General features: G+C 43.8%; 54 protein-coding genes and 1 riboswitch (2 of these 55 cut by a window edge). Of the genes, 37 read left to right on the top strand and 17 right to left on the bottom strand.

The window, feature by feature from the left end; translation table 11 throughout:
• The 3 genes from LZF95_RS06950 to LZF95_RS06940 form a co-directional block, all read right to left on the bottom strand.
• On the bottom strand, positions 1-24 hold the 5' portion of the coding sequence (locus tag LZF95_RS06950; RefSeq protein WP_233754260.1) for a type IV toxin-antitoxin system AbiEi family antitoxin. The gene continues 765 nt to the left of window position 1, outside the view; only the first 24 of its 789 coding nucleotides appear in the window; it begins with the start codon at positions 22-24; the stop codon falls past the left edge of the window.
• A 355-nt stretch (positions 25-379) separates the two neighbouring features.
• Positions 380-1,645 (bottom strand): metallophosphoesterase, encoded by a 1,266-nt coding sequence (locus LZF95_RS06945; RefSeq protein ID WP_233754259.1) that lies wholly within the window; start codon positions 1,643-1,645, stop codon positions 380-382.
• Between the two features lie 13 nt (positions 1,646-1,658).
• Complete coding sequence (locus LZF95_RS06940; RefSeq protein WP_233754258.1) at positions 1,659-3,005, bottom strand: ATP-binding protein; 1,347 nt, start codon at positions 3,003-3,005, stop codon at positions 1,659-1,661.
• Between the two features lie 253 nt (positions 3,006-3,258).
• On the opposite strand from LZF95_RS06940, the gene LZF95_RS06935 reads away from it, so the two are divergent.
• A complete protein-coding gene (locus LZF95_RS06935; RefSeq protein ID WP_233754257.1) occupies positions 3,259-4,575 on the top strand; it encodes a pyridoxal phosphate-dependent aminotransferase in 1,317 nt (438 codons plus the stop codon).
• 163 nt (positions 4,576-4,738) lie between these two features.
• Here LZF95_RS06935 and LZF95_RS06930 read toward each other — a convergent pair whose 3' ends face one another.
• Positions 4,739-5,680 carry a zinc dependent phospholipase C family protein gene (locus tag LZF95_RS06930; protein ID WP_233754256.1) on the bottom strand — a complete coding sequence of 314 codons (942 nt, stop codon included), beginning with the start codon at positions 5,678-5,680 and terminating at the stop codon, positions 4,739-4,741.
• Positions 5,681-5,896: 216 nt separating this feature from the next.
• Between LZF95_RS06930 and rpsT the strand changes: the two genes are divergently transcribed.
• The 9 genes from rpsT (at position 5,897) to LZF95_RS06885 (ending at position 14,450) form a co-directional block, all read left to right on the top strand.
• Entirely contained in the window at positions 5,897-6,151 is a 255-nt protein-coding gene (gene rpsT / locus LZF95_RS06925) for a 30S ribosomal protein S20 (RefSeq protein WP_233754255.1), read from the top strand.
• A 96-nt stretch (positions 6,152-6,247) separates the two neighbouring features.
• A complete protein-coding gene (gene radC, locus LZF95_RS06920) occupies positions 6,248-6,943 on the top strand; it encodes a DNA repair protein RadC (protein ID WP_233754254.1) in 696 nt (231 codons plus the stop codon).
• A 3-nt stretch (positions 6,944-6,946) separates the two neighbouring features.
• The gene (locus LZF95_RS06915) at positions 6,947-7,564 is read left to right on the top strand and encodes a DUF1684 domain-containing protein (RefSeq protein WP_233754253.1); all 618 of its coding nucleotides are present in this window, start codon (positions 6,947-6,949) and stop codon (positions 7,562-7,564) included.
• A gap of 118 nt (positions 7,565-7,682) precedes the next feature.
• Positions 7,683-10,094, top strand: a complete 2,412-nt coding sequence (gene pheT / locus LZF95_RS06910) for a phenylalanine--tRNA ligase subunit beta (RefSeq protein WP_233754252.1) — start codon at positions 7,683-7,685, stop codon at positions 10,092-10,094.
• 2 nt (positions 10,095-10,096) lie between these two features.
• Entirely contained in the window at positions 10,097-10,381 is a 285-nt protein-coding gene (locus LZF95_RS06905) for a hypothetical protein (RefSeq protein ID WP_233754251.1), read from the top strand.
• 1 nt (position 10,382) lies between these two features.
• Positions 10,383-10,667, top strand: coding sequence for a cell division protein ZapA (locus LZF95_RS06900; protein WP_233754250.1), 285 nt, complete (start codon positions 10,383-10,385; stop codon positions 10,665-10,667).
• A gap of 68 nt (positions 10,668-10,735) precedes the next feature.
• Positions 10,736-12,301, top strand: a complete 1,566-nt coding sequence (gene rny / locus LZF95_RS06895; RefSeq protein ID WP_233754249.1) for a ribonuclease Y — start codon at positions 10,736-10,738, stop codon at positions 12,299-12,301.
• 123 nt (positions 12,302-12,424) lie between these two features.
• Positions 12,425-13,186, top strand: a complete 762-nt coding sequence (locus tag LZF95_RS06890; protein WP_233754248.1) for a zinc-dependent peptidase — start codon at positions 12,425-12,427, stop codon at positions 13,184-13,186.
• Between the two features lie 124 nt (positions 13,187-13,310).
• Positions 13,311-14,450 (top strand): glycoside hydrolase family 43 protein, encoded by a 1,140-nt coding sequence (locus LZF95_RS06885; protein ID WP_233754247.1) that lies wholly within the window; start codon positions 13,311-13,313, stop codon positions 14,448-14,450.
• A gap of 91 nt (positions 14,451-14,541) precedes the next feature.
• Here LZF95_RS06885 and LZF95_RS06880 read toward each other — a convergent pair whose 3' ends face one another.
• The 4 genes from LZF95_RS06880 to kduI form a co-directional block, all read right to left on the bottom strand.
• On the bottom strand, positions 14,542-15,945 hold the full coding sequence (locus LZF95_RS06880; protein WP_233754246.1) for a tagaturonate reductase: 1,404 nt from the start codon (positions 15,943-15,945) through the stop codon (positions 14,542-14,544).
• 21 nt (positions 15,946-15,966) lie between these two features.
• A complete protein-coding gene (locus LZF95_RS06875; protein ID WP_233754245.1) occupies positions 15,967-17,001 on the bottom strand; it encodes a LacI family DNA-binding transcriptional regulator in 1,035 nt (344 codons plus the stop codon).
• A gap of 46 nt (positions 17,002-17,047) precedes the next feature.
• Positions 17,048-17,833 (bottom strand): gluconate 5-dehydrogenase, encoded by a 786-nt coding sequence (locus LZF95_RS06870; protein WP_233754244.1) that lies wholly within the window; start codon positions 17,831-17,833, stop codon positions 17,048-17,050.
• 93 nt (positions 17,834-17,926) lie between these two features.
• Entirely contained in the window at positions 17,927-18,766 is an 840-nt protein-coding gene (gene kduI, locus LZF95_RS06865; RefSeq protein WP_233754243.1) for a 5-dehydro-4-deoxy-D-glucuronate isomerase, read from the bottom strand.
• Positions 18,767-19,151: 385 nt separating this feature from the next.
• On the opposite strand from kduI, the gene LZF95_RS06860 reads away from it, so the two are divergent.
• The 12 genes from LZF95_RS06860 to LZF95_RS06805 all read left to right on the top strand — a co-directional run bounded on the left by LZF95_RS06860 (position 19,152) and on the right by LZF95_RS06805 (position 35,705).
• A complete protein-coding gene (locus LZF95_RS06860) occupies positions 19,152-20,333 on the top strand; it encodes a DUF4861 domain-containing protein (protein WP_233754242.1) in 1,182 nt (393 codons plus the stop codon).
• Between the two features lie 116 nt (positions 20,334-20,449).
• Entirely contained in the window at positions 20,450-23,476 is a 3,027-nt protein-coding gene (locus tag LZF95_RS06855; RefSeq protein WP_233754241.1) for a TonB-dependent receptor, read from the top strand.
• Between the two features lie 28 nt (positions 23,477-23,504).
• Positions 23,505-25,184 carry a RagB/SusD family nutrient uptake outer membrane protein gene (locus LZF95_RS06850; RefSeq protein ID WP_233754240.1) on the top strand — a complete coding sequence of 560 codons (1,680 nt, stop codon included), beginning with the start codon at positions 23,505-23,507 and terminating at the stop codon, positions 25,182-25,184.
• 195 nt (positions 25,185-25,379) lie between these two features.
• On the top strand, positions 25,380-26,612 hold the full coding sequence (locus tag LZF95_RS06845) for a glycoside hydrolase family 105 protein (RefSeq protein ID WP_233754239.1): 1,233 nt from the start codon (positions 25,380-25,382) through the stop codon (positions 26,610-26,612).
• Positions 26,605-27,579 carry a pectinesterase family protein gene (locus LZF95_RS06840; RefSeq protein ID WP_233754238.1) on the top strand — a complete coding sequence of 325 codons (975 nt, stop codon included), beginning with the start codon at positions 26,605-26,607 and terminating at the stop codon, positions 27,577-27,579. Before LZF95_RS06845 ends, LZF95_RS06840 begins: the two co-directional genes overlap by 8 nt.
• A gap of 20 nt (positions 27,580-27,599) precedes the next feature.
• Positions 27,600-29,225 (top strand): glycoside hydrolase 43 family protein, encoded by a 1,626-nt coding sequence (locus LZF95_RS06835; RefSeq protein WP_233754237.1) that lies wholly within the window; start codon positions 27,600-27,602, stop codon positions 29,223-29,225.
• A gap of 128 nt (positions 29,226-29,353) precedes the next feature.
• Positions 29,354-31,036: a glycoside hydrolase family 28 protein gene (locus tag LZF95_RS06830; protein WP_233754236.1), complete on the top strand. Its 1,683-nt coding sequence runs from the start codon at positions 29,354-29,356 to the stop codon at positions 31,034-31,036.
• A gap of 195 nt (positions 31,037-31,231) precedes the next feature.
• Complete coding sequence (locus LZF95_RS06825; protein WP_233754235.1) at positions 31,232-31,984, top strand: rhamnogalacturonan acetylesterase; 753 nt, start codon at positions 31,232-31,234, stop codon at positions 31,982-31,984.
• Between the two features lie 148 nt (positions 31,985-32,132).
• Entirely contained in the window at positions 32,133-32,960 is an 828-nt protein-coding gene (locus LZF95_RS06820) for an alpha/beta hydrolase (protein WP_233754234.1), read from the top strand.
• A gap of 235 nt (positions 32,961-33,195) precedes the next feature.
• Positions 33,196-33,579 (top strand): VOC family protein, encoded by a 384-nt coding sequence (locus LZF95_RS06815; protein WP_233754233.1) that lies wholly within the window; start codon positions 33,196-33,198, stop codon positions 33,577-33,579.
• 75 nt (positions 33,580-33,654) lie between these two features.
• Positions 33,655-34,668 carry a 3-dehydro-L-gulonate 2-dehydrogenase gene (gene yiaK, locus LZF95_RS06810; RefSeq protein ID WP_233754232.1) on the top strand — a complete coding sequence of 338 codons (1,014 nt, stop codon included), beginning with the start codon at positions 33,655-33,657 and terminating at the stop codon, positions 34,666-34,668.
• The gene (locus LZF95_RS06805) at positions 34,665-35,705 is read left to right on the top strand and encodes a Gfo/Idh/MocA family protein (RefSeq protein ID WP_233754231.1); all 1,041 of its coding nucleotides are present in this window, start codon (positions 34,665-34,667) and stop codon (positions 35,703-35,705) included. The genes yiaK and LZF95_RS06805 overlap by 4 nt, the downstream gene beginning before the upstream one ends.
• Here LZF95_RS06805 and LZF95_RS06800 read toward each other — a convergent pair.
• Positions 35,702-37,348 carry a UxaA family hydrolase gene (locus LZF95_RS06800; RefSeq protein WP_233754230.1) on the bottom strand — a complete coding sequence of 549 codons (1,647 nt, stop codon included), beginning with the start codon at positions 37,346-37,348 and terminating at the stop codon, positions 35,702-35,704. The two genes, LZF95_RS06805 and LZF95_RS06800, sit on opposite strands and share 4 nt — an antisense overlap.
• 288 nt (positions 37,349-37,636) lie before the next feature.
• On the opposite strand from LZF95_RS06800, the gene LZF95_RS06795 reads away from it, so the two are divergent.
• The 5 genes from LZF95_RS06795 (at position 37,637) to LZF95_RS27755 (ending at position 41,154) form a co-directional block, all read left to right on the top strand.
• A complete protein-coding gene (locus LZF95_RS06795; RefSeq protein ID WP_233754229.1) occupies positions 37,637-38,623 on the top strand; it encodes a TRAP transporter substrate-binding protein in 987 nt (328 codons plus the stop codon).
• 24 nt (positions 38,624-38,647) lie between these two features.
• The gene (locus LZF95_RS06790) at positions 38,648-39,136 is read left to right on the top strand and encodes a TRAP transporter small permease (protein WP_233754228.1); all 489 of its coding nucleotides are present in this window, start codon (positions 38,648-38,650) and stop codon (positions 39,134-39,136) included.
• Positions 39,136-40,431, top strand: coding sequence for a TRAP transporter large permease (locus tag LZF95_RS06785; RefSeq protein WP_233754227.1), 1,296 nt, complete (start codon positions 39,136-39,138; stop codon positions 40,429-40,431). The genes LZF95_RS06790 and LZF95_RS06785 overlap by 1 nt, the downstream gene beginning before the upstream one ends.
• A gap of 154 nt (positions 40,432-40,585) precedes the next feature.
• Positions 40,586-40,870, top strand: a complete 285-nt coding sequence (locus LZF95_RS06780; protein ID WP_233754226.1) for an addiction module protein — start codon at positions 40,586-40,588, stop codon at positions 40,868-40,870.
• Positions 40,867-41,154: a type II toxin-antitoxin system RelE/ParE family toxin gene (locus tag LZF95_RS27755; protein WP_368670766.1), complete on the top strand. Its 288-nt coding sequence runs from the start codon at positions 40,867-40,869 to the stop codon at positions 41,152-41,154. Before LZF95_RS06780 ends, LZF95_RS27755 begins: the two co-directional genes overlap by 4 nt.
• A gap of 99 nt (positions 41,155-41,253) precedes the next feature.
• On the opposite strand, the gene LZF95_RS06775 is transcribed toward LZF95_RS27755, so the two are convergent.
• Positions 41,254-42,885, bottom strand: a complete 1,632-nt coding sequence (locus LZF95_RS06775; RefSeq protein ID WP_233754225.1) for an ABC-F family ATP-binding cassette domain-containing protein — start codon at positions 42,883-42,885, stop codon at positions 41,254-41,256.
• A gap of 234 nt (positions 42,886-43,119) precedes the next feature.
• Here LZF95_RS06775 and LZF95_RS06770 point away from each other — a divergent pair, with 234 nt between their 5' ends.
• Positions 43,120-43,722: a hypothetical protein gene (locus LZF95_RS06770; protein WP_233754224.1), complete on the top strand. Its 603-nt coding sequence runs from the start codon at positions 43,120-43,122 to the stop codon at positions 43,720-43,722.
• A 109-nt stretch (positions 43,723-43,831) separates the two neighbouring features.
• Here the strand turns inward: LZF95_RS06770 and sucD are convergent, their stop codons facing one another.
• A complete protein-coding gene (gene sucD, locus LZF95_RS06765) occupies positions 43,832-44,713 on the bottom strand; it encodes a succinate--CoA ligase subunit alpha (protein ID WP_233754223.1) in 882 nt (293 codons plus the stop codon).
• Positions 44,714-44,994: 281 nt separating this feature from the next.
• Between sucD and LZF95_RS06760 the strand changes: the two genes are divergently transcribed.
• From LZF95_RS06760 to LZF95_RS06745, 4 genes are read left to right on the top strand one after another with little or no spacing between them, the layout of a single operon-like run.
• Complete coding sequence (locus LZF95_RS06760; RefSeq protein WP_233754222.1) at positions 44,995-46,170, top strand: ATP-binding protein; 1,176 nt, start codon at positions 44,995-44,997, stop codon at positions 46,168-46,170.
• 2 nt (positions 46,171-46,172) lie between these two features.
• Positions 46,173-46,805 (top strand): ABC transporter ATP-binding protein, encoded by a 633-nt coding sequence (locus tag LZF95_RS06755; RefSeq protein WP_233754221.1) that lies wholly within the window; start codon positions 46,173-46,175, stop codon positions 46,803-46,805.
• A complete protein-coding gene (locus tag LZF95_RS06750; RefSeq protein WP_233754220.1) occupies positions 46,802-48,061 on the top strand; it encodes an FtsX-like permease family protein in 1,260 nt (419 codons plus the stop codon). The genes LZF95_RS06755 and LZF95_RS06750 overlap by 4 nt, the downstream gene beginning before the upstream one ends.
• A 27-nt stretch (positions 48,062-48,088) precedes the next feature.
• Positions 48,089-48,529 carry a hypothetical protein gene (locus tag LZF95_RS06745; protein ID WP_233754219.1) on the top strand — a complete coding sequence of 147 codons (441 nt, stop codon included), beginning with the start codon at positions 48,089-48,091 and terminating at the stop codon, positions 48,527-48,529.
• A 192-nt stretch (positions 48,530-48,721) separates the two neighbouring features.
• On the opposite strand, the gene LZF95_RS06740 is transcribed toward LZF95_RS06745, so the two are convergent.
• Positions 48,722-49,543, bottom strand: coding sequence for an aminotransferase class IV (locus LZF95_RS06740; protein ID WP_233754218.1), 822 nt, complete (start codon positions 49,541-49,543; stop codon positions 48,722-48,724).
• A 128-nt stretch (positions 49,544-49,671) separates the two neighbouring features.
• Between LZF95_RS06740 and LZF95_RS06735 the strand changes: the two genes are divergently transcribed.
• Complete coding sequence (locus LZF95_RS06735) at positions 49,672-50,091, top strand: hypothetical protein (protein WP_233754217.1); 420 nt, start codon at positions 49,672-49,674, stop codon at positions 50,089-50,091.
• Here LZF95_RS06735 and LZF95_RS06730 read toward each other — a convergent pair whose 3' ends face one another.
• The 3 genes from LZF95_RS06730 to LZF95_RS06720 are packed head-to-tail and all read right to left on the bottom strand — an operon-like array spanning position 50,092 to position 51,721.
• Positions 50,092-50,532, bottom strand: coding sequence for a cytochrome c (locus LZF95_RS06730; RefSeq protein WP_233754216.1), 441 nt, complete (start codon positions 50,530-50,532; stop codon positions 50,092-50,094).
• Positions 50,529-51,173, bottom strand: coding sequence for an SCO family protein (locus LZF95_RS06725; protein ID WP_233754215.1), 645 nt, complete (start codon positions 51,171-51,173; stop codon positions 50,529-50,531). The genes LZF95_RS06730 and LZF95_RS06725 overlap by 4 nt, the downstream gene beginning before the upstream one ends.
• 11 nt (positions 51,174-51,184) lie before the next feature.
• Positions 51,185-51,721 carry a CopD family protein gene (locus LZF95_RS06720; RefSeq protein WP_233754214.1) on the bottom strand — a complete coding sequence of 179 codons (537 nt, stop codon included), beginning with the start codon at positions 51,719-51,721 and terminating at the stop codon, positions 51,185-51,187.
• Positions 51,722-51,774: 53 nt separating this feature from the next.
• Between LZF95_RS06720 and LZF95_RS06715 the strand changes: the two genes are divergently transcribed.
• The 3 genes from LZF95_RS06715 to LZF95_RS06705 are packed head-to-tail and all read left to right on the top strand — an operon-like array spanning position 51,775 to position 53,914.
• Positions 51,775-52,182, top strand: a complete 408-nt coding sequence (locus LZF95_RS06715) for a hypothetical protein (RefSeq protein ID WP_233754213.1) — start codon at positions 51,775-51,777, stop codon at positions 52,180-52,182.
• On the top strand, positions 52,179-53,180 hold the full coding sequence (gene meaB, locus LZF95_RS06710; protein WP_233754212.1) for a methylmalonyl Co-A mutase-associated GTPase MeaB: 1,002 nt from the start codon (positions 52,179-52,181) through the stop codon (positions 53,178-53,180). The genes LZF95_RS06715 and meaB overlap by 4 nt, the downstream gene beginning before the upstream one ends.
• Entirely contained in the window at positions 53,177-53,914 is a 738-nt protein-coding gene (locus LZF95_RS06705; protein ID WP_233754211.1) for a DUF3298 and DUF4163 domain-containing protein, read from the top strand. Before meaB ends, LZF95_RS06705 begins: the two co-directional genes overlap by 4 nt.
• 278 nt (positions 53,915-54,192) lie before the next feature.
• On the opposite strand, the gene LZF95_RS06700 is transcribed toward LZF95_RS06705, so the two are convergent.
• Positions 54,193-55,242, bottom strand: coding sequence for a YncE family protein (locus LZF95_RS06700; protein WP_233754210.1), 1,050 nt, complete (start codon positions 55,240-55,242; stop codon positions 54,193-54,195).
• The gene (locus tag LZF95_RS06695) at positions 55,239-57,098 is read right to left on the bottom strand and encodes a TonB-dependent receptor (RefSeq protein WP_233754209.1); all 1,860 of its coding nucleotides are present in this window, start codon (positions 57,096-57,098) and stop codon (positions 55,239-55,241) included. The genes LZF95_RS06700 and LZF95_RS06695 overlap by 4 nt, the downstream gene beginning before the upstream one ends.
• Positions 57,099-57,210: 112 nt before the next feature.
• Positions 57,211-57,423: riboswitch (cobalamin riboswitch) on the bottom strand.
• A 99-nt stretch (positions 57,424-57,522) separates the two neighbouring features.
• On the opposite strand from LZF95_RS06695, the gene LZF95_RS06690 reads away from it, so the two are divergent.
• On the top strand, positions 57,523-57,671 hold the 5' end (the start) of the coding sequence (locus tag LZF95_RS06690; protein ID WP_233754208.1) for an ABC transporter substrate-binding protein. Its footprint extends 1,012 nt past the window's final position; 149 of the gene's 1,161 nt are visible here — the first part of the coding sequence; it begins with the start codon at positions 57,523-57,525; its stop codon lies off the right edge, out of view.

The following is a 57,671-nucleotide window of genomic DNA, read 5'->3' as shown; positions in this document are numbered from 1 at the left end:
TTTGATGTATTCTCTAGCTCTCACTTTAGTAAAGTTTTCCTAAAAGTAGCAATAAAAACTACTTATCAAGAATTATTGCTAAATAAGTTTAGAAGGAAGCGGGATTTTAGATCTTTTGGCTTGTAGGTGTTGTAGCAAAACGAAATGTGAAGGGGACAACGTAAAGGCCCGAAACACTGTTTTGGATTGAACTAAAAATTCTTTGTTCTTCAAAATGTTAGCTGAAATCTTTTCTAATTTAATTTACTCCTTGAGTTAAAATTGTAGCTTCAATTGATACTTCTTTTAAGAGAATCTGAAATCTTATATCTGAAATCTAACTTCACGATCTTTCTGCCCACTGATCACTGAGAACTACCTTCGGCATGCAAGCTGATCACTACCTCTTCCTCCTCAACTTCAGCACCGTAATCTCTGGCCAGATACCAACCCGCCCTGGAAAGGCCAAGAATCCAAATCCACGGTTGACATGTAGGTAGCGACCTAGTTCTTCGTATAGTCCAGCCCATTTCGGGTAGCGAAGAGAAGCCGGGCTCCATTTGATAAAACCGGGGATCTCGATCCCAAACTGCATTCCGTGGGTATGTCCACTCAAGGTGAGATGGATGAGTTGGGGGAAATTTTTCACCTGCTCATCAAAGTGTGAAGGATCGTGGCTCATCAGGATTTTAAAGCTTTTATCGCTGAGGTTTGCCGCAGCTTTCTTTAGGTCTCCATATTGCCCAAATCCTTTTCCCCAATTCTCCACCCCGATCAGGTCTATGCTTGCTACGTCTCCTTCGACTCCGTTCGTGGCAGGCCCTTCGACTCCGCTCAGGGCAAGTTTTTGAAGTTTTACGGATTCATTTCTTAATAGCCTAAAGCCAAGTTCTTCCTGTATTTCATAAAGACGCTGCATATTTGCCTCTTTGGCCTCCTTACTTGGCCAAGACACATAATCCCCATAGTCATGATTGCCCAGAATAGAATACTTTCCCATGGGAGCCTTTAGCTTTTTGAAAGTATCTATCCAAGGTTCCATTTCTTCTGCTTGGTTGTTGACCAGGTCACCTGTAAACAAAATGATATCTGATTTTTGCTGATTGATCAGCTCAATGCCGTATTCCAGTTTCTTTTTATTGTCAAAACTCCCGGAATGTATATCTGAGATCTGGGTGATCGTAAATCCGTCAAACTCCGCGGGTAGGTCATCAAATTCCAGCGTATGATTGATGACACGGTAGCGGTATTTTCCTACCAAAACCCCGTGCAGGATTCCCAGAAAAGGAATTGCGGATAATGCTAAGGCGGCTTGGCTGACAAACTTTCTGCGATCGGGAAGAAAATCACCTTCCTGACTGCCGGCTACAGAATAAAATATCCCTGTAAGAAAACGTAAGATATCTTCTCCAAACATAAAGCCCAAGACGATAAGCTTTGGGATCAATGACAAAACCAATAGGGAAATCATTCTTCCAAAGTTCAGACCGAGATTGCCCCGGCTGAAGGTCAGGAATCCATAGGCTACAAAGAGATAAACGAACACAGAAAAGATCCAAAATCCGATTTTAATCCAGCTTTGCTCGGGGAATACCGTTTTGAAAGCTTGATAGGAATACCAATCGATAAGGAATACGAAGATTATGAGTAGAAGAATGCGAATCACTAGCGAAGTTTTTTTATTGAATAAACCAATCTAAATATTCTTTGATTCTTGTACCTAAATAATAGGGTAGATTAAGTAATTTATACGCTTTACCTGAAGGAGTGGTCGTCTCTTCGATTCGCAATTCCCCACCGTAGATTCTCACTGCATAAGCATGATCACAGGCATCGATAAATTGATGCAGTGAGCGAAGAGTGCCTGTTGCACCGGATTTGATCTCAATAGGCATAATCAAACCATTATAAGGGATTACCAAGTCCACCTCTGCGCTGGACTGTCTTTTCTCGCGCACCCAAAAATTAGGTTTGTGATCTGTCAGGTGTGTGGTCGAAATCAATTCCTGCGTAATCATATGAGGGATCAGCGCACCTTTATAGGCTTGGCTCAAGTCTTCCATCCGCAGCATTTGTCCCTGGATTCCCAAGGAATAGTTAAGCAATCCCGTATCCAGGTACTGAATTCTTGGAGATTTTTTCAAGTCGGGTTGAAGTGGCGGAGCTAGATCTGTAGTCGGATAGATTAACCGCATTACTTTTGCGTCTTCTAAAATGCGGAAAGATTCTCCGATCTCTCTGGATCTGTAGTTGGAATTGCCGAATCCTTGGAATTTGACACGTTGGTCTAAGGCCAAATGTGCTGAATTCATCAAATGTCGGGTGATTTTACGCTCATTTTCATTGCTGCTGTACTTTTCAATGTCAGATTTGTAAGTGCTCCAAATACTTTCATATATGGGGGGTAAGTCGGCGAGATTTTGTTTTTCTAAATCTGTTTTGATGATTTCGGGCATCCCGCCTATGATGGTATAGCGATGAAATAAATTCATCAATGTCTTATGGGCAAAGGGTTTTAACGGTACTTGTGCGAATTGTTGCAATGCAGCTTTTTGGCCAATGGCTTCCAGGTACTCATGGAAATTCATCGGGTAGAGATACAGGAATTCAACCCTTCCAACGGGAAAGCTCTTGACCTCTTTTAAAGCGAATTCTAAAAGTGACCCGGCTGCGATGATGGGCATTTCGGGCATTTCCTCGTGGAAATAACGAAGCAATTGTATGGCTTTTGGAGATTCCTGAATTTCATCCAAGAAAAGTAGCGTATTAGAAAGAGTGCTTGACGGTAAATTCTTGCTGACTAAGATTGCCTCAACGATTGTTTTGACATCTTCGAAGTCTTCGAAGAAAGACCGATCACTCGTTTTTTCCAAGTTTAGCAAGATCGCATTAGGGAAGGTCTTTGCGAATTGCTTGACCAAAGTTGTCTTTCCCACCTGTCTGGCACCCCGAATAATGAGTGGTTTCCTTTCTGGTTTTGATTTCCAAGAGGTTAATATGCTAAACACCTGTCTATTAAAGCTCATGTATGCTTCTATTTGTCACAAAGTAAGGGCATTTTTTCGAATGTCTTGTGACAAAGTAAGGGTAAATTGTATTTTTTTTGTCACAAAGTAAGGGTATTTTTCATCAAATCTTGTAACAAAGTAAGGGCAAATTAAATTTGGCGATCTTTTATCCTAGGTAGAAAAATTCAGTATTTCCATGCTGGCAGATGCTTTCATTTCTCTTTTTTGTTTCTTTGCACCCGAAATGTTTTGCATTTAGCCTATCAACCCTATGAGACAGTTACTCCTCAGACCCGGAGCGGAAGAATTATCCTATGAAATTCGTGGTATCGTCAAGAAAGCCCGTCAAGTGGAGGCCTTAGGCTATGCCATGACCTGGGAAAATATCGGCGATCCTATCCAGAAAAGCAATCATGTTCCTGACTGGATGAAGGAAATCATTGCCGATCTGCTGAAGGAGGATAAGACCTATGGCTATGCCGACTCTAAAGGCGTGCTGGAGACACGTAAGTTTCTTGCAGACCTTAACAATGAGAGAAGAGGAACTCAGATCACAGCAGAGGATATTTTGTTTTTTAATGGACTTGGGGATGCCATTGCCAAGCTATATCAATTCCTGATCCCAACGGCCAGGATTATCGGGCCATCTCCCGCATATAGTACACACAGTTCTGCTGAGGCAGCACATGCCAATGCGGCTCCAATTACCTACAAACTTGACCCGGACAACCAATGGCTTCCGGATATGGAGGACTTGTACCTGAAGGTACGGTACAATCCATCGATTGTCGGAATCTTAATTATCAATCCGGATAACCCGACTGGGATGGTGTATCCTAGGGAGGTTTTGGAGGCTTTTGTGAAAATTGCCAAGGAGTTTAATCTATTACTCATCACCGATGAGATCTATCAGAATATCACCTATAACGGAATCACTGCTGTTCCATTGGCAGAAGTGATAGGGGATAGACCTGCGATTTCCCTCAAAGGGATTTCCAAGGAATTCCCTTGGCCGGGCTCACGCTGTGGCTGGATGGAATTCTATAATCGGGAATCTTCCAAAGAGTTTTCAAAACTTTGCCAGACACTGGAAAATGCCAAAATGATCGAGGTTTGCTCTACTATTTTGCCCCAGCTGGCCATACCAAAGATCATGAAGCATCCCGCTTACTTCAAATATAGGGAAGAGGCAAATGCCCAGATAGGAAAGCGCAGCGACTGGATGCGGGAGATCCTGGGGGATATTCCCGGAATCAAGTTCAATCCCACGCAGGGTGCCTTTTATAACACCATTGTTTTTGATGAAGGGGTATTAAAGGAAGATCAGTTCTTGCCTATAGAAGATGAGAAACTGAAAGATTTGTTGGATTCTTGGTTGGAGGAAAAAGAGATGCCTTTGGACAAGAGATTTGTTTATAATTTATTGGCTGCAGAGCGGATTTGTGTGGTGCCGATTTCTTCCTTTTGCTCGGATCTGAGAGGATTCCGTGTGACGCTCTTGGAAGAGAATGAGGAAGTGTTTAAGAGTACTTTCAGGAGACTTGGAAGGGCAATTGGGAGTTATTTGAGGTCGGAAGTAGAAGTTTAGTGTTCAGTCGCAGTCATCAGCTTTGGTGCAAGTCTTCGGACTTGTACCAGTATCAATGCAGTCTTCAGACTGCCATTTGTGTCTAAGAAGAGAAGTCTGAAGACTTCATTATAGTAGGTCCAAGTCATGAGACTTGAACCGCTTAGAGACTGAATACTGTCTTCTAATTGTCATGTTCCCTCACCTTAATTTTAGAGTCCTTAACTATCTCTTCATCTTCAACTTCTGTACTGTTTAAATTGCTCAAATCCGGCTGTCCGGCATTTACCCAGGCGGTAAACCAAAAATCGGCTATCATCTTGATGGATTTTCTCATTTGCCGCTCCACTTGATTGTCAAGGGCATGCACGTAGGCTTCTGTGAATTCGCGGGAATAAACCCGTACGGTGATATTGTTCCGCTCCTCATAACTGAATTTTTGATCAGGAGAGAAGTTCTGGGTCAGCTCTCTTTCGATCGACAAAACACTGTCCACCTGCGCATGTGCAGCAGCTACAGCGTCCCAAATAGCCTGCTGAGGATCGTCCACATATTCTGCCTGTCCTATCCATAGGGGATAGTCCTTTGCCTGGAGTTCGGGTATTCGGCTTTCCCAAAAGCCATGGATCCCCAGTTGATCGGTCAATTGCCCATTGTAATTCACGGTTGTGTGCAGCGGTACATTCAGGTCGCCTAGGTAGTGCCCCAAGTCCGCAGAAAGCCTGAGAATAGCCGTAGTATTTTTAGCTTCAAAAGCTTCGGTAAGATTGATGAATGTGAAATAGGTGGACCATGGCCCTATGCCGTTGGCACGAAGGCTGTCTTCGGTGAATTTTTTCACGGCGTCATTCCAGTATTTTGGGAGAATTTGCAGGGCGGAATCCCCATAATGATCCAGATCTATGTAGTGCTTTTCCGCTTCTCCTATCACAGCATACCTCCTTCGGTCCGGATTGACAGCTTTCTCCGTTATGAACTGGATATGAGGTTTATAAAAGATGGTCATTTCCTCTGGAAGTGAAAATACAGCCAGCCTGTTGATCAATGAATGGGCATAAAAACCCCAGTTAGTTGATGAGGAGGTGAATATAAAAAGCAGAAATATGTAGGTAAGAAAAAATTTCACACCTCAAATTAATCAAAATATTTAGCATGTAAATAATGATAGAAAAGGTATATTTGCCATCTTAAGGGGTGTGAGGCCAAATTATTTGGTTCGAAGAATAGTGATATTCAGGCGAATGTTTAAAATTACTTTGGTGGAATTGATAAATTCTAATAACTTTGCACTCCAATTCGGAATAGGGTCACGTACGTAAAGAATTTTATTTAATATCAAGATATGGCAAATCACAAATCAGCTCTGAAGAGAATTCGTGCTAACGAAGCTAAGCGTTTGAGAAACAGATATCAGGCTAAAACAACTAGAACTTTCATCAAAAGATTGAAAGCATCTACTGATAAAGTGGAGGCTTCTGAGCTTTACAAAAAAGTATCTTCTATGTTGGACAAGTTGGCTAAGAAGAATGTGATTCACAAGAACAACGCAAACAACAAAAAATCAAGATTGGCCAAGTTCGTTTCCGCGCTAGGTTAATCCCAAAAGATTTTAATTCTCTAAAACCCTGCTTGTCAGGGTTTTTTTTATGCGCTGAAATAGTTAAATTCATAGCTCACTTTTTAATTGATTGCTATGGATACATATGCCTCTATCAAAATTTCCCAGCTCGCAGAAGAAGACCGTCCACGGGAAAAGCTGCTGTTGAGGGGTAAGTCTGCCTTGACTGATGCTGAACTGATCGCTATTTTGATCGGTTCCGGTACTCCCTCTGTGAGTGCGGTGGATTTATCCAAGCATATTCTGGCAGGGGTCAATTATGACCTGAGGACACTTGCGAAAATGTCAATCCAGGATCTCAAGAAATTCAAAGGGATAGGTGAGGCCAAGGCCATAACCATCATTGCGGCGATGGAACTTGCCAGAAGGAGGAAGGATTCAGAGCCGGTGACAAGACCCAGGATTACCTGCTCACAGGATATTTATGACTTGATGCGCCCTGAACTGTTGGATGAGCAAATAGAACATTTTTTCCTGATTCTACTGAATAGGGGCAATCAGGTCATTAGAAAACATCTGGTTTCGCAAGGAGGTACTTCTGGGACAGTGGTGGATCCCAAGATCGTTTTTAAGATTGCGCTGGAGCATCTTGCCCAATCCATAATATTGGTACACAATCATCCCAGCGGCAACCTGGGGCCATCAGAACAGGATAAAAGACTCACTCACCGTTTGGTTAAAATCGGGCATGAATTGGATTTGCCGGTGTTGGATCATGTGATTTTTGCGGATGTTGGCTACTTTAGCTTCGCCGATGAGGCCATTCTCTGACTTATGAAAAATAACACGATTATACTTATGATGATCTCCGCAGTGGTTTTGGCTGCGGTGGTTTACACCTTGACCGGGACGGAGAGCCCCGAAGATTACATCGAAAAGATCGAGGCCGAGCGGGAAAGACAGTTTAAATTCCTGCGGTTTAATTTCGAGTCCCCGCTTACAGATGAACAAAAACAGTCTTTTACCAAATTGAATTTCTATCCTATAGACCCGGCCTATAAGGTGAAAGCCAGGCTGCTGCCCATAGAAGGGAGGAAAGTGAGGGAAGTGCCCCTCACCGATGGAACCAAGGAAAAATACATAGAACATTCCTGGGCGGAATTTGAATTGGATGGTAAAACCCAAAAACTGCTTCTTCTTCAGGCAATCAAAGAGCCCGATAAGCGTAATTTCTTTTTGGCCTTTGCGGATGAGACCAGTGCGGGAGAGACCTATGGGGGCGGTAGATACATCAACGCACGACAGGACGGGAAGAACAGCATAACTTTGGATTTTAACATGGCTTACAATCCTTACTGCGCGTACAACCCTGACTATGGCTGCCCGCTTCCACCAAAAGAAAACTTATTGGACATCGCTATTCCAGTAGGTGAGAAAAATTACGGGAAATAGCCTTTCTGCCTAGCTCAAATCTCTTAAATTTGTACGCATTATTGAATAAAAAGGGGTTTTCGAACCCCTTTTGTTTATCACGCAGATCAATATTGATTTGCCTTATTTAGTTTTACTGATGAAAATCTCGATAAATCGATTAAAAAAATATATCCCTCACACGGAATCTGCGGAGGAAATCGGCGCATTGCTGACCCAATCCGGCTTGGAAGTGGAAGGACTGGAAGAGTTTGTCTCTGTCAAAGGAGGGCTGGAAGGCATAGTGATAGGAGAGGTGCTGACCTGCGAGAAGCATCCCAATGCGGATAAGTTAAGCGTGACTACGGTAGATATCGGAACTGGGATTTCTCCGATTGTTTGCGGAGCTCCCAATGTAGCCAAAGGCCAAAAAGTATTGGTTGCCACTGTTGGTGCGACGCTTTATCCCTCCGAAGGCGATTCGTTCCAGATCAAAAAAGCCAAGATCCGAGGTGAGGTTTCCGAAGGGATGATCTGTGCCGAAGACGAGCTGGGGTTAGGTTCCAGTCATGCCGGGATTATGGTATTGGATACCGACCTGCCCAATGGAACCCCTGCTTCAGAGTATATTGAAATCGGCAAAGACCAAGTGTTAGAGATCGGTTTGACTCCTAACAGGGCTGATGCGGCTTCCCATTTGGGCGTGGCACGTGATCTGAAAGCGCTTTTGGGAAGAGAGCTGGAGATCGATGCTGCTCCTGAGCTGAAAGCCGGGGCGACTGGCCCGTCGATTCAGGTAGAAGTGGAAAATACCGCTGACTGTCCGCGCTATGCGGGAGTGGTGGTGACTGATTTGAAGGTAGGACCTTCCCCTGCATGGCTACAGAATTTCCTGAAATCCCTAGATTTGGAGCCGATCAATAATGTGGTGGATATCACCAACTTCATCTTGCATGACCTTGGTCAGCCATTACATGCCTTCGATACGGCCAAGATTTCCGATGGGAAAATCATTGTAGGTAAACTTCCCAAAGACTCGAAATTCATTACATTGGATGGAAAAGAAAGGAAACTTTCCGGTGAGGAATTGATGATCAAAGACACAAAAGGAGGGCTTTGCATAGCAGGTGTTTTTGGAGGAGAAGATTCAGGAGTTACGGAAGGGACTACCTCAATATTTTTAGAGTCAGCTTATTTTTCCCCCGATATTGTCAGAAAAGGGAGTCAGTTTCACGGCTTGAAGACGGATGCGTCATTCCGCTTTGAGCGTGGCACAGACCCTAATATGCCTGTGTATGCGTTGAAAATGGCAGTCAAGCTTCTGCAGGATATTGCCGGCGGGAAAGTAGCTTCCGAGCTGATAGACATTTATCCGGAGCCGATTCAGGATTTTGTCATTGAGGTGAACTATGGTCATATCAACAGGCTCATAGGTAAGAAAATCGATCCTTCCCAGGTAAAGTCTATATTGGAGAGTTTGGATATCAAAGTGACAAATGAAAACCAGGAAGGTTTTACAGCTACGGCAAAGCCTTATCGGGTGGATGTGACGAGGGAAGCCGATGTCATAGAGGAGATATTGAGGATTTATGGATTCCACAATGTGGAACTCTCCGAAAACCTCAAGACGGATTACCTCGCAGAGCATCCTGTGAAAGATCTCAACAAGTTGCAATACCGCTTAACTGAAATCCTTACAGGGCAAGGCTATTATGAGATGATTACCAATAGCCTGACCAAGTCAACTTACGCTGAGAAATCCGGGTTTTTGGATCCAACGAACAACGTCGTTATTTACAATAAGCTAAGCGAAGACCTTGACGTGATGCGGCAGAGCTTGCTTTATTCCGGTTTGGAAGTTTTGGCCAGAAATATCAACAGGCGTCAGACAGATTTGAAATACTTCGAGTTTGGCACCGTTTATCATAAGGCTGAGGGAGGATATGTGGAGAGTAGAAGACTGTCGCTTTTCCTCACAGGCAAGAGGACAGGAGAAAGCTGGTTGGAGCCAAACAAGAGTTTTACATTTCCTGACATTTACTCTACAGTTGAAAGCATTCTAGAGAAGTTGAATGTACAGGCTGGAGACCTTTCTATAGTGGAAGCTGTGCCTTTTGCCTATGGCTTGAAAATTATGCTCGGTCAGAAGGAACTGGCGACTGTAGGTTTGCTTGATGATAAGATTTTGAAGCAAGCAGAAGTTCGTCAGGAAGTGTGGTATGCGGACCTTAACTGGGATTTGCTTTGCAAAAAAGCTTCAGGTTTGAAGAAATTTGAAGAACTCTCAAAATTCCCTGAGGTGCGTAGAGATCTTTCTTTGGTAATTGACAAAACCGTGAGTTATGATCAGGTGAAGACGGTGGCGGCTAAGTTTGGTGGGAAATTATTGAAAAGAATAGGTGTCTTTGATGTGTATCAGGGGGACAAAATAGATGCGGGCAAAAAAGCCTATGCATTAAGTTTTCACTTGCAGGATCAGGAAAATACATTGACAGATAAGGTAATTGAGAAAACAATGAGTAAATTGATCCAAGCCTTTGAAAAAGAGGTAGGTGCTTTGATAAGAACATAGAAATGATTCAAGAGGAACTGCAAAAATTAGAGAAACTGGCCCTGCAGGCGAGTAACAAATTGCTGGAAATAAGTGAGGAAAACCAGCAATTGAGGCAAAAATTATCCGAGGTCAGCGGTGCTTTGGACAAAAAAGAGCAGGAAATCGAACATTTTAAAAATAAAATTAAAATTAGTAACATTGTGGACAATCAACCGGTGAATCCGGAACAGTCAACTGAAATGAGTGACCTAATCAATAATTATATACAGGAAATCGATCATTTAATTACTTACTTATCAGAGTGATATGGAGACACTTGCCATCAGATTAAAAATAGGGGACAGAGAGTATCCTATGCGCGTGAAGATCGAGGACGAGTCCAAGATCCGTCATGCTGGCAAGTTGATTAATGAAAAATTAAGAAAGTATAAAGAGGAATACGGGCTGGATGACAACCAGGATTTGCTGGCGATGGTAGCTTTTGATTGCATGGTGGAATCATTGGAGACCAATCAGGTTAATACAGAAGATTCAGAGCATATTAAATCCAGTATTTCTCATATAAATGCCTTGCTGGCTAAGGCGTTGTAATTATTCGGAACACAAAATTCAGGAGATTTTTCAGATTCCCCGGGGTCTAATTTATATCCAAAATACCCATGGGAGAAATACTATATATCGTCCTCGCAGCCCTGATTGGGACTGGTGTAGGAGCTGCTATTGTCGGCACATTGATAAAAAACAAAAACTCTAAACTGGAGGAAGAAACCCGGGAACGGGTGAAATCCATGCTTAGGGAGGCGGAAATCAACGCGGAGTCCATCAAGAAAGACAGGATCCTCGAGGCAAAGGAAAAGTACCTCAAGCTGAAAGCTGAGTTTGATGAGGAGATGAGTAATAAGAAGAACATCATCATCACCAATGAGAACAAAGTAAAGCAAAGAGAGCAGCAGGTTTCCAAGGAACTGGAGCAGGTAAAAAGGAAAGAAGCAGAACTTGACAGTAAGTCTGAGAACCTAAATGCCCAGCTTCATTCAATCAAAATCAAAAAAGAGGAACTTGACAGAGTAACCAATCAACGTATCACCGATTTGGAAAAGGTGGCAAACCTTACCCGTGAAGAAGCACGTGAGCAGCTGGTGACTATGCTGACAGAGGAAGCTCAATCCAAGGCCTCTTCACAGATCAAAGACATTCTTGACGAAGCTAAACTTACGGCTACCAAGCAGGCGAAGAAGATCGTGCTGGACACCATACAGCGCACCGCGACTGAACACGCAGTGGAAAACTGTGTTTCGGTTTTCAATATAGAAAGCGATGATATCAAAGGTAAAATCATCGGTAGAGAAGGTAGGAACATCCGTGCGCTGGAAGCTGCTACAGGTGTGGAAATCGTCGTGGATGATACACCCGAGGCCATCATTATTTCCGGTTTTGATCCGGTGAGAAGAGAAGTGGCCAGACTATCCCTTCACAGACTGGTGCAGGATGGACGTATCCATCCGGCCAGGATCGAGGAAGTCGTAGCAAAAACGGAAAAGAATATCGAAGAGGAAATCGTCGAAATAGGAGAAAGAACCTGTATTGATCTGGGGATCCACGGACTTCATCCTGAGCTGATCAGAATGGTAGGGCGTATGAGATATAGATCTTCCTATGGACAAAACCTTCTTCAGCACTCCAGGGAAGTGGCGAAGCTTTGCGCTACTATGGCAGCTGAGATGGGGCTCAATGCCAAGATGGCCAAGCGCGCAGGTTTACTTCATGATATCGGAAAAGTATGGCACGAGGAGCAGGAACTTCCGCACGCGGTCTTGGGGATGGAGTTGGCTAAGCGATACAAAGAGCATCCTGAAATCTGCAATGCGATCGGAGCCCACCACGATGAAATCGAGATGACCTCTATGATCTCTCCGATTGTACAGGCTTCTGATGCGATTTCAGGCGCAAGACCAGGCGCAAGGCGCGAAGTGATGGATAGCTATATTAAGCGATTGAAAGACCTTGAGGAGCTTGCGTTGGGCTTTGATGGGGTGAATAAATGCTTTGCTATGCAGGCCGGCCGCGAACTTCGGGTCTTGGTAGATGCGGACAACGTGGACGACTCTACAGCAGGTAAGCTTTCCTTTGATATTTCGCAGAAAATCGAAAAGGAAATGCAATATCCAGGTCAGATCAAAATCACGGTAATCCGTGAAATGAGGGCAGTGAATTACGCTAGATAGTAGAGGCTGGAAGACTGGAGACAGAAGTAGCGAGCATTCAACTCCTGAAGGTACTTGTCTACATATTGGCCTATAAAATAATGGCGGTTACTGATTGGTAGCTGCCTTTTTTATTCAAAAACGATGATGCCTTTATATAGGATGAACAGTCTTGCAAGTTTGATCGAGGAACTTCGAATATTGTTTGCGAGAATTCGCTTGACAAAGTTGGAGATAGAGATTCTTGAGCAACAATTCCCGTATTATGCCAGACTTTCAGAAGAGCACAAAAGGGAATTCAGAAAGAAACTTGAAGTAATTCTTACCACCAAATCTTTTATGGGAAGAGGAGGTCTGAGAATTGTTACTTCCGAAATGAAAATCCTGATCGGAGCAACTATGGTGATGGTGGCCTTCGGTTGGAAAGATCTTCGTTTGCCTCATTTTAGTAAGATTCTAATCTACCCAGATACGTATTACAGTACGATTTCCAGACAGTATCATCGAGGTGAAGTCAATCCCAGACATGGGCTGATCGTGATGTCTTGGAAATGCTTTTTGGAGGGAATGGAAAGCGAGCATGACGGAGTAAATCTAGGCATCCATGAGGTGGCTCATGCATTGAAACTCGAAAACCAGATCCACTACAATGGGGAAAGTGAGTTTTTTGCTCCTGAGGTTTATAAATCTTTTTTGGAATTTGCTGACAAAGAAATAAGAAAGGTGAATGAGGGTGGCAGGTCGGTGTTTAGGACAAGTGCTGGATTTAATCACCATGAGTTTTTTGCGGTAGCCTTGGAGACTTTCTTCGAAAAACCGCATGAGTTTTTTAATTATAATCCTGAGCTATATGGTACATTGGTGCGGCTTATGCGTCAGGATCCACGAGTTTGGGTCAAGGGCTAAGGGTAAATCCTTAATCCGGTTGTCTCACAATGGGCTTTTTCCCAACATTCTATTGCGAAAGATAAATTGTTTCTGATAAAAGACTGTATTTTGGCTTCCTCAAAGTTTAATTGTAAATCCGCACATGAGAGTTCTATTTTATTATCTAGGGATTATCCTTGTTTCTTGGATTGGGTTAGTATCCTGTTCTCCAAAGCAAAAGCAACAAGAGGAGTCATCTAGGGTTTCAGCGAAAGGCACTTATGCCAATCCACTGGATGTGGCATTTGGAGATCCTTTTATCCTGAATGATGGGGAAGGGAAGTATTACATGTACGGAACAGGTGGTGGAGCAAAAGATGGTTTTGCGGCCTATTCCTCGGGCAATCTGGTCGATTGGAAATTTGAAGGTCAAGTGTATCAAGGCAACACAGAGGACAGTTGGGCAAGCAAGTTCTTTTGGGCACCGGAAGTATATAAGATTGATGGCAACTATTACATGTTTTTCAGCGCCCAGTGGAAGGTCAATCCTACCAATGAAGAAGAGAATTTTATGATCGGTGTGGCCAAATCCGATAGCCCGACCGGGCCATTTATAGAAATGTATGACAGGCCGATATTTGATCCTGGATATCCGATAATAGATGCGAATGTGTATTGGGAAGAAGGGAAATACTACCTCTATTACTCACGGGCGTGCTATAAACACCCGGTGGAAAGCGAGGTGGCGGATTGGGCAAGAGAAAAGGGGTGGTACGATGAGATAGAGGAGAGTTGGGTGTATGGGGTGGAACTGAAGCCTGATTTCTCCGGAGTAATAGGAGAGCCTGTGCTTTGCCTTCGTCCGCCTCTAAAAATGGATGATGCACAGTCCGAATGGGAAAGCAGATCGGTGACCAAGCAGGAAATAAACAGAAGATGGACTGAGGGATCGGTTATTTTTAAGCACGAAGACATTTACTACATGATGTACTCGAGTAATTATTACGCAGGGGAAAATTATGCGGTAGGTTACGCAACGAGCTCAAACCCATTGGGGCCATTTACCAAAGCGCCAAACAATCCCGTGCTGGAACTTAATACACATAAAGGCGGGGAAGTGACAGGCACGGGGCATAACAATATAGTGTTCATGGATAACGGCGATATGTATTGCGTGTACCATGGTCGTACCAAAGAATCCGGTCAGGAACGGGTAGTGTTTCTGGATAAAATGGAAATCAAATCTGATGGCAGCTTGGTGGTGGATGGGCCTACTACTACAGCGCAGGCTATTCCCTTTTAAGAGCAATTAAAAAAGAAAAGGAAAGCATTTTTTTTGCTTTCCTTTTCTTCAATCAGAATCTTAAATCTGACGGCCCTAAATTTCGATAAGGCTAAGCTTGAAGAAGTTGGTCTACTGCTTCTGATACAGCTTCAGTTAATCCCTGATGATTTCTTAAGTCCTCTCCCCAATAAGCCCTTTCACTCAATAATTTTTCTACAGTTTCACTGGTAGAACCCAGATCCCAAGCTGCCTTAAATTCATCCATTAGATCAGAATTGTCATTGACGGGCGTATCTACTTCCTTGTAATTCCCTTTATAGAACACCAATAGTGCGGCGAAAGAAAGGGTTAATTTCTCCGGCCATTCATTTTTCAATTCATGATAGGCTAGGAGAGATGGAAGAACCCGGACCTTGAATTTGGAAATACTGTTCAATGCGATGGACTTAAGCTCATGCACAATGAAAGGATTGGCAAAGCGCTCCAAAACATCCTTGGCAAACTGCTCCAGTTCAGCCTGTGGCATATCGAGCGTAGGAATAATTTCAGTATAAATTGCTTCCTTTAGAAAGGTGCCGATTTCAGGGTTTTCCACAGCTTCTCTTACCGTCCTTAAACCTTTAAGGTAAGCATAAGGCACCATTGCCGTGTGTCCTCCGTTTAGGATTCTGACTTTTTGGGTGCGGAAAGGGGCAAGGTTATCCACAAATTTCACATTGAGCCCGGCCTTATCCAAGGGGAATTCCTCTTTCACTTGATCTGTACCCTCGATGGCCCAAAAATGGTAAGGCTCCACCATGACGGCCATATCATCCTTGTAGCCTATCTTTTCCTGAATCTCTTCTATGGAGCCCTTGGGGTATCCGGGAACAATCCTGTCCACCAATGTATTGCAGAATGTATTGTTCCAATCGATCCATTCGGAGAAACCCGCAGGCAACTTCCAATAGGATATGTATTTTTGGATGCAGTCTTTCAATGCAGCACCGTTTGCCTCGATCAATTCGCAGGGAAGGAATATCAGTCCTTTGGAAGGATCTCCTTGGAAAGTCTTGTACCGATGATAAAGCAAGGCAGTCAGTTTGCCGGGAAATGTATTTGAAATGCTATCTGAAGAGGAATCTTTTGGGTCAAAAATTATCCCTGCTTCCGTGGTATTGGAAACAACAAAGCGTAAATCCGGATTTTCTCCAAGTTTCAAGTATTCTTCATATTCTTCGAAAACATTCGTGATTCCAGCTATGCAGGAAATGAGGGTGGATTCCTGAACTAATATGCCCTTTTTCAGTCCCCGCTCAATCACATGGTAAAGACAATCCTGATCCTTCATTGGGTTATTTCCCGACTTGCTGTGAACCTGCACAATGTGGATATCCCCATCAAATACATTGGCTTGATTAGCTTTTTCGATCATCCAATCTGTAAATCCGCGGAGGAAATTCCCATTCCCGAACTGGAGGGTTTTAACAGGGCGATTTGAAGGAGCTGTTTTTGATCTGGAAAGAAGTTTCATGTGATGTAATAGGTAGGTGTTTTACTTGTCTTTTGGATTGATTGATGAATTACGGATGATCAATTCTGGTTTAAGAATTGTTTTTTTCGGAATGCTGTTGCTTTTGTCTTTTTCATTCAGGATCTCAAAAAAGGTCTCCGCCGTGATTCTCCCCATGGGAATACTTTTTTGATTGACCGTGGTGAGGGTAGGTTCGGTGAATGAGGTAAAAGGTTCGTCGCCAAAGCCAACCAACTTTATATCATCAGGAAGTTTATACCCATTTTCTTTCAAAACCTGCATAGCTCCCATGATGGAGTAATCTGAAGAAGAGAAAACAGCATCAAAAGGAATATTGGAATCGATCACCTCCTGCATGGAGGTTCTTCCATCTTCCAGCTGCAGTTTGCTGAAGCGTATCAATTCGGGGTCAACAGTGATTCCATGCTGAAGTAATGCGTCTTCATAGCCTCGTTTACGCTCTTTGTAGATGTTGATGTTTTGCGAACTGCTGAAATGTACTATCCTTTTACATCCTTGTTCAATCAAATGCTCTGTAGCCTGGAATGCCCCATAATAATCATCGATTACTACCTGGCTCACATCCAATTCATTGGTCACCCGGTCAAAAAGCACCAGCGGAATCCCTTTTTTTAAAATTTGTTTAAAGTGGTCCACTTGTAGTGTGGTCTTGCCAATGGAGGCAATTACCCCGTCCACCTGTGCATTTAAAAGTGCCTCTACAGTCTGCATTTCCTTTTCATAGTCATCGTAAGACTGAGAGATTACTACTTTATAGTTCAAGGAATTTGCAATTTCTTCAATGCCCCGGATAACGGATGAAAAGAAATTTCTGTTGGCAGTAGGGACTATTACTCCGATAAGTTTGCTTCTTCCACTTCGAAGAGCAGAAGCGATATTGTTTGGCTGATAATTAAGCTCTTTTGCAGCCTTCAATACTTTTTTCTTCGTGGCATCAGAGATTCTTGGGTTGTTATTCAGTGCTCTGGATACTGTCGAGGCCGTTACTTTTAGCTTCTCCGCGATATCATGAATAGTAGCCTTGCCGTTTCTCATTGCCGGGGGTTGGGTGGTTAAATTGTTTAATTGACGTTAAATATAGCTATTCACCGGCTGGTTTGCCTATTGTAGCCAAGATTCCCCCGTCCACATATAGGATTTGGCCATTGATGAAATCGCTGGCTTGGCTGGACAAAAAGACTACAGCCCCTCCGAGGTCATCCGGATTGCCCCATCGTCCTGCAGGTGTCCGATTGACAATAAAATCATTGAAGGGATGACCGTCTATTCTGATAGGGGCAGTCTGCTCCGTGGCAAAATAGCCAGGGCCTATGCCATTTACCTGAATATTATATTTTGCCCATTCCGTAGCGAGATTTCTCGTCAGCATTTTCAGGCCACCTTTGGCGGCAGCATAAGCACTTACGGTATTTCGACCGAGCTCACTCATCATGGAGCAGATGTTGATGATTTTGCCGCTCCCTTTTTTCACCATAGTTTTGGCGATCCGCTGAGAAACTATGAATGGGGACACCAAGTCAATATCCACTACTTTGCGAAAGTCTTCGGGATCCATTTCCAATGCAGGAGTGCGTTGGATCATTCCTGCATTATTCACCAATATATCGATTGTTCCTATTTTCTCTTCTATTTTCGTGATAGCAGTATCTACAGCTTGGACATCACTTACATCGAATAAATAAGGATGGGCTATAATGTCCTCAGAAGCATAGTTTTCAATTGCAGCGTCCATTTTGGCAGGAGTATGCCCATTGATTACTAACGTGGCACCTTGATGCGCCAAAGCTTTGGCCATAGCCATCCCCAGTCCATGTGTGGCGCCTGTCACAAGAGCGATTTTACCTCTTAGTTCAAAGTTTGGTTTCATCTGTTTATAATTTGTTTTTAATGGTCAGATGGAATCTCGCCTGCATTATAATCATCCTGGTGTGTGTCGCCTTCGACATGTTCGATTTCATAATTATTTCAATTCTGAAGGCTTAACCATATCCATGTCTCCGTAATCCATGTTTTCTCCGGCCATTCCCCAAATAAAAGAGTAATTGGAAGTGCCTGCTCCGCTGTGGATAGACCAGACCGGTGAGATGACAGCTTGATGGTTTTTCATCCAAATATGTCTCGTTTCGTCAGGGGCACCCATGAAGTGGGATACTACATTTTCACCTTTGATATCAAAGTAAAAGTAAGCCTCCATCCTTCTATCATGCACATGGGCCGGCATGGTGTTCCATACTGAGCCCGGTTTTAATTCAGTCATTCCCATTTGCAATTGGCAGGTTTCAACAACCGAGTTGACCAAAAGCTTATAAATCGTCCTGTGGTTGGAATTTTCCAAGGAGCCGAGGGTGACCACTTCAGCGTCTTCCCGGGTGATTTTTCGTGTAGGGAAGGTGGTATGTGCGGGGGCGGAATTGAAGTATAGTAAAGCGTCCCCCTCCTTGGCAGGATGGAATACTACTTTCTGGTTTCCTTTTCCGATATAAAGGGCTTCTTTTCTGCCTAGACTGATGGATTCCCCATCAACTTCAATTGTACATGTAGCGCCAACATTGATGATTCCGATTTCACGCCGCTCTAGGAAGTACGGGGCCTTCAACTGATCAATGGTTTCCAGGTGCAGGGGCTTATCTACCGGATGGATCCCGCCTACTATCAGCCTATCCTCCATAGTATATATACCGGTGATTTGATCTTTAAGGAAAATATTCTCCAATAAAAATTTTTCCCGGATTTCTTCTGTCGGGTAATTTTTGAAATCCTCAGGATGTGAGGAATACCTTGTTTTTATAGTAATACTCATAAGGGTTAATGTAATCGTTTGCGCAATATAGTATTATTTTTGAACATCATAATGCGAAAAAGTATTTGGTTTCTTATATATTTTCCAACTATTCATTTGTAAAATATGTGAATTTCGGTTCATTTTAACTTTTTTGGGTAATAATTCACTGAAAAAATTTTTTCTTATTCATTTTATTTTTAATATGCAATCGATTGCTCTTCAATCTTAATCCATGTTGTCGCGAGCAATCCATGGATTAGATGTTTTTGAGTGTAAGCTCTTGTAAATTAACATAATAATGAGGAAACGTACAGGCATTGTCGAAGTGCCAAAAGCACAATTCCCCAGGTGTCTGTCCTGGTTATTGGTTGTGGTTGCATTAAGTTGTACTAGGCAGAAAAGCATGGAAAACGCCGGTCGTTCTTCTGAGGAGGTCACGTTCTCGGTAGAAAACCATCTGTCTGTAGAAAGGATGAATGAAAAGGTAGTACTTAGTCCAGGTGATTTGGAGGGTAGCTTTGGGGATGCAGGCCAATTAACGTATCAGGTATTTATGGGAGAGGAGGAAATACCTTCCCAGTGGAATAAACATGGGCCAGATCAAGGATTGGTTTTTATTCTTCCTAAGATAGAGGCTAACCAAACAATCGAAATTAATCTGAAAGGTTCCTCAGGACAACTAGATCTGGGGTATCCAAAACTCACTCAGGCGGAACTGAGCCATAAGTTTGGGGGCGAATTCAAAAACAGGGAATATATAGGCGGACATTTTCAGAATGTCACTTCCCTTCGGGTTCCCCCGGAGCATACCGATCATTCCTGGTTTATCCGTTATGAAGGGCCGGGCTGGGAATCAGATTTAGTGGGCTATCGTTTTTATCTGGACTGGAGAAATGGGATTGACGTATTTGGCAAAAAGGTCAGCACCCCGGTATTGCAGGACGTGGGACAGGATGGATTTGACTCGTATCATGAACCGGCGGATTGGGGAATGGATATTTTAAAGGTTGGCAAGACGTTGGGGTTGGGAAGTATTGCTACCTGGGAGGACGGAAAGGCAAGACGTGTGGATGTGACCGATAGCCTATATACTGAAATCACCACTAACGGCCCGGTCTATTCATCAATATTGACGAAGTACTACGGATGGGATCTGCCTTCCCGTAAAACTGATATTACTTCCGAAATCTCCATCCATTCCGGCACTCGGCTTTCCAGGGTGGATCTTACTTCTTCAGAAGAAATACCAAATTTTGCTACTGGATTGATAAAGGATGCTAAGGCTCAGGTATTGACTAGTGATGACATTCTTTCATTCAGCTATTTGGCTACTTATGGGCCGCAGAGTTTAGCAGGGGACAACCTGGGTATTGCTATTATATATCCCACCGATCGCCTTACCCAGGTCACAGCCGATGATCTGTCACATGTATTGGTGTTCAATAGCAACGACAATACACTGAGTTATTATTTGCTGGCAGCTTGGGAACAGGAGAAAGGAGGGGTTCAAAGTAAGAAGGAGTTTGAAGATTATCTCAATAAGGAAATTGAAAAATTATCCTCACCATTAGAAATCCATAAATAATCAGAAGATGATTGGTTTGATAATCAGCGATTAAGGTGCCATTTATTTGGCTAAGGATCTGGATGCAGATTTAAGCAAGAGGAAACTATTAAAACTACAATTTTACCCAAAAACCTATGTTTAGAAAATTCTACAAGACGGCGCAAGAGCCGTTCATTAGAGATGTCTTTAAAGTAAAATACTGCCATACACTCCTAGGCATTATTTTTTGGCTCTCTGTGCAATCGATTGCTTTTGCTCAAAGCAGGGTGGTCTCAGGTACTGTCATCACGTCAGAAGATAATGAACCCTTGCCTGGCGTTTCAGTAATCATCAAAGGTACCACGCAGGGCGCGACCACCGGGCTGGATGGGAAATTTGAGATCCAAGTTCCTGAGGATGGATCTACTTTGGTTTTCTCCTTTATTGGTTTTGTAACTCAGGAAGTAGCCATTAATAATCAGAGTGAGGTGAATATCACGATGAATTACGATATGCAAGACCTTGGGGAAGTCGTCGTAGTCGGGTATGGAACAGTGAGGAAATCAGATTTGACCGGTTCAGTGGTTTCGGTTAGAAACGAAGATTTGACGGCCATTCCCGTGACCAATGCCCTGGAAGTTATGCAGGGAAAGGTGCCTGGACTTGACCTGACCAAATCCAGCGGGCAAGCCGGAGCTGGCCTGAACATCAGACTGAGAGGAAACCGATCCTTGAATGCGGGAAATAACCCACTGGTATTGGTGGATGGAATTATCTATGGCAGCACGCTGGATGTGAACCCCAATGATATAGCCTCTATAGAAGTGCTTAAAGATGCGGCTTCCACGGCAATTTATGGTACGTTGGGCGCCAATGGTGTAATACTTATCACGACCAAGCGAGGCGCTCAAGGCAAGCCGAAAGTATCAATAAACAGTTACTATAGCACTCAGACTTTGGACGACTACGATTACATCATGACAGGACCTGAATGGGTGGATTTCAGAAGGGAATCCAGAAGAACCGTAGGCGAATGGAGCAGTCCTGAGGATGACGGGAATATTTTTGTTCCCCAGCAATTGGAGAATTTCAGAAACGGGGTTTACAGTGACTGGGCAAATGAAGTGATCGGAACAGGGGCTCAGCAGAATTACCAGGTGAGTGTAGCAGGAGCTGATGAAAAAGTGAACTACTATTTCTCCATGGAGTACTTCGATGAGCAGAGTTTGTTTGAGAACGATGAACTTAAGCGCTACAGTGGGAGAATGGCGGTTGATTATAGGGCGAGTGATAAGCTGAAGCTTTCCACTAACATCATGTACACCTTGAAGGATCAGGATAGAAGAAGGGATCCTCTCAACTGGGCCAATAAAATTAGCCCACTGGGTCCTGCTTATGATGAAGCAGGTGAGATAATTCTTCTTCCCTTAGGAGATGGGACCACTGTCAATCCCCTCAACGATCAGATTCCCGGTAATTACATGGACAATGAAATCAACAGAAGATTCTTTGGAAATGTAAGCTTGGAATGGACTCCTTTCAAGGCCATTAATTTTACCTCAAGACTTGGCATGGACAACAGCAATTCACGCCGGGGAGTATTTATGGGAGAAAATACTATCGATGTAGGCCCTGATGGACGGACAGTGGCAAGAGCTACCAATAATATGGCTTCTAGAATTACCTGGGAAAATTTTGCCACCTACTCCAAAGCAAGTGCTGATCATGATTTCCAGCTTTTGCTGGGGCAGAGCATGTGGACCACACGTAACGAAGAATATTTCGCAGAAGGATTGGATTTACTTTCACCTACTATGTTATTCTATAATCTGGGCGCTGCCCAGGATGGCATTCGTATCAATAGTGCCCTGGTAGAAACCTCTCTGGCATCTTTTTTCACCAGGGTAAATTATAAGTTTAAAAACAAGTACATCTTCAATGGGGTACTGAGGGCTGATGGTTCATCTGTTTTGGCATCCGGTAATAAATGGGGCTTCTTCCCTTCGGCGGCAGTTTCCTGGATTGCCAAGGAAGAAGGTTTTTTGGTCAATAATTCCACGATCAGTGAGTTGAAATTTAGATTGAGCTATGGTATTTCGGGTAACTCAGCAGTTTCACCATATCAAACCTTGGGTGGACTGAGCAAAAGTACGTATGCATGGGACGAAGGCTCATCTGAAACTGCCGCATTTGGCTATTATCCATCTCTGATCGCCGCCTCACTTGGATGGGAGGAAACAGCAAGTTTGAATTTTGGGATTGATTTCGGATTCTTTAATAACCGACTTACCGGTTCCGTTGATATCTACGAGCAGAATACCAGCGATCTATTGATTGAACGCGCCGTTCCAGCCACATCAGGTTTTACCAGTGCATGGGACAACATCGGGAAAACCAGAAATAGGGGCATGGAGGTACTATTAAGCACTATCAATATAGATCAGCCAACTGGAGTAAAATGGAGCACTGACTTCACGTTTACCCATAATAAGGAGGAAATAAGGGAGCTGGTGGAAGGTGACCGTGATTTGGCTAATGGCTGGTTTGTAGGACATCCAATCTCCTCTTACTTTGATTATGAGAAAATCGGTATCTGGCAACTAGGAGAAGAAGACCAGGCATTGGAGAACCAACAGCAAGTAGGTGAAATAAAAGTGAGAGACCAGAACGGCGATGGTATTATCACTCCGGATGACAGAGTGATTTTGGGGAGCAATGTCCCTAAATTCAACTTGGGAGTGAATAACAGATTGTCTTATAAAGGATTTGACCTAAGCGTATTTGTGTTTGCCCGCCAAGGTAATATGATCGTGAGTGAGGCAAACGGGTCCTATAAAATAGATGCACGTGAAAATGGACCAAGGGTAGATTATTGGACTCCTGAAAACCCTACCAATGCCTATCCAAGGCCTAATGCGGGTACAAGTACCGGGAATGCAAGGTATTTCTCCACCTTACGCTATGCAGATGGATCTTTTGTGAAAGTTAGAGATATCACCTTGGGGTATAATCTTCCTCAGCCGCTGATAGAAAACCTGTCCATTTCCCGGGTGCGGGTATATGCTACTGCAAAAAACTATTTTGTATGGAGCGATCTAGGTGGATACGATCCGGAGCGAGGAGGGAACTTGAGCTTCCCTATGACTCGACAGTTGTTATTCGGAGTCAATATTGAACTATGATTTTTTACAAACCCAAAATTTGAAAACAATGAAAAATTATAAAATTATAGCATTACTGACATGTCTTACTTTAGGGATCTCTTCCTGTGCGGATTTTCTTGAAGAAGACAATAAAACAGGCTTGACAGCCGACGGATATTACAATACCCTGGAAGGAATAGAGGCTTTGGTCAACTCCTGCTATACGCCAATGAGGTTTTGGTATGGCAAGGAGCACGGAATCACCCTTTCTGATTTGGGCACGGATATATTTACCCGGGCAAATGGCATGGAAAATCCCCCGCTGGCACTCTATAATGCTGATCTAAATGGGCAAAACGGACAGATTAATTTCTATTGGACCAGGCTTTACTCAGCATTGAATTCTACTAATGCGGCAGTAGGGCGTATTCCTGAATCACCGCTGCCTGAAAACGAAAAGATGTTGAGAATGGCCGAAGTAAGGTTTTTGCGTGCATTTTATCTTTGGCACATTGTAGAGACCTGGGGCGGTGTTCATTTGTCGTTGGAGGAGGTGACTTCTGTACAGACTACCGCACAGCGTAGCTCAGTTGATGATTTCTACAATCAGATATTTGAAGATCTACAGTTTGCTATGGACAATCTCACTGAAAGTCCTGACCAATATGGCCGTGCTACCAAACCGGCTGCTGAGGCATTTGCAGCAAGAATGCACTTGACTAGAGGAAACAATGCAGAGGCTTCACGCTTGGCCAAGAAAGTCATTGACGGATATGATTTCTCTCTTGTAGAAAGCTATGAGCAGCTGTGGAATATCAATAACGTGAGGAATTCTGAAGCCGTTTGGATTGTGAATTTCACATCTGATCTTATTTTCAATAGAGAACTGGAGGCGCCAGGAGGAGATATCCTTTTGAGAGATGGGGGTAATAACAGCCACTTATTCTATCTGATGACCTATGATCAGTTGCCTGGAATGGTGCGTGATATAGAGAATGGACGCCCATTTGCCAGATTTATGCCTACTACTTTTTTATTGGACTTATTTGATGAATCAAAAGATAGTAGGTACGATGTTACCTTTCAGACGGTCTGGTACAGCAACAATCCAGGGACATATAATTTAGCTCTGAGTAATGGCGATACAAAACCTGTGACCTTTAATGAAGGGGATACTGCTATTTTGGCAACCAAATATCCACTCACCGATGCGCAGAAAGATGCTTTGCCTTATACAGTTATCGACAGAAACAGGACGTATAACCCTGACGGTTCACCACGGGTACGGGACCGGTATATCTCCCTTAGGAAATTTTTGGAACCTAGCCGTCCCACTGTTGCCCAGCAACAGGGAAAAAGGGATGCATTTGTGATCCGTTTGGCAGAAATGTACATGATCGTGGCAGAGGCAGAACTGAACCAGGGGAATGCTTCCGAGGCAGTGGAATACTTTAATGAAGTAAGAAGAAGAGCTGCTCTTCCCGGACATGAGCAGGAAATGGAAGTGGCTGCATCAGATTTGACTATTGATCTGATCTTGGATGAAAAGGCAAGGGAATTTGCAGGTGAACAAATCAGATGGTTTGATCTGAAGCGAACCGGAAAACTGGTAGAGCGTGTACGAGCAAACAATCCTGATGCTGCTCCGAATATCCAGGAATTTCATAACCTTAGACCAATTCCACAGCAGCAATTGGATGCGATTACCAATAAAGATGAGTTTACACAAAACGAAGGGTATTTCTAGAATCATTTTAAATTCAATTTAATTAGGCTGTCTCATAATCAGGTTTTCTTGTCAGGCTGAGTGAAGTCGAAGCCTTTTACGTGCTAGTTAAGTCCATTTCGACTTCCTGCCCTCTGGGAGCCGCACGCTCAATTTCACAATTATGAGTTGTGAGACAGTCTCATTTTCCCAAACTAACCTCCCGTACACTACACAATGAAAGTCAATTTATTTCCCTTATCTCTCTTGCTAGGTTGCATATCAATTTCAATTGTCGCTTGCAGTAAAAGATCCCAAGAGAATGAAAACTCAGCATCGGAAAAGGCAAGGGATAAGCCCTATTCTGTTTGGATGGCTGATTCCGAGATTGCCCGTAACCCAGAGGGATGGACACTGGATTTCAATGAAAAGCCAAAATGGGAATATACCCATGGATTGATCATGTCATCCATGCAGGCTGTATGGAAGCAGATAGGGGAACAAAGATTCTACAATTACACCAAAAAGTTCGCGGACTTTATGGTGGACAGCGCAGGCACTATACTCACCTATAAAAAGACGGATTTCAACATTGACCGGGTCAATGGGGGTAAGTTTCTGATCAACCTATATAAGAAATCGGGTGAAGAAAAGTACAGGCTGGCAGTGGAAGAACTGCGGGACCAAATGCGCAACCATCCACGGAATAAGGAAGGAGGTTTCTGGCATAAGAAAGTCTATCCGCATCAGATGTGGCTAGATGGGATTTACATGGGTTCTCCTTTTTTGGCTCAGTACGCTGCCACATTCGATGAGCCGACACTTTTTGATGATGTGGCAAACCAGATCATTGTCATGGATAAATATGGATACAGTGAAGAAACAGGGCTTTTTCATCACGCATGGGATGAAAGCAAAGAACAGAAATGGGCAGACCCGGAGACTGGGCTCTCTACAAATTATTGGGGAAGAAGTATAGGCTGGTTTGCCATGGCGCTGGTGGATGTGCTGGATTTTCTTCCAGCGGACCACCCAAAACGTGATGATATCATTGCCATTGCCAAGAAACTGGCTAAAGGTATCCAGGGATACCAGTCCAAAGAAGGTGTTTGGTATCAAGTAGTGGATCAGGGCACTCGTGAAGGAAATTACCTCGAATCATCTGCCACAGGTATGTTTACCTATTTTCTGCTGAAAGGTGCGGATAAAGGGTATTTGGATCAAGAGGATCTGGCTGCAGGTAAAAAAGCTTATGAAGGCATGTTGACTGAATTTGTACGCGAAGATGCAGATGGAGGAATCAGCCTCACCAATGTTTGTGGAGTGGCTGGTCTTGGTGGAAGTCCATACCGTGACGGTTCCTATGAATACTACATAGGTGAAGTGATCCGGGTAAATGATCCAAAAGGTGTTGGGCCTTTTATTCTAGCCTCATTGCAGTATGAAGCACTAACGAATGCAGATGATTAAGGTAGTGCTTACACTTTTATTGTGTTTTTGTTCTTTGCTAACCCAAGGTCAGGAGTTTGACTTTGTTGTGGCAAGCGACGGATCCGGTGATTTCAAGACTATTCAAGAAGCATTTGATGCTGTTCCTGATTTTCGGAAAAATGAAACCAGGATCCAGCTAAAGCCTGGAGTTTATAAAGAGAAATTGGTACTGGCGGCTTCGAAAACAAATGTTTCTCTGATTGGTGAAGATGCTGAAACTACCTTAGTGACTCACGATGATTTTGCCCAAAAGAAAAACAAATTTGGTGAAGAAATGGGCACGACAGGTTCCACCAGTTTTTTCGTGTTCGGAGACGGTTTCTACGCCAAGAATATCACATTTGAGAATTCCGCTGGGCCTGTAGGTCAGGCGGTGGCAGTAAGGGTGGATGGTGATAAAGTCATATTCGAACAATGTAGGTTTTTGGGCTTTCAGGATACACTATATCCCCATGGAGATCGTAGCAGGCAATATTATAAGGATTGCTATATAGAAGGAACAGTCGATTTTATCTTCGGCTGGTCAACTGCGGTCTTCGAAAACTGTGAGATTTTCTCCAAAAAAGGAGGAAGCTATGTAACCGCTGCATCTACAGAAGAAGCAACGGAATTCGGTTTCGTTTTCATCAATTGCAAACTGACAGGTGAAGGTGAAAATGGCTCTGCTTACCTAGGAAGGCCGTGGCGTGATTATGCAAAAACGGTCTTTATCAATACTGAAATGGGAAGCCATATCAAACCCGAGGGATGGCACAACTGGAGCAAGCCCCATGCAGAGCAAACAGCTTTCTATGCAGAATATGGCTCTACAGGGCCAGGTGCAAAGGCAGCTGAGCGGGTTTCCTGGTCACATCAATTAACTGAAGATGAAGCTGAAATCTACACTGTAAAAGCGGTTTTGGCAGGAGAAGATGGGTGGGATCCCAAAAGCAGAATTAGCAAGTGAGGAGTAGAAATAAGATTTTAATGAAAAAATTAATTTATAGTTTTTGGGTTATGCTGGCAGTTTCAAGTGCTGTTTATGCTCAGCAAAACAAGGTGTCAGATGTTTGGGTTGCCGATCAGGGGGACGGCACGTATATCAATCCCATTTTACATGCAGATTACTCGGATCCAGACGTAGTTCGTGTAGGGGAAGATTTCTACATGACGGCCTCTTCCTTCAATACCGTTCCGGGCTTGCCGATATTGCATTCCAAGGATTTGGTGAACTGGAATCTAGTGAATTATGCCCTGCCGAGACAAGTTCCAATCGGTCACTTTTCGACCCCGCAACATGGAAACGGGGTATGGGCACCTGCCATTCGATATCATGAAGAGGAATTCTACATTTATTGGGGGGATCCGGATTTTGGGATTTACATGGTGAAAACCAAGGATCCGCTTAGTGAGTGGGAAGCACCTGTGCTGGTGGAAGCTGGTAAAGGGTTGATTGATCCCTGTCCGCTTTGGGATGAAGATGGTAAGGCGTACCTATCCCATGCCTATGCAGGAAGCCGTGCAGGCATCAAAAGCATATTGGTGGTGAAGCCGATGAATTGGGAAGGTACTAAGACCACGGGGGCGGGTAAACTGGTTTTTGATGGGCACGACGCCCATCCTACTGTGGAAGGCACCAAGTTTTACAAGAGAAACGGCTATTACTATATTTTCGCGCCGGCAGGTGGTGTCTCTACGGGGTGGCAGTTGATCCTAAGATCCTCAACTCCCTACGGGCCTTATGAAGAGCATATTTCACTGGCGCAGGGCGATACACCAATCAATGGCCCACATCAGGGAGCTTGGATTGATACAGACATGGGTGAGGATTGGTTTGTGCATTTTCAGGATGTGGATGCTTATGGCAGGATCACACATTTACAACCAATGAGTTGGATCGATGACTGGCCTACCATGGGGGAGGATGTAGATGGGGATGGCACGGGACAACCAGTGTTGAGTTTTACTAAACCGGCCGTGAAAGCTAATCAAGCGATCACTACCCCAGCCGATTCGGATGAGTTTGATGGGGATAATATTGGGCTTCAATGGCAGTGGCAGGCAAACCCTGAAGCTAAGTGGGCTTTTGCCAATCCTGCTCAGGGGAAGCTGCGGCTCTTTACTGCCCAACTTCCAGAGAATGCTAAAAATCTATGGGATGCTCCCAATCTGCTTTTACAGAAATTTCCGGCAGAGGAATTTACCACCACTACTTCTCTCAGTTTCAACCCAAACCCAAAGCTACAAAACGAACAGGTAGGGTTGATAGTGATGGGAATGAGTTACGCTTATCTGGCTTTGGAAAGCATTGAAGGAGGAATAGCTTTAAACTATGTAACCTGCATTGATGCGGAGAATGGCAAAACTGAAGCGAAAAAGAAGATCGCGACATTGGACAAAAACACAGTGCAGCTTCGTGTGCAGGTAAGTAAAGGAGGAATATGCTCATTTTCTTATTCAGAAGACGGAAAGAAATTCAACCAAATTGAAGAGCTATTCACGGCTGTTCCCGGAAAGTGGATAGGAGCTAAAGTGGGGCTTTTTGCCATAAGAAATACCACCACCAACGACAGCGGATTTGCCGATGTGGATTGGTTTAGATTTAGGAATTAGGAAGCAGGAAAGTCTGAAGTTTGGATTGTGGAAGTAGTAAAAAATTGAATGGTTGAAAAGTGCTTGGTTTTGGCACATTTGACTCAGAAAAATTAGATGGAAAAAAAACAAATATGAACACCCAAAATATGAAACTGATAATGATCAGAGCGGTTCTCACGCTCGTTTTGACCGGAATGATTTTGCCTTCTTTTGCGCAGCAATCATTGGAAAGCATGTACGAGGGTGTGGAGTTTGATATGCCTAAGGTAAAGGAAACGAGCTTTCCGGATTTGGAGAAAAATATCACGGAATATGGAGCTGTAGGAGATGGGGTCTTCAAAAACTCCGAAGCCTTCAAAGCTGCGATAGAAGCCGTAAATTCAAACGGGGGAGGAAAAGTCGTGGTATCAAGGGGGATTTGGTTGACAGGCCCGATTACACTGCTAAGTAATGTTAATCTTCATTTGGAAGATGGGGCTTTGATTCTTTTTAGCCGTGATTTTGATGATTACCCTTTGGTGGATACGAGTTTCGAAGGGCTTAATACTGTCCGCTGTATTTCACCGATCAATGCATACCGTGTGGAAAATATTGCAATCACAGGAAAAGGCACGATAGATGGAAATGGAGATGCGTGGAGGTTTGTGAAGAAAGGCAAAATGACAGAGGCACAGTGGAAAAAACTGGTAAATTCCGGAGGGGTTTTGGATGCAAAAGGGCAGATATGGTTTCCTACCCAAGGATCTCTGGATGGGTACAATGCCAGCAGCAGCTTCAATGTGCCGGATATAAAGGATCGTGCGGCTTTGGAGAAAATGAAGGATTTTCTTCGTCCGGTGATGGTAAGTATTAGAGAAAGCAAGCGTGTGCTATTGGACGGGCCGACATTCCAGAATTCTCCGGCTTGGAATATTCATCCCTTGATGAGCGAAGATATTATCGTCCGAAATTTGAATGTGCGCAATCCCTGGTATTCCCAGAATGGTGACGGCCTGGATCTGGAATCTTGCAAAAATGTACTGATTTACAATAATACCTTTGATGTGGGAGATGATGCGATATGCTTCAAATCAGGAAAAGATAAGGATGGTCGTGACCGGGGAATGCCGACGGAGAATGTGATAGTGAAAAACAACATCGTCTATCATGCACATGGAGGGTTTGTAGTCGGAAGTGAAATGTCCGGTGGAGTGAAAAACGTCCATGTTTCTAATTGCACCTTTATTGGGACTGACGTAGGGTTGCGCTTCAAAAGCACCAGGGGGAGAGGGGGAGTAGTAGAGAATATCTGGATTTCAAACATCCATATGATAGGTATTCCTGGTGAGGCTATCCGCTTCAACATGTTTTACAGTGGCAATTCACCTATTTTGGAAGATGATCAAAATGCCGAAGACGAGGCAAGGGATGAGACTTTGCTTCCGGTGACGGAAGAAACCCCTTCCTTCCAAAATATCAGTATGAAGGATATTTATGTATCTGGATCAGGTATCGCAGGCTTCTTTATGGGGCTTCCTGAGATGAAGCTGAAAAATGTGAGTTTGGAAAACTCAGTCTTAGAGGCTGAAAAAGGCATAACTGCTATAGATGCATCAGGCCTAGTACTGAAAAATGTAAAAGTGCTGGGAACGAAAGATTCTTCTTTGACTGTATATAACAGTGAAGGGGTGAGTGTAAGTGGTTTTTCATTTGAAGAGAATGGGGTGTCTCCTGTGAGGGTTTTGGGGAACAAAACTTCTGACATCACTTTTGATAAAAAAGACTTCAAATCTGCTTCTGAAATTTCGATTGGAAGTGGAGCTTCGGAAGCTGCTGTTAAACTGAAATAGAAGAAGGACAACAGAGCTCAGTCCACGGTCGACAGCAGGATAGCTATTTTGTAAAAGCTTATGGGGTTATCAATAATTGTTGAGGTTTAGGTTAGGCAATCTCCCCTTTACTAAAGAGGGCAAGGGGGATTTTCCCTTATTGAAACCTAATAAGGTAAAGGGGTATGAATTAAGTATTTACGCGTGTAGAATTAAATGAAACAGATCAAAACAATCATTTTGGGAATGCTGTTTTTTGGTATTGTCTCGTTCCAAAAAGCACAGGAGGAAATCACGGTTTTCCTAGTCGGTGATTCCACGATGGCCGATAAACCTTACGCTGGAAGCAATCCGGAAAAAGGTTGGGGACAGGTATTTCCACTGTATTTCAAGGAAGGTATCCGCTTTGAAAATCATGCGAAGAATGGGAGAAGCACGAAGAGTTTCCGTGCTGAGGGACGTTGGAAAGCGGTAATGAAGCGTATCAATCCCGGAGATTATGTGATCATTGAATTCGGTCACAATGACCAGAAAATCAATGCTAAAGATCGATATGCATTTGCTGATTCCACGTACAGGGATAACCTGAAGCGTTTTGTGGAAGAGGTGCGGGAAAAAAAGGGTAAGCCTGTTCTTGCCACACCGATTTCTAGAAGGAGTTTTGATGAACATGGGAAGCTGATGGATACCCATGGACGCTATTCTGAAGTAGTCCGGGAGGTGGCAGCGGAAATGAAGGTGCCGCTTTTTGATCTTCATGCCAAAACCGTGGAGGTCATCGAGCAATTCGGAGTGGAGAAATCCAAGGAGCTTTTCCTACATTATCGTTCGGGCGATTATTCCCAATTTCCTGAAGGGAGAGAAGACGATACACATTTGTCTCCCACAGGGGCTTTCAAAGTAAGTGATTTGGCAGTCGAAGAATTGAGAAGAGAACTGCCTGAGTTGAAGAAATATCTGAAAGATTAAAAAAAGTCAACTGGTCACAGTCCACTGTTGACAGCGGATTTATGAAGTGTTCGCAGGAAAGACCAAGCCGCTTGATTCTTTTGGAAACCGCTGGTAGGGGTACGAAAAAGACAATTCTTTCAACCTGGAAGATGCTTGGAAAAAGGATGTGAAAAATTTTCCGCAGATCAAGCCTTTAGCTATCCGATCGAGTGGGACAGTAATTGAAAGTAGAGGCCATGTCTATAAAAAGCTTGGGAATAGAGAGCTGGGACTGGACGTGTTTTCTCCCGTTCAGGCGGGATCATCACGTCCGGGGATAGTGATGATTCATGGAGGTGGATGGAGATCCGGGAATAAGGAGCTTCAGGTTCCGATGGCAATAGCCTTGGCAGAGCGGGGATTCGTGACGGCAGTGGTGGAGTATAGACTTTCCCCGGAGGCGCAATATCCCGCCGCGATTCATGATGTAAAGGAGGCTATTAGATGGTTGAAAGTACATGCACATGAATTTGGGATTGATTCTGGTAGAATGGCTATATCCGGCAGTTCGGCTGGCGGGCAGATAGCTGCCCTTGTGGGATTCACGAATACGCAGGAATATGAAGGAGCCACGGAATTGGAGGTCAATGCGTCGGTAAAGGCAGTGGTTGATATGGATGGGATTTTGGCATTTCATCATCCAGAATCTGCCGAAGGCCAAGTAGCCTCAGAGTGGCTAGGAGGTACTTATGCGCAAAAACCTCAAATATGGGATGCTGCCTCCCCTTTGTATCTGAAATCCCCGGATTTAAAACCCATGCTTTTTATCAATTCTCAAAATCCGAGATTTCACGCAGGTAGAGAGGAGCTGATTGGTAAATTGGACGAGAGGGGAGTTTATTCAGAAGTGCATACTTTTCCGGATACTCCACATCCATTTTGGTTGTACGAGCCTTGGTTTGAATCTACAGTAAATACTATAGTAGCATTTTTAGGTATTGTTTTTCATTTATAACTCACTTATGGGTCGATTCAGGTGTCAACAATTATAATTTTAAAGATATGGGGTTGCAGGAAGGTTTGATTCAGAAGATAAGCAGTGGAGAATACTTTTGTAAGTTAACAGAAATGGGTTATTATTAATTGGGAAAAGGGTGTGGCATTGCCGCACCTTCTTCTTTTAAAGTACGTCTAGTCGGTAGTAAAATGTATTTTTAAAAATCATAAGTTGTAAAAAATACTAATCGAAAATGAAATTTGAACATTTTGCACTAAATGTAAGCAATGCTTCTGCAGCATCACTTTGGTATGAAGAGCATCTAGGCCTTAAAGTGGTCAAGAAAATGGATGAACCTCCGTACATGACTTTTTTGGCGGATGACAGCGGCACAGTGATGATCGAGATCTATTCCAACTCTAAGGGAGAAACATTGGATTTTGAAAAGTTACATCCTTTAGCAGTTCATCTGGCATTGGTTTCAGAGGATCCCAATTCAGATAGAGACCGTTTGGTCAAAGCGGGAGGCAAGTTGATTTCTGATGATATTTTGCCTGATGGATCGCATCTTGTGATGGTGAAGGATCCTTGGGGATTGGCATTGCAACTGTGCAAGCGCGCCACTCCCATGATATAGTTTGTGACACATGGGACATAATTGCATCGTAGATTTTATCTTAGAGCATATCACGGTTTAAAATTCGATTTTTCAATGGTTGATCTTCTAATTCCTTTCGGGCAAGTCAGTACAACGCTAAAGGAAATATTACTTAAGTATGGATTGGCGAAGGAGCGGGCACAACAATGTGCGCTACTTTTTGCCAAAGCCGATCTGGACGGCGTGCGCTCACATGGTGTAAACCGTTTCTTTCTTTTTCTTGACTTTATCCGAAAAGGGTTGGTCAATCCTGATAAGGAACCTGTCATCCTGAGCCAGCTTGGAATGTTTGAGCGATGGGATGGCCAGCAGGGAGTGGGAAATCTTAATGCGGAGTTTGCCATGTCCCGGGCGATCCGTCTTTCCAAAGAATTTGGGATTAGCTGCGTGACTTTACAAAATACCAATCACTGGATGCGGGGAGGGAATTTTGGCTGGCAGGCAGTGGAGGCCGGCTGTATCGGAATTTGCTTCACCAATACCATTCCGAATATGCCGGCATGGGGAGGCAGTGAGCCCAAAATAGGCAACAACCCGCTTGTAATTGCGATTCCCAGAGAGAAAGGCCCTGTAGTGCTGGATATGGCGTTTTCCCAGTATGCTTATGGGAAGCTGAGCATAGCCAAAGCCAAAGGTGAGCAAATGGACTATGAAGCAGGATTTGACGACAGGGGAAATTTGACCAAGGATCCTCAAACTGTTCTTAACAATCATTTGGGATTACCGATAGGCCTTTGGAAAGGCTCGGGTCTCAGTATGATCCTGGATCTTCTTGCAGCGTTACTTTCCGGTGGGAATGCTTCCTTTGAAGTAGGCAAGTCTGGAAATGAAAGTGCTGTTTCCCAAGTTTTCCTCTGCTTTGATCCGGTCAAACTCGAACTCTTAGAATGGATGGAAACCAAGTCATATGCATTGATTGAAGACCTTAAAAACTCAGCTACTTTCGATGGGAAATCAATTAGATATCCGGGACAAAATACACTGGAAACCCGAAATAAAAATCTTAACAACGGAGTGCCTATTGCTGAACAGCTCTGGGAACAACTTCAAAATGAACTGAAATCATGAGGCAACTAAAAATTGGAATAGTAGGAACAGGCGCGATCACTGGGAAGCATGTAGATGCAATCGCTGAAATCGAAAATGCTGAGCTGGTGGCACTTTGTAGCAGTTCGTCCGAGAGGGCAAAGACTGCTCAGAAGAAATTTGGTATTGATTCCTACTCTGATCTTTCTGCTTTTTTGACCCATCCCGAACTCGATGTTGTATGTGTTTGTACGGCAAGCGGTCATCATATGGAAGCTGGGTTATTGGCTGCAAAAGCCGGGAAGCATCTACTGATAGAAAAGCCTATTGAGATTAATCTAGCTAGAGCGGATCAGCTAATAGAAGCTTGTGAAAAGAATGAGGTAAAGCTTGGAGTGATTTTCCAAAACCGGTTTTCGGCTGATTATCTGAAGCTTAAGGCCGCTGTTCAGGCCGGTAAATTCGGTAAGCTGCTGATGGGGAATGCACATGTGAATTGGTATAGAGCTCCGGAATATTACAGCAATAGTCCGTGGAAAGGAACACTGGAAGGAGATGGAGGCGGAGCTTTTATGAATCAAGGCATACATACGATTGACCTGTTGCTGGATGTGATGGGAGATGTGAAGTCAGTTTTTGCTAAAGTCAAGACGGCCCTTCACCCGATAGAAGGGGAAGATTTGGGAGCCGCACTTATAACTTTTGAGAATAGGGCGTTGGGGAATATTACAGCATCCACAGCTTTGTACCCAGGCTTGCCCGAGCGGTTGGAGATCTTTGGAAAAAATGGGAGCGCCGTTCTCGAAGCAGGAAAACTGATACAATGGAGCATCCAGGGGGAAGAAAGTGAGCCGATATTAGCTGACACTAATCCAGGTTCGGGAGCTGCAGATCCCATGGCAATCGGGCATGCACTGCATAGGGCTCAATGGGAGCATTTTGTGAATGCAATTTTGGAAAATAAGCCTGTGGTGGTAGAAGGAAGAATAGCCCGGAAATCAGTCGAGCTGATCCGGGCCATTTATAAGTCATCAGAACTTGAGAAGGAAGTGGAATTCCCGTTTTTTGACCATTCTTAAAGTGAAACGCCCCTTTTCCAAGGGATAAAGTCGTCTTGGCCGAGAATCATAGCTTTGGATTTTTCTTCTCCGCTGGCTACTCTGATTACTTTCTCCAAGATTTCTTCTCCCATCTGTTGGATGTTCTTCTCCCCGGAGATTACATAGCCTGTATTGATATCAATGATATCAGGCATGCGCTCGGTTAGTTTGTGATTGGATGAGACTTTGATCACAGGAGTCACAGGGTTTCCGGTAGGAGTGCCAAGCCCGGTCGTGAATAAGATCATATTCGCTCCGGCACCGGCCATAGCGGTGGTGCTTTCTACATCATTTCCGGGGGTGCATAGAAGGTTTAGACCGGGAGTGTTTACGTATTCACCATAATCGAGCACATCTGTTACAGGAGAAGTCCCTCCTTTTTTGGCCGCACCGGAAGACTTCATAGCATCGGTGATCAGTCCGTCCTTGATGTTGCCGGGGCTCGGATTCATATCAAACCCAGAACCTGCAGCCTCAGCAGCGCCTGCATAGGCACGCATCAAAGAAGAAAAACGTTCTGCTTTGTCGTCAGAAACGCAACGGTTGATCAATTCTTGTTCGACGCCACAAAGCTCCGGGAATTCAGAAAGAATAGCCGTTCCTCCCAATGCCACCACTAAATCAGCAGTATAGCCTACGGCCGGGTTTGCAGAGATTCCGGAAAAGCCGTCCGAGCCACCGCATTCCAACCCAACTACCAATTTGCTCAATGGGGCGGGCTGTCTGGTTTGGGTGTTGGCTTCTGCCATACCGATGAATGTCTCTTTGACGGCTCTTGTGAGTAATTGTTGTTCTGTTCCTTCCACTTGTTGTTCCAGAATGATCAAAGCCTTCTTGAAATCAGGATTGATTTCACGGAGCTTTTCTTCCATATAGGAAGACTGGGCATTCTGGCATCCCAGACTTAAGACCGTCGCTCCGGCTACATTTGGATTGTTGATATAGCCGGCGATGAGTGCGCACAGTGCCTGGGAGTCAGTCCGTGTGCCTCCGCAGCCTACCTGATGGTTTAGAAATTTGATTCCGTCTATATTTTCAAAAAGGCGCTCCTCATTGGTCTCTATCAGGGTTTCTACGGAAACCATGTCGAACGAATTGGTTTGGCCTGACTTATAAAGACTAGCCATTTCTCTCACCATTTTCTTGAATGGATTAGGTTTTCCGAAACCTAGTTCTTCGAGAAAAGCGTCTTTGATAATATCCACGTTTCTGTTTTCGCAGAAGACCATGGGGATTACCAGCCAATAATTCCCTGTTCCTACCTGCCCGTCGGGTCGGTGAAAACCCATAAAAGTTTTGCCTTTGAATTTGTCAATATTTGGTGCCTCCCAATGGTAATCACCTGATTTTTTCCCAAAGGCCTCGGCTTCGTGAGTCACATTTTGGGTGCTGAGCACTCCGCCAGAAGGGATAGTGGAAAGGGCTTTACCTACAATTCCCCCGTACATAAAGACTTGGTCGCCTTTGGCCAACTCATTGATCGCGAATTTGTGTTTTGCAGGAATCGTGTCTTTGAGTGTGATTTCCAGTCCGTTGTGAAGAATGATTTGCCCCGGATTTAAATCTTGCAAAGCCACCAATACATTGTCTTTGGGATGAATCTGTAAAGTTTTATGGTTCATTGTAATTATTCATTATATTGAGCAATCGATTGCGCAATGTATAACTTCCAAATGCAATTAACGAAAATCATTATTAAAAGAATGAAATATTTGTGCATTTGTACTAAAACCAGATTATGTCCAAGTCAACATCTTGTCAGGGAAGTTCACAACTTGCTTACATGATCTCCGAATTCTGGATCTTTTCCAGAATCTGCCTTTAATCGCCCGAACTAAATCGATTCCGTAAATCAACTCTGCATATAAGCGTAGAAAGACCTATTATTGTGTTGTATGTTCAATAGACCCATGAAAATCATAAAACTTAAACCTATTTGCTTTTGTATTCTTTTTACGTTCATTTTTTCGTGCCAGGCTACCTTGGATAAGCGGATAATTAAGCTCGGCCATGGTTTGGGGATCACACATCCTGTTCATGAAGCCATGCTGTTTTTGGCTCAGAAAGTAGAGGAAAAATCAGGAGGCAAGATGGTCGTAAAGGTATATCCAAACCAGCAGCTAGGAAGTGAGCGTGAGCTGGTGGAGCTTCTGCAGATAGGAAGCTTGGGGATGACGAAAGTGTCTTCTGCCGCATTGGAGGGCTTTGCGCCGACTATGCAGGTATTTGGGATGCCATACCTATTTCGGGACGATGCACATCAGTTGGCTGTGTTGAATGGGGAGATTGGCAAGAATCTGCTTCTTGATCCCGAGAAATACCTTCTAAGAGGCCTGTGCTACTATGATGCAGGAAAGCGTAGCTTTTATACTAAAGCCAAGCCAGTGGATAAGCCTAAGGATCTGGCTGGCCTGAAAATCCGGGTTATGGAAAGCAATACCGCTTCCAATATGGTGAAAAGTCTGGGAGGTTCACCTACGCCTGTATCCTATGGTGAGCTTTATACTGCACTACAGCAGGGAATAGTGGATGGTGCTGAGAACAATGCCCCAAGTCTATACACCTCTAAGCATTACGAGGTGTGTAAGTTTTACAGCATAGATGAACACACGGCTTTGCCTGATGTAATGATCATCAGTACCAAAGTGTGGAACAGTCTAAGCGAGCAAGAGCAGCAATGGCTTCAGGAGGCAGCGGATGAATCTGCTGTGTACGAATACAAAATCTGGGCAGAAGCTACAGAAGAAGCATTAAGTGAGCTGGAAAAGGCTGGCGTAACGATTACTTACCCTGATAAGGAGCCGTTCAGGGAGGCCGTAGAGTCTATGTACAGTGCTTTGAAAGTACAGCAGCCTGAAATCTATAAAATCGTGGAAGAAATCCGCGCAGTAAAATAACCATTAACCCAAAGAATTAAACCTATGTTTTCACCTTTGACCAAGCTAAAGCTGGATAAATGGATAGCCCATCTTCTGGTCATTTTGATGGCCCTCATGGTGCTCAATGTGACTTGGCAAGTTGTATCGCGCTATGTTTTCCAAAGTCCCAGCTCGTTTACTGATGAGCTGTCACGTTATATGTTGATCTGGGTAGGAATGCTGGGTTCAGCCTATGTAGCGGGTAAAAATGAACACTTGGCAATAGATATTCTCCTGACGAGGATTTCGGAAAAAGCCCAGGATAAACTGATGATTTTGATCAATTGCTGTGTCCTGATCTTCGGACTTGTAGTCATGGTGATTGGAGGGTCAAATCTGGTGTATCTTACTTATGTACTGGAACAGAAATCAGCTGTGCTGCAGATTCCACTTGCTTATATCTATGGCATTATTCCTTTCAGCGGACTTTTGGTGATTTATTATCAGTTAGTCGGTATTAAATTTTTGTTGACTGTTAAAGCTACTGTATAATGGAGGTTTTGAGCGTATTGATCTTGGTTATTTCATTTTTGTTCTTTTTAGGAATAGGGGTTCCTGTAGCGTGGAGCCTGGGGTTGTCCAGTATGCTTACCCTGATGGTGACTGTACAGACTATGCCTGCTATTACTACCATTGCACAACGCATGGGGACAGGGTTGGATAGTTTTTCCTTATTGGCCATACCTTTCTTTATTCTCGCTGGGGAGTTGATGAACCGTGGAGGTATTGCCAATCGCCTGATCGAATTTGCAAAAGCCCTTACCGGCAAGATGCGGGGCGGCTTACTGCATGTGAATATTATAGCAGCTATGCTGATGGGAGCCATCGCAGGTTCCGCAGTAGCCGCGGCATCTTCCATGGGCGGTATTTTGGGCAAAAGAATGGAAAAAGAAGGCTACCCTAAAGAACTGGGTGCCGCTGTGAACATTACCTCTTCCACTACAGGGTTGGTAATACCTCCTTCCAATGTTTTGATCGTATATTCCCTGGCTTCCGGTGGGGTTTCAGTGGCGGCTTTGTTTGTCGCCGGGTATCTACCTGGATTGCTAGTGGGTGTCTTGCTGATGGTCACAGCCGCTATCATAGTGAGAATCCACAAGTTGCCAGCAGGTGAAGGTTCTACCATTAAAGTCATCTTAAAAACATTCTGGGATGCGGTTCCGAGTTTGTTTCTTTTGATCGTAGTAATAGGAGGGATCATCGGAGGGGTATTTACTGCCACCGAAGCTTCGGCGATTGCAGTGGTTTATTCTCTGGTTTTATCCCTGGTATATCGTGAACTGAAAGTGAAGGATCTGCCTTCAGTATTGTTAAAATCCGCAGAAACTACCGCAGTGGTAATGCTACTTATTGCAACTTCCATGGCTATGTCCTGGGTAATGTCCAGTGAAGAGATTCCGCAGAATATTTCCAATGCCCTCTTGGGATTGAGTGATAATATATTTGTGATCCTGATTATGATTAATCTGTTGTTGCTTTTTGTGGGGATCTTCATGGATATGACTCCGGCAGTTCTGATTTTCACTCCGATTTTTCTGCCTGTAGTGACTGCTCTGGGAGTGGATCCTGTACACTTTGGGATTATGATGGTACTTAATCTGTGTATCGGGCTATGTACTCCGCCAGTCGGATCAATACTCTTTATCGGCGTGGGGGTGGCGCAGACCACCATACAGAAAATCCTAAAGCCTATGCTGCCGTTCTATTTTGCAATGATTTTGGCTTTGATTCTCATTATGCTTTTCCCGGAGATCACCCTATGGCTTCCGAGAGTATTCGGAGTATAGGGATTGTTGGGTGATGGATGTCAGATGACGGATGTTTCCTTTCAAAACAGAAAGCGGCAGTTGGGAACTGTCGCTTTTTGTTTTAGGCTTTTTTGATCTTTAAGTGGAGATTTACGTAAATTGAATAAACAATCGTTACTTCTTAAATCTAATTATGGACTCTATAATTGTAAACCCTAAAAATGAGAAAGAACTCAAATTTATTTCTGAGCTTTTGGAAAAGCTTGGTGTAAGCAATGAGGTTTTTTCATTTAATAAAAAGGAAGATTTTGAATTACTTCTTAACTCCTTTGAAGCGCAACAAAAGGATGAGGGATATGAGATTCCTGAGGAATATTACCAAGTTTTAGACGGGAGGAGAGCAGAATATCTCAAAGGGAATTCTAAAACAAGCTCCTGGGAAGAAGTCAAAGCTAGAGTGTCAGGAAAGGGGGAATGACCTATAACCTTCATATTCTTAATTCTGCCGAACTTGAAATTTCGGAAGCTTTCACTTATTACGAAGGGAAAGCATCAGGCTTAGGGCTGAGGTTTTTAGAGGCTGTTCGAAGATCATTAAGTCTAATTGAAAAAGCTCCGGAAATTTATCCATATAAGAAAATGCCTTTTAGGAGTTGCCCGTTAAAAGGATTTCCTTACCTGATTTTTTATGCAATTGAGGGAAATGTTATTGTGGTCTATTCAATCTTCAACACTTCGCTAGACCCTGCGAAATGGCCATGAAATAAGTGATCAATTTAATTTCTACTCTTTGAAACTTTTGTCAATATCTTGAGTTTGCTACATCCGACATCCGAGCCGCCACGGCGCCCAAGCATCCGACTACCTCTCCACCTCCTTCAAATTCTCAATTTTCTTATTTCTCAAGAAGCCATTGATATCTTCGAAGTGCTCTTTCACCCGCTTATTTCCAAATTCAAATACTTTGGTAACCAATCCATCCAAGAAATCCCTATCGTGGGATACTATGATCAGCGTGCCGTCAAAGGCTTTCAACGCATCCTTGATGATATCCTTTGTCTTCATATCCAGATGGTTCGTAGGTTCATCGAGAATCAGCAAGTTTACAGGTTCCAGCAAAAGCTTGATCATTGCCAGACGTGTCTTTTCTCCGCCGGAAAGCACCTTTACTTTCTTGTTGATATCGTCTCCCTTGAACATAAACGCACCCAAAATATCCTTCACTTTGGTTCGTACTTCGCCAACTGCTATATGATCTATGGTTTCGAAGATAGTCAAGCTCTCATCCAGAAGAGAAGCCTGATTTTGTGCAAAATAGCCGATCATGGCATTGTGTCCCAATTCGCATTTGCCCTCAAAGTCGATCTCCCCCATGATAGCCTTGATCATGGTGGATTTACCTTCCCCGTTTTTCCCTACAAAAGACACTTTCTGTCCACGCTCTATGGTCATGGAGGCATTCTTGAACACCACATGTTCATCGTAGCTTTTGCTCATGTCTTCTACGATCACAGGGTAGTTGCCTGATCTTGGAGAAGGAGGGAAGCGGAGTTTCAATGCCGAGGTATCTACTTCGTCCACCTCGATGATTTCCATTTTCTCCAGCATTTTCACCCGGGACTGCACTTGGAGTGTTTTGGAATAGGTGCCTTTGAAGCGGTCGATAAAGCCTTGGATATCCGCAATGGTAGCCTGTTGCTCTTCGTATTGTTTTTGTTGTTGCTCGCGGCGTTCTCTTCGGAGTTCTAGGTAGTGGCTGTATTTAGCTTTGTAATCGTACATCCTTCCCATAGTGATCTCAATGGTGCGGGTCGTGATATTATCTACAAAAGCCCTATCGTGGGAGATTACGACTACTGCTTTGGCCTTGTTCAAAAGGAAATCCTCCAGCCACTGAATAGATTCAATGTCCAGGTGATTGGTAGGCTCATCAAGAAGGATCAGATCAGGTTTTTGCAAGAGGATCTTTGCCAACTCAATTCGCATTCTCCATCCTCCGGAAAACTCCGAAGTAGATCGTGTCAAATCAGTTCTATCAAAGCCCAGTCCAAGTAAAACTTTCTCTACCTCTGCTTCATAGTTCACTTCCTCAATGGCGTAGAATTTCTCTGAAAGCTCGGATACCTGCTCGATCAGCTTGTAGTATTCATCGGATTCGTAATCGGTTCTCACGGTCAATTCCTCATTGATCCGCTCGATCTCCGTCTTCATATTCAGGTAGGAGGCGAAAGCTTTGGAGGTTTCCTCCATCACAGAGCAATCATCCGAGGTCAGCAGGTGCTGTGGAAGATAAGCAACCACAAAGTCTTTGGGTGCTGAAACAGAGCCAGAGCTGGGCTTGGTCTGTCCTGCGATGATTTTCAGGAGGGTGGATTTGCCGGCACCGTTTTTACCCATAAGGGCTATTTTGTCGGTTTCGTTGATGGCAAAGGAAATATTGCTAAAGAGGGTGGAACCGCTGTGAATGACGGCGACATTATCTACTGAAATCATAAGTATTGGAAGTGGAGCCGCAAAGGTAGGGGATTTAGAATTTAAAGTTGGTAAATCAGGATGTCTTTGGGGTTTATCGGAAATTCAAACAAAATCTTCTCGGATTCCTTCTAAAAATGAGGTAAGTGATTGATCCATAAAAATAAAACATTTGTAACTTATTGAATATCTGTGTTTTTAGGTATAAATTCCAAAATGAAAAGTTTTTGTAATATCCATTAAACCAAGCTCATAATGGCACTATCTTATAAAACTTTAACTCTTACCTTAATATATGCTTTCGTGTTCTCTCAGTACAATGTATTTGCTCAAGTTGAGAAGGAGGCTAAGACTGGGAGTTCGGCCGAAATTTTCACGGCGAAACATGCCATTTATGGCGAATTGGGAGGAACTGCTTATGGATATGCAATCAATTATGGATTTATTTTTCACCAAAAACAAAAATTTAAATATTCAGCAAGTTTAGGATTTTCCATGCGCTATCAAGATGAGATTGTTCGCTCATTTTCAGGTTTTTGGATACCTTCTCTCTCGACGGAAATTACTGCGCTTTTGGGAAAGTTTAAAGGCCATTTAGAATTCGGAACTGGTTTCTTAGCCTCTCGTGATAAACAATTTATTTTTGATGAGGACTTTCCTAGAAATATTAGAGTACGGCAATATTGGGGTGCAACTATTGTCCCCAGGATTGGCTATCGGTACCAGAAACCTCACGGTGGTTTATTTTTTAGGGCAGCTTATACCCCTTGGATTCGTTTCAAAAATATCGAAGGTGATGAAGATAAAGTTAATTTTAACCCATTTGGAATTGGCTTAAGTCTGGGTTGGAGTTTCTAGTTAATCGAAATTACTTAATATTACCTTCCTTTTAGACCTAAAAACCGCCCCGAACTTAATCGAAGCGGTTTCAGCATCGGGCATCCAACATCAGACACCTGACAGTTATTTAAGCATTCACGCCCAAAGCCTGTGCCATGGTAGCTCCGATCTCAGCCGGAGAATCCACTACGTGAATTCCGTTTTCTCTCATGATTCTCATTTTGGCAGCTGCAGTGTCGTCAGCTCCGCCGATGATCGCCCCGGCATGGCCCATTCTACGTCCAGCAGGAGCAGTCTGTCCGGCGATGAAGCCTACTACAGGTTTTTTGTTGCCGTTTTCTTTGATCCACTTCGCAGCTTCAGCCTCGTAGTTTCCTCCGATCTCACCGATCATCACGATCGCATCAGTCTCAGGGTCTTCCATTAGCAACTGTACAGCTTGCTTGGTAGATGTACCGATGATAGGGTCACCACCGATACCGATAGCCGTAGATACGCCAAGACCAGCTTTGGCCACCTGATCAGCAGCCTCGTATGTCAAGGTGCCTGATTTGGACACGATGCCTACTCGTCCTTTTTTGAAGACAAAGCCTGGCATGATGCCAACTTTTGCCTCTCCTGGAGTGATTACGCCTGGGCAGTTAGGACCGATCAGGGTAGCGCCCCTTTCGATGATATATGGTTTGGCTTTCATCATATCTGCCACAGGGATACCCTCGGTGATGGCGATGATAACTTTGATGCCTGCATCTGCTGCCTCCATGATCGCGTCAGCTGCGAATGCAGGTGGTACGAAGATGATCGATGTATCAGCACCGGTTTTGTGAACTGCTTCTTCTACAGAATTGAATACAGGCTTCTCCAAATGTGTCGAGCCTCCTTTACCGGGGGTTACACCGCCGACTACGTTGGTACCGTATTCGATCATTTGCTGTGCGTGAAAAGAACCCTCAGACCCGGTGAATCCTTGTACGATTACCTTGGAATTTTTATTTACTAGTACACTCATGATGCGATTTCTATAGTTTGGGACAAAAATAGAATAAACCCACCACCCACAAAAGAAAAGGGGAACATTATGCGGACATTTAATATAGGATTCTGTAGCCAGATGCGTTTATTTCTGAAAGTCTAAAATAGTTCCTGCGGATTTTCGCGGATAAGGGCTCAGGTAAGCGAAGATTACATGAAATAAAAGTTTTTCTTTCATGTCCGTTTGTGAAGTTCCAGTTCATGGATGTTTTTTTATATTTTCGATCAGAATTATATTTTTCAAAATCATACAGAACCATGTTTAGCCTCAAAATCCTCATCGTGGAAGATGATCCGGTATCAGCCCTTTTGCTCCAAAAAGCATTGGAAAAAAATCAGCACCAAATTCTTGGAATTGCGGATTCGGGAGAAAAGGCACTGGAGATACTGTCAGAAAACCACGCCGATATGGTGATGATGGATATCAATCTGGCGGGAGAACTGGATGGGATAAGGACTACTGAAATCATCAACGAAAACTATGATGTGCCAGTAGTATATCTGAGTGCCAGCTCAGATGCTGAGACACTCAATAAAGTGGTGGGGACCAATCCCAGCGCATATGTGATCAAGCCCTTCAATATCAGGGAACTGAACATGGTGATCGAACTGGCAATATACAAGGATCGCAAGGAGAAGGAACTGCAAATGCTCAACAATGAATTGGAGGAAAAAGTAAAACAACGTACGCAGGAACTTTACAATGCCAATCGAGAACTTACCAAAGCGCTGGAAAAGGAAAGGGAGATCAACGAGTTGAAGTCTCGGATTGTGCTGAATGTTTCACACGGCTTCAAAACTCCCCTGACATCCATACTCAGTTCTGCGCAATTGCTCCAGATCTATGCTGAAAAAGATCATCCTTTTAAGCCCAAAATAACCAAACATGCCTTCAAAATCGAAAATTCGGTAAGGGCACTGAATAATTTATTGACCAGTGTTTTGTTTTTCGGGAAGGCCGATGCAAATAAAATCGAGTACAGACCCAAGAAGATGTTTGTGGGGGCATTTGTCAAAGAAGTTCTCGATTCCTTAAATGTAGGGAATGAAAATCACGTGAAAATCAAGTCCGAACTAGTCAATCTGCCAAAAGTCATCACTTCAGATAAAGAGCTGCTGTACCAGATATTTGAAAATCTCCTTTCAAATAGCCTGAAATATTCCAAGGATGGGCAGGAAGTCTTGTTTAAGCTGGAATACAAAGACAACAAGCTGATAGGGACTATAATGGACCATGGTATTGGGATTCCCCAGGCAGAGCAGAACCAATTATTTGACCGCTTCTTCAGGGCGAAGAACGTAGGGATAGTTGAGGGTTCAGGTTTAGGCTTGTCTATTGTGAAAAAATGCGTCGATGTGCTGCATGGTAATATAAGTTTTGAGAGCAGTCCCAAAAAAGGGACAACCTTTCGGGTAGAAATTCCGGTAACGTAATCATGCTTTTTGAATCAAGAAATCTAACATACAGACATCCAGGTCAAAAACTCCATGTTTTTCCGGATATCGCCATGGAGGCAGGAGATGCCTTATTGGTACTGGGAAAATCAGGTTCGGGTAAAACTACACTGCTGAATCTCCTCGCTGGCCTACTCAATCCGGAGACGGGTCAAGTGTTGCTGGCAGATAAAAACCTTACGTCCCTGAGAGATGGGGAATTGGATTTGTTCAGGGGAAGGGAGATTGGGATTGTTTTCCAAAAACCACATCTACTGGCCGCGCTTACTGTCAGGGAAAACCTTCAAGTGGCGCACTTTCTGGCAAAGGAAAAAGGGCAAAACATTGATCTTCTGCTGGAAGAGGTGGGGTTGAGCCATAAAGCCAAGTCTTCTGTTTTGACATTAAGTGAAGGTGAAGCGCAGCGGGTGTCTATCGCCAGAGCCTTGGCCAATTCTCCCAAGTTGATTTTAGCAGATGAGCCCACGTCCAGTCTGGACGATGACAATACGGAAAAGGTGATCCTACTTTTGAAGTCCCAGGCGTCCAAAATCGGGGCGGCGTTGATCATCGTGACCCACGATCAGCGCGTGAAAGCCCATATTCCCAACTTTATAGAGGTAAAAGCAACATGAATTTATTTAAATTAAGTTGGAAGTATCTTACATTCAGACCGCTATCAACTGGCCTGAATGTGGTTTTGCTCGCTCTTGGGCTGGCTATAATTACAGTATTGCTGCTTATTCAGGATCAGTTTGAAAAGAAAATGAACCAGGATGCCGCAGGCGTGGATTTGGTGGTGGGAGCCAAAGGGAGTCCGTTGCAATTGATCCTGTCAGGAGTGTACCACATAGACTATCCTACAGGAAATATCCCAATGGATGAGGCTCAAAAGCTCTCTAGAAACCGATTGGTAAAGAATATTATCCCAATGGCCTTAGGCGACAATTACAAGGGCTATAGGATAGTGGGTACAAATCATGATTATCCGGCTCTTTACGATGCTACCCTGAAGCGGGGAAGGCTATGGGAAAAGCCATTCGAGGTGGTTTTGGGAGCAGAAGTCGCCATGAAAACAGGTTTTCAAATCGGGGGTGAATTTGTGGGGAGTCATGGGATCACGGAAGGGAGTCATGAGCATGATGCCAATAATTTCAAGGTGGTTGGGGTACTTGAGCGGAAAGGGAATGTGCTTGACCGCTTGGTTCTTACCAGTGTGGAATCTATTTGGTACACGCATGAGGAAGAGGAGGAGGCAAGTGATTCCATCGCAAACCATGAAGAGCAACATGATATCGATACTCATGGGCCAGTAGCGACGAAGGGTTTTCCGAAGGTTGCCGAATCACGGGAATTGACCACGCTGCTGATACAGTATAGAAATCCTATGGCGGCGATACAGCTTCCTCGCCTGATCAATTCCGGTACTTCCATGCAGGCAGCTTCTCCTTCTTTTGAAATGTCCAGGCTATTTGAATTGCTGGGTGTGGGGATCTCGCTGCTGCAAGGACTTGCAGTAGCGATTATAGGCATTTCGGGTTTGGGGATTTTCATCGCATTATACAATTCCCTGAAAGAAAGGAAATATGATCTCGCTGTGCTACGGGCAATAGGAGCCTCTAAGCGACAGCTCTTACTGCTGATATTCCTGGAGGGGGCCATGCTGACCTTTATGGGCGCTATACTTGGGATTTTACTGGGGCATACCTTCCTTTCGGTGATTATTTCACAAAATGAACAGGGGGTAATGGCATCGCTTCAAGCATGGGTTTTCCTCAGGCAAGAACTTTGGATAGTAGTGTTTGCGTTAGGGGTTGGAATTGTGGCTTCTGTCATTCCGGCTTTTGCAGCTTATCAAACAAGTATTGCAAAGCAACTGACAAAGGCTTAACTAGCGGATGATTTACAACCCAAGTATATGAGAAAATTGAAAATAGCCCTTTTGACCATTCTTCTGGCAGTAGTAGGACAAGCTTCTGTTTTGGCACAAAAGACCAATGTATGGAAAAACCTCTCGGAGGTCAGCTATAAAATCTCCGAAGATGAATATGGGGAACTCTATGTGCCGGTTTTTTCTGAAAACATCACCGGCATGGAAGGGAAAGTAGTGGAAGCGGATGGGTACATTATTCCATTTGAGGGGATGTTTAAGCCTGATCATATCATCTTGTCCAGTTTACCATTGGCAGAGTGTTTCTTTTGTGGATCCGGAGGGCCGGAAACGGTGATGGAAGTGGAAATGGCTTCTCCTATCAAATACACTTCAAACAGAGTGCGGGTGCGGGGCACGCTTACACTGAACAGCAAGGACCCTGAGAAACTCATGTATATTCTGAAAAACGGGACTTTGATCAATTGAGGGGCTACAGTTTTTTAACCAAAGAGATTCAAAGGGTTTTTCGCAGCGTACACGGTTATATTGCTGAAGCCATTCGTGTGGCACGAATGGCGACGTAGTAAGGGAAATATGCCTGCTGGCATCATTGCGGGCGATCATATTGTCTTTTTGTAGGTGGTCGATACTTGATTGTTTTTGCTCTGGAAATTTCCCCTAATAACAAAGCTCTTTCTCGAGCTCACGGAATTTCTCTAAAAGGTCAAGAGATACTGGGCCTGGTTTTCCGGTTCCGATTTCATGCTCATCGATTTGGGTGACTGGAAGAAGGATTTTAGTAGTACTTGTGATAAATGCTTCGTCAGCATTGAGCGCTTCTTGAAGACTTACAGGTCTGATCTGTACCTCTCCAGCTAACTCTATCACATGCTTTCGGGTAATTCCCATCAATACATGGGCGTCCGGCGTGCTGATTACCCCATCCTTAACAATGAAAAAATTACTCCTGGAACTTTCACTGATGATACCGTTCATATGATACAGCACATCTTCAGCTCCTGCATCTTTCCAGCGTATGCTGTCCCAGACGGAAAGTGCGTAATTGGTTGTCTTGATATCCGCGATTGGACGCACATATTCCAGTGAGAGTAGTTTAATGCCTTTTTCATATTTTTCCTGGGCGGGGAAAATCAATGATTCAGCAAAGATAAAAAGCTTCCCCTTGGAAGGAGAAAAATGATTTGGGGAAATGCCTCCGCTCAAAACCATCCGAATACCTCCTTCTTTGAGATGGTTTTTCTCAATTAAATCCTGAATCACTGCTTTCAGTTCAGCTCGGGAATAGTCCAGAGGTAGAAAAGTTTTCTCCGCTGAAGCAAAAAACCTATCCAAATAGCTTTCGAGAAAAAGAGGTCGGAAGTTGACGGTTCTGAAAAAATCAAAAATCCCATAGCCCCGGATAAATCCTAAATCCATGGGGTGGATACTGGCTTTTTCAGTAGGTATAATCTGCCCATCGGCAAAGCAAAATGGTTTCATAATAGTGTTGTTTATTAGCGTCTAAAATTAATAGCTCTAGCCGAATAAATCGCATTTGGATATGATCTTCCTTTTTGATACTATATTTAGAAAAAATTGTAACTTGCCTGTGCTTAAATAAAATTATCATGAAGCGATCAATTCTATTTTTAATTTTTACCTCATTTTTGTTTATAAATGCCTGTGGGCCAAAAAGTCAGGGTAAAAACGAAAAGCTTCGGGAAGAAGTCATAGGCGTTCATGATGAGGTGATGCCAAAGATGGGCCAACTCAAATCAATGGAGCGCAGGGCACTTTCCAAAGCTGAAGAAATAGAACGTGCGGATCCTTACGATTCTGCCAGTGTAAAGGAATACAAGGCCCTTGCTTATGACCTTTCCCAGGCACATGATGCCATGTTTGTCTGGATGCGCCAATATGAAGTAGAGGATGGGGGCAAAACGGAAGAAGAGCTGGAGGAATATCTTGACAGTCAAATGGTATTGGTAACTGAGGTGAATGTCAAGATCAAAGATGCGCTTGCAAAAGCTGAGGAAATGCTTAAATAATTAAAATCCAGGCTTTTCCTGAAGATATTTTTCTACTTGTTTTGAGGTGATTTTTCCCTCGTTCATCCCCCAGATATTGTACAGGTAAGTGCTGATCTGGGAGATTTCCAAAGGAGTAAGTTGGGGGTTGGCCGGCATAGGCTGATTATAGCGTTGACCATTTACTTCTATTTCCCCTTCCTGCCCATGCTTCATGATCCAGACAGTTCGGTGTACACTTGCCTGAAAGTAATCTGAATCTTTAATAGGGGGGATCAATTTGCCCAAGCCCATCCCATCGTTCTGGTGGCAGTTTCCACAATGTTTTTCGTAGATGGTTTTTCCTTCTACAGCATACTTCATTACCTCATGATCTTCTATTTGGGCCAAGGTGTTTTCTTCCCTTGAGTACTTGGTATTACATGCTACCGCAAGGAGTAAAAAGATCAGGTAATTTCTCATTTTCCTAACAGGGTTGGGATGTCAGCAATAAGCTGATCCACTTGGTCTGCTTTGGTACCGTCGTAAACACCGCGTATATGCCCTTGTTGATCCACCAAGATAAAAGCCCCGCTGTGCAGAAAACCTCCTGCTGCGTCTTGGTCTTCCATGGCGGTGGTCATATAGCTTGTCTGGCCTATTTCATAAATCTTCTCGGCTTCCCCGGTAAGAAAATTCCAGGTGTTGGCGTCTTCAATGCCCAACTTTTGGGCATAATCCTGCAAGACCTCCTGAGTGTCATGTTTGGGATCTATGGTGTGGCTCAGGATTTTGAAATCAGGATTGCTGCCAAATTCCTCGTAAACACGCAACATCTCCTTTTTCATGATAGGGCAAATAGTGGGACAGGTAGTGAAAAAGAAATCGGCTACATAAACATGGCCCTGCACTGATTCATTTGTTATGGTTTTTCCCTCTTGATTGGTGAAGGAAAAGTCCGCAATGGTATGATATACAGTGTCCAGAACTATCTGGCCTCCTTCCTTCTTTTCATTGACATGCCAATTGCCGAGTTTGGGCAGTGTCTTGTTTTTTTCTCCTGCAGGCTTGCATTGATAGCAAACTAGGGAAATAAGGGCAAGGATTAAAATTGGTGACCTCATGTTCAAAATAATTAGTTTTTCTTTCTGAGTTTTTTGTAGAGTCTGATTCCTAACATCAGCATCACAACAAGTGTGATCAGGCCCACAAGTCCCCATGCCATGCTCAAGGTACTTTTCAATACGATCAGAAACACAATTGCGAAAAGCAACAGCGTGGAGGCTTCATTCCATATCCTCAACTGCGTAGAAGTCCATCGGGTTCGTCCAGTCTGAAGTTCTTTGAATAATTTGTGACACCACAGATGGTAGCAGTATAGCAAGAATACAAATCCGAGTTTGGCATGCATAAAGCCCAGATGTAAAAATTCCATTCGATGGCTCAAAACCAATGACCCGAAAATCAGTGTAAGTACTGCGGACGGCCAGGTGATGATGTACCAGAGCCTCGATGCCATGAGGTCAAGCTGAGGCTTAAGTATGATGCGTTCGGCTTCCGGGCGCTCCATGGCTTCGGTCTGGTAGATAAACAGCCGGACAATATAGAATAGCCCTGCAAACCAGGTGACTACAAAAATGATATGAAGCGCTTTGAGGTACTCGAAGGTCATTCTCGGAATTTTCGGCTAAATTAAGGCCTAAACTTGATAACCACACTTATATTTTGAAAAGCTCAAAGCTCATTTTCTATATTCTGGCCGGCGTGGTGATAGCTCTGGTTATTTTGATTGCCCGGGAATCATTTTTTCAGCCCGGAATGGAGCGATTTGACGGGAAGTTCGAAGAATTGGGCCACTACAGAAATGAAAATAATACCGGGCCAGTGGTACGGGTATATGCGATAAAGGCGTTGGATACCTCAAAGGAATGGATGCGTGAATATGGGGATGCCATGCCCCATACTAAGTATGGCAGGACGGTGCTCTTCTTTTTTAATGAGGAGATTGGTCAGGAGGTTAAGCTTTCTCCAACTGATCCATATTTCCCGGAGGATATGCGACCTTACGTGATCGCCACCTATCAAAAAAGTCCCATGGGAGATGTGAGTTTTACTGATGGCTACCCAAAATGAGAAAGCGCTTTACGCTACAGGAATACAAAGAAGGAGTTCTTTCTGGTGATAGAACGAAGCTGAGCCAGGCAATCACATTAGCTGAGAGTTCACTGGAATCGGACTTGGAGTTGGCTTCTGATTTGGTACAGGAGATTTTACCTTACACAGGAAAGTCGATCAGAATAGGAATTACAGGAGTTCCTGGAGTGGGTAAAAGCACATTTATTGAGGCATTTGGAAAAATGCTTGTGGAGCAAGGCAAGGTTGTCGCTGTTTTGGCAATAGACCCGTCCAGCCAGAAAAGTAAAGGCAGCATTCTAGGGGATAAAACCCGGATGGAGAAATTGGCCGGTGATAAGCGGGCATTCATTCGCCCCAGCCCTACAGGGGCAACGTTGGGAGGAGTAAGCTCCAAAACAAGAGAAGCTATGTTGCTTTGTGAAGCAGCCGGTTTTGATGTGATATTGATCGAAACTGTGGGCGTGGGGCAGTCTGAAACGGCTGTCAAAAACATGGTGGACTTCTTCCTGTTGCTGATGCTTTCCGGGGCGGGTGACGAACTTCAGGGCATCAAAAAAGGCATCATGGAAATGGCTGATGGCGTGGTGATTCACAAAGCTGATGGAGACAACGAGGAAAATGCCAACAGGGCAAAGTCCGTTTACAGGAATGCACTTCATCTTTTTCCACTGGGACAAAATAACTGGTCAACTCCCGTGATGACTGCGTCATCCTTGACTAAGGAGGGACTGAGCGATAGTTGGAAAATGATTGAGAAATTTAAGGATCAAATGCAGAGATCTGGTTTTTGGGAGTCAAACAGGGCTTCGCAAAGATTGGGTTGGTTGGATGAAAATCTACAATTCTTACTGGGAAAATTCTTTTTGGAGCATCGGCAAGTTCAGAAGATGCTCAGCCTAAACCGCCCAAAAGTTGAAAGTGGAGAGCTTAGTCCTTTGGCTTTGGCGAGGGATTTGATAGAGGTTTTTTTCCAAACTAAAGAAAACCATAAATGAAACACCTCCTTTTGATAGCCATGCTACTTTTTTTTTCTTGTGAAGAAAAAGAAGAAACAGAAGAACAGCTCACTTTTACTACGAAGACCTTTTCATCCGAAAGATGCGTGGATGAAAGCTGTGCAAAGGTGGAAATCAACTGGCCTGTGGCCGAAAATTCGGATGCTGCCGCTCCACTCAATGAAGCGATTATGGAGCAGCTGCTGGTGTATTTCCACCAGGACAAGGATTTTGTCAATCTGGATTCTGCGGCAAAGGATTATTTGGACTCTTTTGTGGAATTTAAAACAGAGTTTCCTGATGCCCCCGGCGAATGGATGGTGGAGCTTGATGCGAAGCTGACTTATGAATCCGACAGCACGCTGAGCTTTATCTTCACCGAATTCAACTACTCAGGTGGCGCACATCCCAATTCCAGCGTCTATTACCTGAACTTCGACAAGCTGACAGGAAAGTCACTTCCTGTGGATCGGGTGGTTCTGGATCAGAAGAAAATGCTTGATTTGGCCGAGAAGGCTTTTCGTGAGTATCATGAGGTCGAAGAAGGTTTAGAGCTAAATGAAGACGGCAGATTTTTCTTGCCCGATACAGGTTTCTTTCTTCCCAATGCCATAGGGTATGAGGGCGATACATTGCATTTGACTTACATCCCATATGAGATTGGTCCTTATGCTATGGGATATACTGAGCTGGAGTTCCCTATCCGAGAGGTCAAAGGCTTAGTAAGGCAATAAGTTATAAGATGAATTCTCTAAAATTCTCTCTGAGAACTAATTTATATAATTTAAAGTGTAAGTTTCTTCAAAGGCGGATGGAATTGAAAATTTCGCTTCAGGTTTCCATTTGAATTCAAATGCGTCCGGTTTCCTTTCTTTTTATGGATTTTTATTTTATCTGATCTTCTTTCAAAACAAAAAGCCGATGGAAAACCAATCCCAACGGCTTTGTAAAATGATCAATGGATATATAAAAAGGAGTGCTTACCTAGTTTCCAATTTTTCAATCCTTCAATCTAATAAACCAAGAACCCAGAAGGGCCTCTGCCTACTTCGAAAGTTCTTACCACAGAACCAGTTTCAGAAAGTACAGTTACCGTTCCATTTCCCTGGAACCCGTTGGAATTGGCTACATAGATCTGATCCCGTTCGTCGTCAAAGCCGATTCCGTAGAATCCTGTGCCAGTCATGAGTTCTGTAGCTGTAACTGTGCTACCTTCGATTTCAAGTTCGAATATGGCATCGTTGTACTCTGGCCAATCAGAGCTAGTCACAATATACATCTTGTCATCTCCGTCGAATACAATTCTGCCAGTAGGTTTAGTGACAGGAACTGAATAAGTATTTCCTAAAGTAAGGCTGCTAAGATTTAAAGTATAGAATATCACCTCATCCGGGGTCACAGCATATATCCATAGCGTGCCTCCTTCAGCATGGAACTGACGGGGGGAAGCATCTAGATCCAATGTGCTGATCACAGCTTCCTGAGTGGCATCGATGATTTCGATTTTATTTTCGTTTGTGCCAGCTACTATAATGTAGTTTTGGTATGAGAAAAGATCTTCAGGCCTACTGGAAACGGCAATTTTCTTTGAGACTACTCCGCCATCAAGACCGTTCACTACGGCAATATAAGAATCAGGGTTAGCATAGGTTTCGTCATATGGGCCATAATCACTTATGAAAAGTTTGTTTCCATTTACTGCCAGGGATCTTGGAATATCCAATTCCGCTGTTATCGCACCACGACTTTTGAAATCTGCCGGATTCACGATTTCCACCTTTCCTGTGTTGGCTACCAAGTACAATCTGTCATCCTCAAGCACCATATCTTGAATCAGACCTGCGAAAGGGCGGGAATTCTCTGCTTCAAATATATTCGGAAGTAGTTCTTGAGTGTTTGGATTCAGATGAAATACTTCACCGTCATTGGTTCCGAAGTTACCTTCGTTCATGATCAGAATGCCATTGTCATATTTACCTAAAGGTTTTTCATCGCCGCTGTCTGAGCAGGCAAAGGAGACAGAGATCAAGGCAAATGCCCAGAGTAGTTGTTTTAAGTTCATAATAGTATGGATAAATTGAATTGATATGATCTTCCCGGCATGGCTCTCAGGTAGAGCACTTGGTAGTCGGTGTTGAATAGGTTGTTGACTTGAAAACCCAGCGGGATATGAACCTTGCCTAGCTGAAACTTATTGTACCCAAGTCCCATGTTGAAAAGCTGGTAAGAAGGCATAAGCCGTGGATTGTCGGCAGTGACGGCTCTTTCCCCGACGTAAAATGTGCTCACAAAAGCCGAAATAGCTTGCTGTTCAATGCTGATTTTCGCATTCGCCTGATGCTGTGGAGTGTATGGGAGCTGCTTGCCCACAGACTGATCATTTTCATCTGCGCCTTTCGTAGTGACAGCCCTTGAATAGGTGTAGGATGTGGTTAATTTCCATTTCCAGGTAGCTAAAGTTCCATCCACAGCACCCTGATATTCCAGTCCTTGATTGCTTACTTTTTTGATGTTTTCCGGAGTCCAAAAACTTCCCTTTGGCAGCCAGATTATCCAGTTGTCCACGGACATTTTGTAATAAGTCAAGCTTTGGTCCCAGTTGATATTTCCTTGCTTGTTCCAGGTCAGGCCGATTTCTCCGCTCAGACTTTCTTCGGGAAGCAAATCCGGGTTTCCGCCAGGATTCCAAAAACGGTCATTCAGCGTGGGGACTTTAAAGCCTTTCCCTAAAGAAGTCTTCAGAAGAAAGTTTTGAGAGGGCGTAGCCCATATACTCCAATCCATTCCCAGATTGGGAGTGAATGGGGCAAAAGTGCCATCATAGACAAGCTGCCTTAGGTTTAATGCCAACGAGAGCTTCTCAGAAGCAGAGAATTTCGTGCTTTGATACCATTCCACACGATTTTCGTCAGCCTGATACGTGCTCAGATTCCCTTTTGTCAGCGTGTATCTTGCGCCGAGTTTGGAGGTCCACTGGCCAGAAAGCTCCTGATCCCAGTCTCCCGCCAAGAAATATTGGGTGCTGTTGTTTTCACTGGCATTGAAAGTCTGTTCATTTCTCACAAAGCCGGTTTTCAAGTTCCAGATGGATTTTTCCTCAAAATGAAAATAATCAATCACGGCACGGAATGCCTGATCTTCCTGCTTATCTGTGGTTTTGGATCCCATCACAGGTTGGACTTCCCGGTTGGTTTTGTTCCACCAGAATGCAGATTTCAGTTGGTTGTCAGTATTCAGATTCCAGGCAAAGTTTTGCACTAGACCAATTTGCTCAAACTGAGCATGATCTTCTTTTATTTCGGGCGTGCCAAATTGCCCAAGGTCTTTGTAAGGAAAGTTGTTCTTGGAAAATTGTCTGTAGATTTTCGAGGTACTACTGAAGCTTTCCGAAGAATAAGCTCCAAAAGCTGAAGTATTAAACATTCCAAAACTGCCGATTTGTTGGGTAATCCCGGCTTCCAGTCCTTTTCCAAATTCAGTAGCTGTACCCAGATGCACGGAGCCTCCGATGGCTTCATTTCCGAAAAGTGCTCCAGCATTCCCGAACTGTACACTTACCTGATCGATGGAGGAAATCGGCAAAATAGACAGATCACTTTGACCCAGAGAAGGGCTATTGATAGGAAGACCATTCCAGAAAACTGCCGTGTGGCCCGCTGAAGTGCCGCGAAAGGAAGGGGAGGCGATCATCCCGGCACCATATTGCCGCACAAAAACGGGGGATTGCTCTTGAAGAATATCACCCAGTGAGCGGCCTTGATAATCTTCCAAATCCTTTTTTGTCCAGTTGATTACTTTCTGCCCTTGGGCGAATTTATCCAAAGCCGGCGCATAGACTTCTACCTCAGCCAAGGGAATTGTATCCTGACTGATCGGGCTAAAGCCGATAAACGTGTAAACCCACAAAAGCAAAGTCATGCCTGATCGAATTAGTTTAAATCCGATTCGGGCTTGAAGAGAAAGGGGAAGAAGGGATCGGAACTGCGAAGGGCGGTTCAGGTACATTCCTCATCGCTTTTCCTCCGAAAGCACAGAATCAAAAGAAACGGGCAGGTCTCCTGGCTTGCTTTGATTTGCCGCCTTCTCACCCCGGATTGGTTTCGGGACAATGGCTTTATAGACAAATCTGCGGAATAATCCGCTCAGCTTACAGTTGCGGGGACAGCTTTGGTTTTACACCAAATTCCCTTTTAATCCCAAGAGCTCAGATGCGAGTTTGGGAACCTATTTCGGCTGCAAAAGTAGATCGGGAAAGCTTATAAAAAAAATCTGATTATGCACAAATTTTGGAAGTGGCAAAATCCCGAGCTTATTTTGGATTTCAATGTCTCCAAGAAATTCTGTGAAAAATCAACGTTTTAGGCTCTTTGTAACTTCTGTTTTCTTGATTGTAACCTATTCTTTTACAGGGTGTAGTAAGAATGATTCTCGGACTGGGCAAGAACTTGAAAGGATAGACTTAAGCTATGCTTCAGGATTCGAAATCTCACG

Origin of the sequence: Algoriphagus sp. AGSA1, assembly GCF_021390545.1 — a bacterium.
GTDB lineage: Bacteria > Bacteroidota > Bacteroidia > Cytophagales > Cyclobacteriaceae > Algoriphagus.
Note: the sequence above shows the minus strand (reverse complement) of the source record. Positions and strands in the feature narration are given on the sequence as shown.

What these genes read in the sequence shown, in the direction of transcription:
- LZF95_RS06835 (WP_233754237.1), top strand. Translation starts at nt 27,600, where the DNA reads ATGAAAAAATTAATTTATAGTTTTTGGGTTATGCTGGCAGTTTCAAGT.
- LZF95_RS06790 (WP_233754228.1), top strand. Translation starts at nt 38,648, where the DNA reads ATGTTTTCACCTTTGACCAAGCTAAAGCTGGATAAATGGATAGCCCAT.
- LZF95_RS06940 (WP_233754258.1), bottom strand. Translation starts at nt 3,005, where the DNA reads ATGAGCTTTAATAGACAGGTGTTTAGCATATTAACCTCTTGGAAATCA.
- LZF95_RS06870 (WP_233754244.1), bottom strand. Translation starts at nt 17,833, where the DNA reads ATGAAACCAAACTTTGAACTAAGAGGTAAAATCGCTCTTGTGACAGGC.
- LZF95_RS06785 (WP_233754227.1), top strand. Translation starts at nt 39,136, where the DNA reads ATGGAGGTTTTGAGCGTATTGATCTTGGTTATTTCATTTTTGTTCTTT.
- LZF95_RS06730 (WP_233754216.1), bottom strand. Translation starts at nt 50,532, where the DNA reads ATGAGAAATTACCTGATCTTTTTACTCCTTGCGGTAGCATGTAATACC.
- LZF95_RS06825 (WP_233754235.1), top strand. Translation starts at nt 31,232, where the DNA reads ATGAAACAGATCAAAACAATCATTTTGGGAATGCTGTTTTTTGGTATT.
- LZF95_RS06795 (WP_233754229.1), top strand. Translation starts at nt 37,637, where the DNA reads ATGAAAATCATAAAACTTAAACCTATTTGCTTTTGTATTCTTTTTACG.
- LZF95_RS06875 (WP_233754245.1), bottom strand. Translation starts at nt 17,001, where the DNA reads ATGAGAAACGGCAAGGCTACTATTCATGATATCGCGGAGAAGCTAAAA.
- LZF95_RS06845 (WP_233754239.1), top strand. Translation starts at nt 25,380, where the DNA reads ATGAAAGTCAATTTATTTCCCTTATCTCTCTTGCTAGGTTGCATATCA.
- LZF95_RS06770 (WP_233754224.1), top strand. Translation starts at nt 43,120, where the DNA reads ATGGCACTATCTTATAAAACTTTAACTCTTACCTTAATATATGCTTTC.
- LZF95_RS06915 (WP_233754253.1), top strand. Translation starts at nt 6,947, where the DNA reads ATGAAAAATAACACGATTATACTTATGATGATCTCCGCAGTGGTTTTG.
- LZF95_RS06885 (WP_233754247.1), top strand. Translation starts at nt 13,311, where the DNA reads ATGAGAGTTCTATTTTATTATCTAGGGATTATCCTTGTTTCTTGGATT.
- LZF95_RS06935 (WP_233754257.1), top strand. Translation starts at nt 3,259, where the DNA reads ATGAGACAGTTACTCCTCAGACCCGGAGCGGAAGAATTATCCTATGAA.
- LZF95_RS06805 (WP_233754231.1), top strand. Translation starts at nt 34,665, where the DNA reads ATGAGGCAACTAAAAATTGGAATAGTAGGAACAGGCGCGATCACTGGG.
- LZF95_RS06745 (WP_233754219.1), top strand. Translation starts at nt 48,089, where the DNA reads ATGAGAAAATTGAAAATAGCCCTTTTGACCATTCTTCTGGCAGTAGTA.
- pheT (WP_233754252.1), top strand. Translation starts at nt 7,683, where the DNA reads ATGAAAATCTCGATAAATCGATTAAAAAAATATATCCCTCACACGGAA.
- LZF95_RS06750 (WP_233754220.1), top strand. Translation starts at nt 46,802, where the DNA reads ATGAATTTATTTAAATTAAGTTGGAAGTATCTTACATTCAGACCGCTA.
- LZF95_RS06815 (WP_233754233.1), top strand. Translation starts at nt 33,196, where the DNA reads ATGAAATTTGAACATTTTGCACTAAATGTAAGCAATGCTTCTGCAGCA.
- radC (WP_233754254.1), top strand. Translation starts at nt 6,248, where the DNA reads ATGGATACATATGCCTCTATCAAAATTTCCCAGCTCGCAGAAGAAGAC.
- LZF95_RS06775 (WP_233754225.1), bottom strand. Translation starts at nt 42,885, where the DNA reads ATGATTTCAGTAGATAATGTCGCCGTCATTCACAGCGGTTCCACCCTC.
- LZF95_RS06860 (WP_233754242.1), top strand. Translation starts at nt 19,152, where the DNA reads ATGGAAAACGCCGGTCGTTCTTCTGAGGAGGTCACGTTCTCGGTAGAA.
- LZF95_RS06780 (WP_233754226.1), top strand. Translation starts at nt 40,586, where the DNA reads ATGGACTCTATAATTGTAAACCCTAAAAATGAGAAAGAACTCAAATTT.
- rpsT (WP_233754255.1), top strand. Translation starts at nt 5,897, where the DNA reads ATGGCAAATCACAAATCAGCTCTGAAGAGAATTCGTGCTAACGAAGCT.
- LZF95_RS06830 (WP_233754236.1), top strand. Translation starts at nt 29,354, where the DNA reads ATGAAACTGATAATGATCAGAGCGGTTCTCACGCTCGTTTTGACCGGA.
- LZF95_RS06900 (WP_233754250.1), top strand. Translation starts at nt 10,383, where the DNA reads ATGGAGACACTTGCCATCAGATTAAAAATAGGGGACAGAGAGTATCCT.
- meaB (WP_233754212.1), top strand. Translation starts at nt 52,179, where the DNA reads ATGAGAAAGCGCTTTACGCTACAGGAATACAAAGAAGGAGTTCTTTCT.
- kduI (WP_233754243.1), bottom strand. Translation starts at nt 18,766, where the DNA reads ATGAGTATTACTATAAAAACAAGGTATTCCTCACATCCTGAGGATTTC.
- rny (WP_233754249.1), top strand. Translation starts at nt 10,736, where the DNA reads ATGGGAGAAATACTATATATCGTCCTCGCAGCCCTGATTGGGACTGGT.
- LZF95_RS27755 (WP_368670766.1), top strand. Translation starts at nt 40,867, where the DNA reads ATGACCTATAACCTTCATATTCTTAATTCTGCCGAACTTGAAATTTCG.
- LZF95_RS06890 (WP_233754248.1), top strand. Translation starts at nt 12,425, where the DNA reads ATGATGCCTTTATATAGGATGAACAGTCTTGCAAGTTTGATCGAGGAA.
- LZF95_RS06720 (WP_233754214.1), bottom strand. Translation starts at nt 51,721, where the DNA reads ATGACCTTCGAGTACCTCAAAGCGCTTCATATCATTTTTGTAGTCACC.
- LZF95_RS06735 (WP_233754217.1), top strand. Translation starts at nt 49,672, where the DNA reads ATGAAGCGATCAATTCTATTTTTAATTTTTACCTCATTTTTGTTTATA.
- LZF95_RS06705 (WP_233754211.1), top strand. Translation starts at nt 53,177, where the DNA reads ATGAAACACCTCCTTTTGATAGCCATGCTACTTTTTTTTTCTTGTGAA.
- LZF95_RS06855 (WP_233754241.1), top strand. Translation starts at nt 20,450, where the DNA reads ATGTTTAGAAAATTCTACAAGACGGCGCAAGAGCCGTTCATTAGAGAT.
- LZF95_RS06800 (WP_233754230.1), bottom strand. Translation starts at nt 37,348, where the DNA reads ATGAACCATAAAACTTTACAGATTCATCCCAAAGACAATGTATTGGTG.
- LZF95_RS06880 (WP_233754246.1), bottom strand. Translation starts at nt 15,945, where the DNA reads ATGAAACTTCTTTCCAGATCAAAAACAGCTCCTTCAAATCGCCCTGTT.
- LZF95_RS06905 (WP_233754251.1), top strand. Translation starts at nt 10,097, where the DNA reads ATGATTCAAGAGGAACTGCAAAAATTAGAGAAACTGGCCCTGCAGGCG.
- LZF95_RS06850 (WP_233754240.1), top strand. Translation starts at nt 23,505, where the DNA reads ATGAAAAATTATAAAATTATAGCATTACTGACATGTCTTACTTTAGGG.
- LZF95_RS06740 (WP_233754218.1), bottom strand. Translation starts at nt 49,543, where the DNA reads ATGAAACCATTTTGCTTTGCCGATGGGCAGATTATACCTACTGAAAAA.
- LZF95_RS06840 (WP_233754238.1), top strand. Translation starts at nt 26,605, where the DNA reads ATGATTAAGGTAGTGCTTACACTTTTATTGTGTTTTTGTTCTTTGCTA.
- LZF95_RS06755 (WP_233754221.1), top strand. Translation starts at nt 46,173, where the DNA reads ATGCTTTTTGAATCAAGAAATCTAACATACAGACATCCAGGTCAAAAA.
- LZF95_RS06725 (WP_233754215.1), bottom strand. Translation starts at nt 51,173, where the DNA reads ATGAGGTCACCAATTTTAATCCTTGCCCTTATTTCCCTAGTTTGCTAT.
- sucD (WP_233754223.1), bottom strand. Translation starts at nt 44,713, where the DNA reads ATGAGTGTACTAGTAAATAAAAATTCCAAGGTAATCGTACAAGGATTC.
- LZF95_RS06760 (WP_233754222.1), top strand. Translation starts at nt 44,995, where the DNA reads ATGTTTAGCCTCAAAATCCTCATCGTGGAAGATGATCCGGTATCAGCC.
- yiaK (WP_233754232.1), top strand. Translation starts at nt 33,655, where the DNA reads ATGGTTGATCTTCTAATTCCTTTCGGGCAAGTCAGTACAACGCTAAAG.
- LZF95_RS06700 (WP_233754210.1), bottom strand. Translation starts at nt 55,242, where the DNA reads ATGAACTTAAAACAACTACTCTGGGCATTTGCCTTGATCTCTGTCTCC.
- LZF95_RS06695 (WP_233754209.1), bottom strand. Translation starts at nt 57,098, where the DNA reads ATGACTTTGCTTTTGTGGGTTTACACGTTTATCGGCTTTAGCCCGATC.